Annotated in this window: 50 protein-coding genes and 6 pseudogenes (1 of these 56 running past the window's edge); 27 read left to right on the forward strand and 29 right to left on the reverse strand. The window is 72.5% G+C overall.

Translation table 11 applies throughout. The features are described from left to right. Together B1L11_RS48465 and B1L11_RS20770 are read right to left on the reverse strand one after the other, a co-directional pair. Positions 1 to 350, reverse strand: a 350-nt coding sequence (locus tag B1L11_RS48465; protein ID WP_218671226.1) for a hypothetical protein, incomplete at its 3' end; no start/stop codon positions are given. A gap of 101 nt (positions 351 to 451) precedes the next feature. Beyond that, positions 452 to 1432 (reverse strand): aldo/keto reductase, encoded by a 981-nt coding sequence (locus B1L11_RS20770; RefSeq protein WP_079316021.1) that lies wholly within the window; start codon positions 1430 to 1432, stop codon positions 452 to 454. 63 nt (positions 1433 to 1495) lie between these two features. Here B1L11_RS20770 and B1L11_RS20775 point away from each other — a divergent pair, with 63 nt between their 5' ends. The 3 genes from B1L11_RS20775 (at position 1496) to B1L11_RS20785 (ending at position 3677) form a co-directional block, all read left to right on the forward strand. Then, the gene (locus B1L11_RS20775; protein WP_079316022.1) at positions 1496 to 2473 is read left to right on the forward strand and encodes a helix-turn-helix transcriptional regulator; all 978 of its coding nucleotides are present in this window, start codon (positions 1496 to 1498) and stop codon (positions 2471 to 2473) included. A gap of 87 nt (positions 2474 to 2560) precedes the next feature. Further along, a complete protein-coding gene (locus B1L11_RS20780; RefSeq protein WP_256862753.1) occupies positions 2561 to 3139 on the forward strand; it encodes a PadR family transcriptional regulator in 579 nt (192 codons plus the stop codon). Between the two features lie 70 nt (positions 3140 to 3209). Further along, positions 3210 to 3677 (forward strand): hemerythrin domain-containing protein, encoded by a 468-nt coding sequence (locus B1L11_RS20785; protein ID WP_179155251.1) that lies wholly within the window; start codon positions 3210 to 3212, stop codon positions 3675 to 3677. Positions 3678 to 3834: 157 nt separating this feature from the next. On the opposite strand, the gene B1L11_RS20790 is transcribed toward B1L11_RS20785, so the two are convergent. Beyond that, positions 3835 to 4749: an SDR family oxidoreductase gene (locus B1L11_RS20790; protein WP_079316024.1), complete on the reverse strand. Its 915-nt coding sequence runs from the start codon at positions 4747 to 4749 to the stop codon at positions 3835 to 3837. An 88-nt stretch (positions 4750 to 4837) separates the two neighbouring features. On the opposite strand from B1L11_RS20790, the gene B1L11_RS20795 reads away from it, so the two are divergent. The 5 genes from B1L11_RS20795 to B1L11_RS20815 are packed head-to-tail and all read left to right on the forward strand — an operon-like array spanning position 4838 to position 8861. Further along, on the forward strand, positions 4838 to 5587 hold the full coding sequence (locus tag B1L11_RS20795; RefSeq protein ID WP_079316025.1) for an enoyl-CoA hydratase family protein: 750 nt from the start codon (positions 4838 to 4840) through the stop codon (positions 5585 to 5587). After that, positions 5587 to 6438: a CoA transferase subunit A gene (locus tag B1L11_RS20800; RefSeq protein WP_079316026.1), complete on the forward strand. Its 852-nt coding sequence runs from the start codon at positions 5587 to 5589 to the stop codon at positions 6436 to 6438. Before B1L11_RS20795 ends, B1L11_RS20800 begins: the two co-directional genes overlap by 1 nt. Then, the gene (locus B1L11_RS20805) at positions 6435 to 7187 is read left to right on the forward strand and encodes a CoA-transferase subunit beta (RefSeq protein WP_079316027.1); all 753 of its coding nucleotides are present in this window, start codon (positions 6435 to 6437) and stop codon (positions 7185 to 7187) included. The genes B1L11_RS20800 and B1L11_RS20805 overlap by 4 nt, the downstream gene beginning before the upstream one ends. Next, positions 7187 to 8254 carry a nitronate monooxygenase family protein gene (locus B1L11_RS20810; RefSeq protein ID WP_218671230.1) on the forward strand — a complete coding sequence of 356 codons (1068 nt, stop codon included), beginning with the start codon at positions 7187 to 7189 and terminating at the stop codon, positions 8252 to 8254. The genes B1L11_RS20805 and B1L11_RS20810 overlap by 1 nt, the downstream gene beginning before the upstream one ends. Positions 8255 to 8273: 19 nt before the next feature. After that, the gene (locus tag B1L11_RS20815) at positions 8274 to 8861 is read left to right on the forward strand and encodes a TetR/AcrR family transcriptional regulator (protein ID WP_079316028.1); all 588 of its coding nucleotides are present in this window, start codon (positions 8274 to 8276) and stop codon (positions 8859 to 8861) included. 86 nt (positions 8862 to 8947) lie between these two features. Here B1L11_RS20815 and B1L11_RS20820 read toward each other — a convergent pair whose 3' ends face one another. Genes B1L11_RS20820 through B1L11_RS20830 form a run of 3 tightly spaced genes read right to left on the reverse strand, consistent with a single transcriptional unit; the run spans position 8948 to position 11890 of the window. Next, positions 8948 to 9934, reverse strand: a complete 987-nt coding sequence (locus tag B1L11_RS20820) for an acyl-CoA dehydrogenase family protein (RefSeq protein WP_079316029.1) — start codon at positions 9932 to 9934, stop codon at positions 8948 to 8950. Next, positions 9931 to 11061, reverse strand: a complete 1131-nt coding sequence (locus B1L11_RS20825; RefSeq protein WP_079316030.1) for an acyl-CoA dehydrogenase family protein — start codon at positions 11059 to 11061, stop codon at positions 9931 to 9933. The genes B1L11_RS20820 and B1L11_RS20825 overlap by 4 nt, the downstream gene beginning before the upstream one ends. Then, a complete protein-coding gene (locus B1L11_RS20830) occupies positions 11051 to 11890 on the reverse strand; it encodes an enoyl-CoA hydratase (protein WP_079316031.1) in 840 nt (279 codons plus the stop codon). Before B1L11_RS20830 ends, B1L11_RS20825 begins: the two co-directional genes overlap by 11 nt. A 73-nt stretch (positions 11891 to 11963) precedes the next feature. On the opposite strand from B1L11_RS20830, the gene B1L11_RS20835 reads away from it, so the two are divergent. From B1L11_RS20835 to B1L11_RS20845, 3 genes are read left to right on the forward strand one after another with little or no spacing between them, the layout of a single operon-like run. Further along, on the forward strand, positions 11964 to 12737 hold the full coding sequence (locus B1L11_RS20835; protein ID WP_079316032.1) for an SDR family oxidoreductase: 774 nt from the start codon (positions 11964 to 11966) through the stop codon (positions 12735 to 12737). Positions 12738 to 12753: 16 nt separating this feature from the next. Then, complete coding sequence (locus B1L11_RS20840; RefSeq protein ID WP_079316033.1) at positions 12754 to 13374, forward strand: TetR/AcrR family transcriptional regulator; 621 nt, start codon at positions 12754 to 12756, stop codon at positions 13372 to 13374. A gap of 11 nt (positions 13375 to 13385) precedes the next feature. Next, the gene (locus B1L11_RS20845) at positions 13386 to 14543 is read left to right on the forward strand and encodes an acetyl-CoA C-acetyltransferase (RefSeq protein ID WP_079316034.1); all 1158 of its coding nucleotides are present in this window, start codon (positions 13386 to 13388) and stop codon (positions 14541 to 14543) included. Here the strand turns inward: B1L11_RS20845 and B1L11_RS20850 are convergent. Next, on the reverse strand, positions 14540 to 15364 hold the full coding sequence (locus B1L11_RS20850) for a helix-turn-helix transcriptional regulator (protein ID WP_079316035.1): 825 nt from the start codon (positions 15362 to 15364) through the stop codon (positions 14540 to 14542). The two genes, B1L11_RS20845 and B1L11_RS20850, sit on opposite strands and share 4 nt — an antisense overlap. 31 nt (positions 15365 to 15395) lie before the next feature. Further along, positions 15396 to 16859: an MFS transporter gene (locus B1L11_RS20855; protein WP_079316036.1), complete on the reverse strand. Its 1464-nt coding sequence runs from the start codon at positions 16857 to 16859 to the stop codon at positions 15396 to 15398. Between the two features lie 262 nt (positions 16860 to 17121). Between B1L11_RS20855 and B1L11_RS20860 the strand changes: the two are divergent. After that, positions 17122 to 18720, forward strand: a pseudogene (locus tag B1L11_RS20860) (peptide chain release factor 3). Positions 18721 to 18738: 18 nt separating this feature from the next. Here B1L11_RS20860 and B1L11_RS20865 read toward each other — a convergent pair. Continuing rightward, complete coding sequence (locus B1L11_RS20865; protein WP_179155253.1) at positions 18739 to 19920, reverse strand: serine/threonine-protein kinase; 1182 nt, start codon at positions 19918 to 19920, stop codon at positions 18739 to 18741. A gap of 344 nt (positions 19921 to 20264) precedes the next feature. Here B1L11_RS20865 and B1L11_RS51515 point away from each other — a divergent pair. Further along, positions 20265 to 20885: pseudogene (locus B1L11_RS51515) on the forward strand (serine/threonine-protein kinase); the annotation flags it as partial. Positions 20886 to 21196: 311 nt separating this feature from the next. Here the strand turns inward: B1L11_RS51515 and B1L11_RS20875 are convergent. Then, positions 21197 to 21946 (reverse strand): nucleotidyltransferase domain-containing protein, encoded by a 750-nt coding sequence (locus B1L11_RS20875; protein WP_079316038.1) that lies wholly within the window; start codon positions 21944 to 21946, stop codon positions 21197 to 21199. Positions 21947 to 22196: 250 nt separating this feature from the next. Between B1L11_RS20875 and B1L11_RS20880 the strand changes: the two genes are divergently transcribed. After that, positions 22197 to 23063 carry an alpha/beta fold hydrolase gene (locus B1L11_RS20880; RefSeq protein WP_079316039.1) on the forward strand — a complete coding sequence of 289 codons (867 nt, stop codon included), beginning with the start codon at positions 22197 to 22199 and terminating at the stop codon, positions 23061 to 23063. A 2-nt stretch (positions 23064 to 23065) separates the two neighbouring features. On the opposite strand, the gene fxsT is transcribed toward B1L11_RS20880, so the two are convergent. The 8 genes from fxsT to B1L11_RS20920 form a co-directional block, all read right to left on the reverse strand. Further along, positions 23066 to 26959: an FxSxx-COOH system tetratricopeptide repeat protein gene (fxsT, locus tag B1L11_RS20885; RefSeq protein ID WP_143737426.1), complete on the reverse strand. Its 3894-nt coding sequence runs from the start codon at positions 26957 to 26959 to the stop codon at positions 23066 to 23068. A gap of 4 nt (positions 26960 to 26963) precedes the next feature. Further along, positions 26964 to 28178, reverse strand: a complete 1215-nt coding sequence (locus B1L11_RS20890; protein WP_079316040.1) for a TIR-like protein FxsC — start codon at positions 28176 to 28178, stop codon at positions 26964 to 26966. Between the two features lie 81 nt (positions 28179 to 28259). After that, positions 28260 to 30563, reverse strand: coding sequence for an FxsB family cyclophane-forming radical SAM/SPASM peptide maturase (locus tag B1L11_RS51520; protein WP_143737427.1), 2304 nt, complete (start codon positions 30561 to 30563; stop codon positions 28260 to 28262). 341 nt (positions 30564 to 30904) lie between these two features. Next, a complete protein-coding gene (locus B1L11_RS20900; RefSeq protein WP_179155254.1) occupies positions 30905 to 31837 on the reverse strand; it encodes a DUF4231 domain-containing protein in 933 nt (310 codons plus the stop codon). After that, entirely contained in the window at positions 31759 to 32355 is a 597-nt protein-coding gene (locus tag B1L11_RS45440; RefSeq protein ID WP_306291685.1) for a hypothetical protein, read from the reverse strand. Before B1L11_RS45440 ends, B1L11_RS20900 begins: the two co-directional genes overlap by 79 nt. A 9-nt stretch (positions 32356 to 32364) precedes the next feature. Continuing rightward, the gene (locus B1L11_RS20910; RefSeq protein WP_079316042.1) at positions 32365 to 33627 is read right to left on the reverse strand and encodes a cytochrome P450; all 1263 of its coding nucleotides are present in this window, start codon (positions 33625 to 33627) and stop codon (positions 32365 to 32367) included. Positions 33628 to 33643: 16 nt separating this feature from the next. Further along, a complete protein-coding gene (locus tag B1L11_RS20915; RefSeq protein WP_179155255.1) occupies positions 33644 to 34429 on the reverse strand; it encodes a TetR/AcrR family transcriptional regulator in 786 nt (261 codons plus the stop codon). Between the two features lie 89 nt (positions 34430 to 34518). Continuing rightward, positions 34519 to 34971 (reverse strand): MarR family winged helix-turn-helix transcriptional regulator, encoded by a 453-nt coding sequence (locus tag B1L11_RS20920; protein WP_256862754.1) that lies wholly within the window; start codon positions 34969 to 34971, stop codon positions 34519 to 34521. Here B1L11_RS20920 and B1L11_RS20925 point away from each other — a divergent pair, their 5' ends adjacent. The 5 genes from B1L11_RS20925 to B1L11_RS20940 all read left to right on the forward strand — a co-directional run bounded on the left by B1L11_RS20925 (position 34972) and on the right by B1L11_RS20940 (position 40477). After that, the gene (locus B1L11_RS20925; protein ID WP_079316077.1) at positions 34972 to 36066 is read left to right on the forward strand and encodes a substrate-binding domain-containing protein; all 1095 of its coding nucleotides are present in this window, start codon (positions 34972 to 34974) and stop codon (positions 36064 to 36066) included. A gap of 104 nt (positions 36067 to 36170) precedes the next feature. Beyond that, positions 36171 to 37571 (forward strand): APC family permease, encoded by a 1401-nt coding sequence (locus B1L11_RS20930; protein ID WP_079316044.1) that lies wholly within the window; start codon positions 36171 to 36173, stop codon positions 37569 to 37571. A 5-nt stretch (positions 37572 to 37576) separates the two neighbouring features. After that, complete coding sequence (locus B1L11_RS51525) at positions 37577 to 37747, forward strand: hypothetical protein (RefSeq protein WP_256862755.1); 171 nt, start codon at positions 37577 to 37579, stop codon at positions 37745 to 37747. Positions 37748 to 37929: 182 nt separating this feature from the next. After that, positions 37930 to 38577 carry an acetamidase/formamidase family protein gene (locus B1L11_RS20935; protein WP_372974706.1) on the forward strand — a complete coding sequence of 216 codons (648 nt, stop codon included), beginning with the start codon at positions 37930 to 37932 and terminating at the stop codon, positions 38575 to 38577. Positions 38578 to 38806: 229 nt separating this feature from the next. Then, positions 38807 to 40477 carry an RICIN domain-containing protein gene (locus tag B1L11_RS20940; protein ID WP_079316045.1) on the forward strand — a complete coding sequence of 557 codons (1671 nt, stop codon included), beginning with the start codon at positions 38807 to 38809 and terminating at the stop codon, positions 40475 to 40477. A 32-nt stretch (positions 40478 to 40509) separates the two neighbouring features. Here B1L11_RS20940 and B1L11_RS20945 read toward each other — a convergent pair whose 3' ends face one another. Then, positions 40510 to 41115 carry a response regulator transcription factor gene (locus tag B1L11_RS20945; protein WP_079316046.1) on the reverse strand — a complete coding sequence of 202 codons (606 nt, stop codon included), beginning with the start codon at positions 41113 to 41115 and terminating at the stop codon, positions 40510 to 40512. A gap of 35 nt (positions 41116 to 41150) precedes the next feature. Between B1L11_RS20945 and B1L11_RS48475 the strand changes: the two genes are divergently transcribed. Beyond that, a complete protein-coding gene (locus tag B1L11_RS48475) occupies positions 41151 to 41522 on the forward strand; it encodes a hypothetical protein (protein WP_218671227.1) in 372 nt (123 codons plus the stop codon). A gap of 44 nt (positions 41523 to 41566) precedes the next feature. Here the strand turns inward: B1L11_RS48475 and B1L11_RS55025 are convergent. After that, positions 41567 to 41773: pseudogene (locus B1L11_RS55025) on the reverse strand (histidine kinase); the annotation flags it as partial. A gap of 693 nt (positions 41774 to 42466) precedes the next feature. On the opposite strand from B1L11_RS55025, the gene polX reads away from it, so the two are divergent. After that, entirely contained in the window at positions 42467 to 44185 is a 1719-nt protein-coding gene (polX, locus tag B1L11_RS20955; protein WP_079316047.1) for a DNA polymerase/3'-5' exonuclease PolX, read from the forward strand. A gap of 59 nt (positions 44186 to 44244) precedes the next feature. Then, positions 44245 to 45063: pseudogene (locus B1L11_RS55030) on the forward strand (cysteine--tRNA ligase); the annotation flags it as partial. Positions 45064 to 45319: 256 nt separating this feature from the next. Here B1L11_RS55030 and B1L11_RS20965 read toward each other — a convergent pair. The 9 genes and pseudogenes from B1L11_RS20965 to pobA all read right to left on the reverse strand — a co-directional run bounded on the left by B1L11_RS20965 (position 45320) and on the right by pobA (position 52228). Continuing rightward, on the reverse strand, positions 45320 to 46660 hold the full coding sequence (locus tag B1L11_RS20965) for a rhodanese-like domain-containing protein (RefSeq protein WP_079316048.1): 1341 nt from the start codon (positions 46658 to 46660) through the stop codon (positions 45320 to 45322). After that, positions 46657 to 47577, reverse strand: coding sequence for a carbohydrate kinase (locus B1L11_RS20970; RefSeq protein WP_079316049.1), 921 nt, complete (start codon positions 47575 to 47577; stop codon positions 46657 to 46659). Before B1L11_RS20970 ends, B1L11_RS20965 begins: the two co-directional genes overlap by 4 nt. Continuing rightward, the gene (gene pcaC / locus B1L11_RS51535) at positions 47574 to 47954 is read right to left on the reverse strand and encodes a 4-carboxymuconolactone decarboxylase (RefSeq protein ID WP_079316050.1); all 381 of its coding nucleotides are present in this window, start codon (positions 47952 to 47954) and stop codon (positions 47574 to 47576) included. Before pcaC ends, B1L11_RS20970 begins: the two co-directional genes overlap by 4 nt. Next, a complete protein-coding gene (gene pcaD / locus B1L11_RS20980) occupies positions 47951 to 48718 on the reverse strand; it encodes a 3-oxoadipate enol-lactonase (protein WP_079316051.1) in 768 nt (255 codons plus the stop codon). Before pcaD ends, pcaC begins: the two co-directional genes overlap by 4 nt. Next, complete coding sequence (locus tag B1L11_RS51540) at positions 48715 to 49233, reverse strand: lyase family protein (protein WP_256862760.1); 519 nt, start codon at positions 49231 to 49233, stop codon at positions 48715 to 48717. Before B1L11_RS51540 ends, pcaD begins: the two co-directional genes overlap by 4 nt. A 115-nt stretch (positions 49234 to 49348) precedes the next feature. Then, positions 49349 to 49813, reverse strand: a pseudogene (locus B1L11_RS51545) (lyase family protein); the annotation flags it as partial. A gap of 88 nt (positions 49814 to 49901) precedes the next feature. Beyond that, entirely contained in the window at positions 49902 to 50393 is a 492-nt protein-coding gene (locus tag B1L11_RS20990; RefSeq protein WP_079316052.1) for a hypothetical protein, read from the reverse strand. After that, the gene (gene pcaH / locus B1L11_RS20995; RefSeq protein WP_079316053.1) at positions 50390 to 51058 is read right to left on the reverse strand and encodes a protocatechuate 3,4-dioxygenase subunit beta; all 669 of its coding nucleotides are present in this window, start codon (positions 51056 to 51058) and stop codon (positions 50390 to 50392) included. The genes B1L11_RS20990 and pcaH overlap by 4 nt, the downstream gene beginning before the upstream one ends. Then, positions 51055 to 52228 (reverse strand): annotated as a pseudogene (gene pobA, locus B1L11_RS21000) (4-hydroxybenzoate 3-monooxygenase). The gene pcaH and the pseudogene pobA overlap by 4 nt, the downstream one beginning before the upstream one ends. Positions 52229 to 52297: 69 nt before the next feature. Here pobA and B1L11_RS21005 point away from each other — a divergent pair. The 5 genes in view from B1L11_RS21005 to B1L11_RS21025 are tightly spaced (at most 57 nt apart) and all read left to right on the forward strand, a layout consistent with a single transcriptional unit that may run on beyond the window. Beyond that, positions 52298 to 53083 carry an IclR family transcriptional regulator gene (locus B1L11_RS21005; RefSeq protein WP_079316054.1) on the forward strand — a complete coding sequence of 262 codons (786 nt, stop codon included), beginning with the start codon at positions 52298 to 52300 and terminating at the stop codon, positions 53081 to 53083. Between the two features lie 34 nt (positions 53084 to 53117). Continuing rightward, complete coding sequence (locus B1L11_RS21010) at positions 53118 to 53921, forward strand: SAM-dependent methyltransferase (RefSeq protein WP_079316055.1); 804 nt, start codon at positions 53118 to 53120, stop codon at positions 53919 to 53921. Between the two features lie 57 nt (positions 53922 to 53978). Continuing rightward, positions 53979 to 55049, forward strand: coding sequence for a 4Fe-4S dicluster domain-containing protein (locus tag B1L11_RS21015; protein WP_079316056.1), 1071 nt, complete (start codon positions 53979 to 53981; stop codon positions 55047 to 55049). After that, a complete protein-coding gene (locus B1L11_RS21020; protein WP_256862757.1) occupies positions 55046 to 55873 on the forward strand; it encodes an FAD/NAD(P)-binding protein in 828 nt (275 codons plus the stop codon). Before B1L11_RS21015 ends, B1L11_RS21020 begins: the two co-directional genes overlap by 4 nt. Positions 55874 to 55886: 13 nt before the next feature. Next, on the forward strand, positions 55887 to 56366 hold the 5' portion of the coding sequence (locus B1L11_RS21025) for an oxidoreductase (RefSeq protein WP_079316057.1). It continues 315 nt past the right edge of the window; the window shows 480 of its 795 coding nt (coding positions 1–480); its start codon is at positions 55887 to 55889; its stop codon lies beyond the right edge, outside the window.

Below are 56366 nucleotides of genomic sequence, written 5' to 3' on the forward strand. Positions count from 1 at the left end.
ATCCCCCCGGCGGTACGCAGCCAACTCCGGGTCGAGGCATGCCCATGCTGCCTGGCCTGCCCCGCACCATGCACCCGCCCCACCCGATCAGCAAGAGCACACGTGATCCGATCCCGGGCGAACATCAACTCCTCGGCCTCGGCCAGACAGATGTCCACATCGTCCGGAAGCGGAGTCAGCGCCAACTCCTGCGCCGTCTCACGCAGCGAACCCACCAACACCCACGACGACCGGCCCCTCTCCCGGCTGTCCCGACCGGCATCCCCAGACCCGGCACTCGCACCCCGGTCTTCGGAACCCCGCATCTTGGGCTCAACGATCGGAAAGCCGTCATGGTCGAGCAGGCCCACCACACCTCCATGGAGGAATTCGAAAGTATGTATGAATTCTCTCCTGCTGCCTTGCCTGAAGCAACCGCACCGCGCGATTTGTTGGAGCTACAGGCGTAGCCTCACCAGGCCCAGGCCTCGGGACCGGGGCCGCCGTTGCCGATGGGCGGGAACAGCTCGTCCAGCCGGGCCAGGGTCTCGGCGGACAGCTCGGTGCGCAGCGCCGTCAGCGGCAGGTCGAGCTGCCCGGGGGAGCGCGGCCCGATGACCGGGGCGGTCACCCCGGGCCGCGACAGCAGCCAGGCGAGCGCGACCGCGGTGGGCTCCTCGCCGATCTCGGCGCACAGCTTCTCGTAACCCTCGATGGCCGCCCGGTGCGGCTCGACCCGCTCGGGGGCGTGCAGGACGCTGCGGCCGGCCGCGCCCTCGCGCTGCTTGCGCAGCGCCCCGGACAGCGCGCCGAAGTGCAACGGCGAGTAGGGCAGGATCCCGATGCCCAGCTCGACAGCCGCGGGCAGCACCTCCAGCTCGACGTGCCGGGTGAGGAGGTTGTACTTGCACTGCTCGGAGACCAGGCCGAGGAAGTTCCTCCGGTCGGCCGCCGCCTGGGCGCGGGCGAGGTGCCAGCCGGCGAAGTTGGACGACCCGACGTAACGCACCTTGCCCTGGACGACCAGCGTCTCCATCGCCTGCCAGATCTCCTCCCACGGCGTGTCCCGCTGCACGTGGTGCATCTGGTAGAGGTCGATCCGGTCGGTCCGCAGACGGCGCAGCGACGCCTCGCAGGCGGCGATGATGTGACGTGCCGACAGCCCGCCGTCGTTGGGCCAGGCGGTCATCGGGGCGTACACCTTCGTGGCCAGCACGATCCGGTCCCGGTGGCCGGCCTTCTCGAACCAGCGGCCGATGAACCGCTCGCTCAGTCCGTCGCCGGTCTCCCTGCCGTACATGTTCGCGGTGTCGACGAAGTTGACGCCCTCCTCGTGCGCCCGGTCGAGAATCGCGTGGCTCTCGTCCTCGCCGATCTGCCAGCCGAAGTTCATCGTGCCGAGGCAGATCCGGCTGACGAGCAGACCGGTCCGCCCCAAACGGGTGTATTCCATGCGCCGACCGTAGGAACCGGGGCGTGCTCTCCGTTAACCGTTCGAGCGTGCTCGAATGGACGGGTGATCCGGATCGAGTTCGCCTCCGCCGACCTGCTGCGGCTCAGGTTCGCGCACAGCCCGATGGCGGAGCTCGTGGCCAGTTGCCTCGCCCTGCGGTCCCGCTCGGCGCGCCTGGTCCCCGCGTCCTGGCGGGCCCGGGCCGAGCCGCTGCTGCGCGGCCTGACCACACTCCACCCGCTGCTCCCCGGCCCCACCGGCTATGTCCCGGACTTCCTCACCCCGGCGCCGTCCGCCACCCGCCCGACCCTGGAGCAGGAGCTGCGGGTGGTCGCCGCCACCCCGCTCGACCAGGTCACGTCCGAGGTGGACCGGGCCTGGGCCGGGCACGGCGCGCCGCCGGAGGTCGAGCGGTTCCGGACCGACCCGGCGGGCGCGCTGGCCGTGACGGTGCGGGAGGTCCGGCGCTACTTCGCAACGGCGATCGCGCCGAGCTGGCCGCGGCTGCGCGCGCTCGCGGAGGGCGAGCTGACCCGCCGCGGGCTGCTCGCCGCCGAGCGCGGGCCGCGGGCGCTGCTGACGGACCTGCACCCGAGGCTCGACTGGGACGGCGAGGCGCTGCGGCTGGCGTACGCCAAGGACGGCGAGTTCGGCCTGGACGGGCACCCGCTCACCCTGCTGCCCACCGGGTTCACCGGCCCGCACGTCTACACGCTGACCGACACCCCTGCCGGGCGTGCACTGTGGTACGCGCCGCGCGGCCACGGCCGGTTGTGGGACGGGCCCGTGCCGGCCGAGCCGCCGGAGGCGCTGGCCGCCCTGCTCGGCCCGACCCGCGCGGCCGTGCTCGCCCTGCTGGCCGAGCCGTCCAGCACGGGGGAGGTGGCCGCGGCCCTCCGGCTGGCCCCGGCGACCGCCTCGCACCACCTGACCACGCTCAGGGACGCCGGGCTGGTGACCGGTGAACGGGAGGGCCGCCGGTTGCGCTACCGGCGCACCGGCCTCGGCGAACAGCTCGCCGGGGAGGATCAGGCGCCGTAGACAGGCTCGGCCGCGGCCTCGCAGCTCTCCGCTGTCGCTTCTGCCGTAAGTGTTGCCAGAAGGGACTACTCGCGCGAGAGTAGTCGTGTGTCATCGATACGGATCTTCATTCTCGGTGCCCTGGCCGAGCGCGGCCCCATGCACGGTCACCAGTTGCGCCTCCTGTTCGAGGAGGAACGCCTCGACATGTGGACCGACATCACCGTCGGCGGGCTCTACGGGGCGATCAAGCGCCTGGCCGCGGAAGGGCTGATCGAAGGGGTGAGAACCGAGCAGGTCGGCGCGTATCCCGAACGCAAGGTCTGGCAGATCACCGACGCCGGTGCGCAGGCGCTGTCATCGCTGCGGCTGAGCGGGCTACGCGAGATCGTCCTCAAGCCCGATCCATTCGACCTCGTCCTCACCCGGCTGGATCCGCAGCATCTTGACGACCTGCCCGCGATCATCGACGCGAGGGTGGCGTCCCTGGAAGCCATGCTCGCCGAGTACGAAGCCCATGCCCGGGCGGTCGCGCGGTACCTGACCCTGGCGGAAACCCTCGCCATGGAGCACCGCGTCAGCCGGCTGCGCGCTGAGATCGCCTGGCATCGGCGGCTGGTGTCGCAGCTGCCCGAACTGCTCGTCGACGAGAAGACCCGGAAGGGCTCGGATGACTCACCGGTCTGAAACGCCGGCCATGGCCCGTGCTGCCCGGACGGCTCCGCCGAGAAGCACGACAGAAAGTGAGGAACGCACGGTGCCGCGCGACCGCGTCCATGCCTGGGACCTCGAATTGCAGAACGTCCATCACCGACTGGAGCAGGCATTGGAGCAGGCCAAGGTGTCCATCCTCTCCGGCAAGAACGCCAAGGCGTCCAAACCCGACCTGCGCAGCCACTGTTACACTTTCTGCGCCGCGCTGGGCAGCCACCACCGCAGTGAGGACGACAGCTTCTTTCCTGCCCTGGTGCGGCAGATGCCGGAGCTGAGGCCCGTGATCGAACGCCTCACCCGCGACCACCGCCGGCTCGCGCGGCTTCTCGCCGACTTCCAGGAATATCTCGACTCGGCCCAGTCCTCTCCCGAGCGGCTGCTCAGGAAGATCAACGAGATCAAGTCCGTCATGAACGCCCACTTCGCCGACGAGGAACGGTCCCTGAACCCCGCACTGCATGCCTTTCACGCGCAGGCCGATGACAGGGACCGGATGTTCGGCGGCATCTGAATCGCGAAGGGCATGGACGACGCGTGCGGATCGCCGCAGACAGCATCGGTGAGAGGACGGTGAAGACACGCGTCGACAGCGCATTCGCGAAGATCGGACCCCGCGACGGGAGTGACGCGACACGCCATGTGTACCGTCGCGGGCTGGCCGGGGAGGATCAGGTGCCGTAGACGGGTTCCGGCCCGGCGGCCTGGCCGAGCAGCTTCGCCACCTCCGGCCCGATCTCGGCGGGGTCCCAGCGGGCGCCCTTGTCGGCGACCGGGCCGTGCCGGAAACCCTCCATGACGCAGATCCGGCCGCCCTCGACCTCGAAGACCCGGCCGGTGACGTCCTTCGACTCGGCCGAGCCGAGCCAGACCACCAGCGGGGAGACGTTCTCCGGGGCCATCGCGTCGAACGCGCCCTCCCCGGGGGCGGCCATCGTCGCCGCGAAGACCTGCTCGGTCATCCGCGTACGGGCGGCCGGGGCGATGGCGTTGACGGTCACGCCGTAGCGGCCGAGTTCGGCCGCCGCGACGAGGGTCAGGCCCACGATGCCGGCCTTGGCCGCCGAGTAGTTGCCCTGCCCCACGCTGCCGAGCAGGCCCGCGCCCGAGGAGGTGTTGACCACCCGCGCGTCCACCGGGCGGCCGGCCTTCGACTCGGCTCGCCAGTGCAGCCCGGCGTGCTTGAGCGGCAGGAAGTGGCCCTTCAGGTGCACGCGGATCACCGCGTCCCACTCATCCTCCGACAGGTTGACCAGCATGCGGTCGCGGAGGAACCCGGCGTTGTTGACCAGCACGTCGAGGCGGCCGAAGTGCTCGATCGCGGTCGCCACGAGCCGCCGCGCGCCCTCGTCGGTGGCGATGTCGGACCGGTCGGCCACCGCCTCGCCGCCCAGCGCGCGGATCTCCTCGACGACGTCCTGGGCGGGACCCCCTGATCCGGTGTCCGGCCCGCCCTCGCCGGACAGGCTCACGCCGAGGTCGTTGACCACGACCTTCGCGCCCTGACGGGCGAACTCCAGCGCGTGCGCCCGGCCGAGGCCGCGCCCCGCGCCGGTCACGATCACGACCCGGTCCCTGCAGATCATCTCTGGACTCCTCGCTCGGTCGGCCTCGCCTGGGGCGATCCGCTCTGCTAGCGTTATTTCTAACAAATGTTAGATGGAAAGGTGACGTATGGGAATCTCGACCAGCCGTCACGGCGAAGGCGTCGCCGAGGTCGTGGTGGACGCCCCGCCGGTCAACGCGCTGACCGTACGCGGATGGTTCGAGCTCGCCGATGCCGTACGGCAGGCCGGGCGTGACCCGGAGACCCGCGTCGTGGTGCTGCGGGCCGAGGGCCGCGGGTTCAACGCCGGCGTGGACATCAAGGAGATGCAGGCGACCAGCGGGTTCGACGCGCTGGTGGGCGCCAACCGCGGCTGCTACGAGGCGTTCGCGGCGGTCTACGAGTGCGAGGTCCCCGTGGTCGCGGCCGTGCAGGGCTTCTGCCTGGGCGGCGGGGTGGGGCTGGCCGGCAACGCCGACATCGTGGTGGCCTCCGACGACGCCTATTTCGGCCTGCCCGAGGTGGAGCGGGGCGCGCTCGGCGCCGCCACCCACCTCGCCAGGCTGGTGCCCCAGCACCTGATGCGCGCGATGGTCTACACGTGCCGCAACGTCACCGCCGCCGAGTTGCACGCGTTCGGCTCGGTGCTCGATGTCGTGCCGCGCGAGCGCCTGCGCGACGCGGCGCTGGAGGTGGCGGGCCAGATCGCCGCCAAGGACCCGTACGTCATCCGGCGGGCCAAGGAGTCGCTCAACGGCATCGACCCGGTCGACGTCAAGCGCAGCTACCGGTTCGAGCAGGGCTTCACGTTCGAGCTCAACCTGATGGGCGCCGGCGACCGGCACCGGGACGCCTTCGTCGCGGAAGGGGGCCGGTGATGGGCGTCGTCATGTCGGTCGAGGAGATCGTCGGCTCGCTGGAGAGCGGCATGACGATCGGCATCGGCGGCTGGGGTTCCCGGCGCAAGCCGATGGCGCTGGTGCGGGCCATCCACCGGTCCGCGCTGACCGACCTGACGATCGTGTCGTACGGCGGGCCGGACGTGGGCCTGCTCTGCGCGGCGGGCAAGGTGCGCCGGGTCGTCGCCCCGTTCGTGACGCTCGACTCGATCGCCCTCGAACCGCACTTCCGGGCGGCCCGGCAGCGCGGGGCCGTCGAGTTCACCGAGTACGACGAGGGCATGTTCATGTTCGGCCTGCTCGCGGCGGCGCACCGGCTGCCGTTCCTGCCGACGCGGGCCGGGCTCGGCTCGGACGTCATGCGGGTGAACCCCGGCCTGCGCACGGTCCGCTCGCCGTACGAGGACCAGGAGGAACTCGTCGCGGTGCCCGCGCTCACGATGGACGTGGCGCTGGTGCACATGGACGTGGCCGACACCCGGGGCAACGGCCGCTACCTCGGCCCCGACCCGTACATGGACGACCTGTTCGCCAAGGCGGCCGGGCGGTGCTTCGTCTCCTGCGAGCGGATGGTGCGGCCGGGCGAGCTGGACGGCCCGCCGCAGACGCTGCTGGTCAGCCGCATGCACGTGACCGGCGTGGTCGAGACCCCCGGCGGCGGCCATTTCACCGATCGCGGTGAGGGCCGCGACGAGGCGTTCCAGCGGCACTACGCCGCCTCGGCGGCCGACCCGGAGGCGTGGGCGGCGTTCGCGGACCGGTTCCTGTCCGGCGACGAGGCGGCCTACCAGGAGGCCGTGCAGCAGTGGCGTGAAGAGGAGGGGCGATGAGCGCGACCCGGGCGGAGGTCTGCGTCGTGGCCTGCGCGGAGGCGTGGCGCGGCGACGGCGAGATCCTGGCGGCGGCGATGGGCACCTGCTCCATCCTGGGCGCCCGGCTGGCCCGGCTCACGTTCGAGCCCGGCCTGCTGACCACGGACGGCGGCGCGCTGCTGACCGCCGAGGCGGTGCCGTTCGGCGCGCCGGCCGGGGCGGTCGAGGGCTGGCTGCCGTTCCGCGAGCATCTGTGGCTGGTGCAGAACGGCCGAAGGCACGTGATGATGGGCGCCTCGCAGATCGACAGGCACGGCAACACCAACATCTCGGCGATCGGCGACTGGGCTCGGCCGAAGTCGCAGCTCCTCGGCGTGCGCGGGGCCCCCGGCAACACGATCTGCAACCCGACCAGCTACTGGATCCCCAAGCAGTCCACCCGCGTCTTCGTGCCGAAGGTGGACGTGGTCAGCGGCGTGGGCCACGACCGCGCGGCCGAGCTGGGCCCGCGGGCCGCCCGCTTCCACGACCTGCGCCGGGTGGTCACCGACCTCGCCGTGTTCGACTTCGGCACCCCCGACGGCTCGATGCGGCTGGTCTCGGCGCATCCCGGCGTCGAGGTCGAGCAGGTGCGGGCGGCCACCGGGTTCGACCTGGTCATCGAGGGCGAGGTGCCGGAGACCCGGCAGCCCACGGACGAGGAGCTGCGGCTCATCCGCGAGGTGCTCGACCCGAAGGGACTGCGCGACCGGGAGGTGAAGGCGTGATCGGGCCGGCGCTGGACACTCCGCTCACGCGCCTGACCGGCGTGCGCCACCCGGTGGTGCAGACCGGCATGGGCTGGGTGGCCGGCCCCCGGCTGGTGTCGGCGGTGGCGAACGCGGGCGGCCTCGGCATCCTCGCCTCGGCCACGATGACCGTCGGGCAGCTCGCCGCCGCCATCGAGGAGGTCCGCTCGCGCACCGACGCGCCGTTCGGGGTGAACCTGCGCGCCGACGCCGGCGACGCGGGGGAGCGGGTCGACCTGCTCATCAAGCACCGGGTGAAGGTGGCCTCGTTCGCGCTGGCCCCGCGGCAGGAGCTGATCGCCAGGCTCAAGGACGCCGGGATCGTGGTGATCCCGTCCGTCGGCGCCCGGCGGCACGCGGAGAAGGTCGCGGCCTGGGGCGCCGACGCCGTGCTCGTGCAGGGCGGCGAGGGCGGCGGCCACACCGGCGCGGTGGCCACGACGCTGCTGCTGCCCCAGGTCGTGGACGCCGTCGACATCCCGGTGATCGCCGCCGGCGGCTTCTTCGACGGGCGCGGCCTGGCCGCCGCCCTGGCGTACGGCGCGGCGGGCGTGGCGATGGGCACCCGGTTCCTGCTGACCAGCGACAGCTCCGTGCCCGACGCGGTGAAGCGGACCTACCTCGGCATGTCGGAGACCGTCGTCACCCGCCAGGTGGACGGCATGCCGCACCGGGTGCTGCGCACCGAACTGGTGGACGGGCTGGAGCGGTCGGGCAAGGTGTCCGGCCTGGTCCGGGCCGTGCGCAACGCCGCGCGCTTCAAGCGGATCTCCGGCATGTCGTGGCCCGCGATGATCCGCGACGGCCTGGCCATGAAGCACGGCAAGGAGCTGAGCTGGTCGCAGGTGCTGATGGCGGCCAACACGCCGATGCTGCTCAAGGCGGCGATGGTGGACGGCCGCCCGGACCTCGGCGTGATGGCGTCAGGTCAGGTCGTCGCGCTCATCGACGACCTGCCCACCTGTGAGGAGCTGATCGACTCGATCGTCACCCAGGCCGCCGAGGTCGTGCGCGGCCTCGGCGGGAACCTTGCCCAGATTATGTAGACCGGTCTAGCCTTGCGGCATGACGCGAAGGAACGACACGCGCGAGCGGGTCCTGCGCACGGCCGCCGGGCTCTTCCAGCGGCAGGGCTACAACGCCACCGGCCTCAACCAGGTGCTGGCGGAGAGCCGGGCGCCCAAGGGCTCGCTCTACTTCCACTTCCCCGAGGGCAAGGAGCAACTGGCGGCCGAGGCGGTGGCGATCGCGGGCGGCGAGCTCGGCGAGCGGATCGCCGCCGCCGTGGCCGCCGCCCCCGGTCCCGCCGACGCCGTCGTCCGGATCGGCGAGCTGCTCGCCCACAACCTGGAGCAGTCGGGGTTCCATGAGGGCTGCCCGGTGGCCACGGTCGCGCTGGAGGCCGCGGGCGACAGCGAGCCCATCCGGTCGGCCTGCGACGCGGCGTACGCCTCCTGGCTGCGCGGCCTGGCCGACTATCTGCGCGGGCACGACGTGGACGACGCCGAGGCGCTCGCCGACCTGGTGCTGTCCTCGCTGCAGGGAGCACTCCTGCTCGCCCGCGTACGTCGCGACACCGGCGTCATCCACTCGGTCACGCGACGGATCGGCGGCCTGGTCGCGGACGCCGCCCGGCCGAAGGGCTCCGAATGAGGGTCCACCACCTCGACTGCGGCTCGATCGCCCGCGACCCCTGGGAGCTGGAGCGGTACGGGGCCGGCGGCGGCCCCGCATCGCCGTCAGCCGGCCAGTGAGCCGATCACCCGCGCCCGATGGTCCGAGGGCGAGCCCCACGCCGTGTGCAGGGCGCGGGCCCTGCGGATCAGCAGGCTCGGGTCGTACTCGTCCGTATAGGCGATCGCACCGTGCACCTGCAGAGCGATCTTCGCCGCGGCGTACGCCGCCTCGGACGCCGCGGCCTTGGCCGCGGACACGTCGCGGGTGAAGTCCGGTGTGCCGTACGCCAGGGCGGCCCCGTGCACCAGCGGGCGGGCGTACTCCAGCCCGACCAGGGCGTCGGCCAGGTGGTGCTTGACCGCCTGGAACTCGCCGATCGGCCGGCCGAACTGCCGCCGGGCCTTCGCGTAGTCCACCGACACCTCCAGCAGGCGGCGTCCGGTCCCCACGAGCTGCGCCGCGCACGCCAGCACGCCCATGTCGTACGCCTGGGCGGCGGCGGCCGCCACGTGGGGCCCTTCGGCCAGCACCTCGCCCGGCGTGACCGGGAACAGCCGCCGGGCGGGGTCGAGGGACGCGCGGGCCTCGCCGGGGACGGCGGCGCACAGCCGCTCGCCGTCCACCAGCAACGCCAGGTCGGCGGCGTCCGCGTCCAGCGCGTACGGCACCGCCGGGGGCAGCGCGAGCGTGACCACGGCCGTGCCCTCGGCGATCGGCGGCAGCCACCGGCTCGCCAGGGCCTCCTCGCCCAGCCGGTCGAGCAGCACGGCGGCGGCCACGGTCTCGGCGTACGGCCCGGGCACGCCGTGCCTGCCGAGCTCGTGGAACGCGGTCACCAGCTCGACCGGCAGCGGACCGGCCCCTCCGCTGGACTCGGGCACGGCGATCGCGAGCACCCCGGCCTCGGCCAGCGCGCGCCACAGCGCGAGGCCGTCCTCGCGCCGCCCGGCCGCCCAGTCGCGGACCACGCCGGGCACGGCCGCCTCGGTGAGCAGCTTGTCGAGGGTCTCGCCGAACAGCCGCTGCTCGGCGTCGAGGACGAATCTCATCGGCTTCCCGCCTTCGGCAGGCCGAGCACGCGCTCGGCGATCACGTTGCGCTGGATCTCGTTGGTCCCGGCGTAGATCGGGCCGGCCAGGGAGAAGACATATCCCTCCAGCCACTCGCCCGCCAGCTCGCCGTCCGGGCCGAGCAGGTCGAGGGCCGTCTCGTGCAGCGCCACGTCCAGCTCCGACCAGAAGATCTTGTTGACGCTGGACTCGGCGCCCACGTCCTCCGTACGGGAGATCGTCTCGAAGCCCTTGAGCCGGTAGGCGCGTGCCTTGATCCACGCGTCGGCCACCCGGTCGCGCATCGCCGTGTCGGCGGGGTCGCCGTGCTCGCGCCACAGCTCCAGGAGCCGGTCGGCGGCGGCCAGGAAGCGGCCGGGGCTGCGCAGGGTGAGCCCGCGCTCGTTGCCCGTGGTGCTCATCGCGACCTTCCACCCGGCGCCCGGCTCGCCGATCACGTCGCGGTCGGGGACGAACACGTCGTCGAAGAACAGCTCGGCGAAGGCCGGCTTGCCGTCGATGCGGCCGATCGGCCTGCGGGTGATCCGCTCGGCGTCGAGCGGGAACATGAGGTAGGTCAGCCCCCGGTGCCGTTCGGCCTCCGGGTCGGAGCGGAACGGCCCGAAGCCCCAGTCGGCGAAGGCGGCCCGCGAGCTCCACGTCTTCTGGCCGTTGAGCAGCCAGCCGCCGTCGGTGCGGGTCGCGGTCGCGCGCAGGGACGCGAGGTCGCTGCCCGCGCCCGGCTCCGACCACGCCTGGGCCCAGATCACCTCGCCGGAGGCCATCGAGGGCAGGACGCGGGCGAGCTGCTCGGGCGTGCCGTGCCGGAACAGGGTGGGCGCGAGCAGGTTGATGCCGTTCTGGCTGACCCGCCCCGGCGCCCCGGCCGCGTAGTACTCCTCCTCGAAGACGAGCCACTCCAGCGGGGAGGCGTTCCTGCCGCCGTACTCCTCGGGCCACGACACCACCGACAGGCGGGCCTCGTGCAGCTCGCGCTCCCAGGCGCGGTGGGCGGCGAAGCCCTCCTCGGTCTCCAGGGACGGCAGGGGAGCGGCGGGGACGTGCTCGCGGAGCCAGGCGCGCACCTCGGCGCGGAACGGCTCCACCGGCGAGAGGTCAAGATCCATCGGCGGCCGCCTTCATGCTCTTGGGGTCCATCCCGGCCAGGGAGTCGGCCGAGGTCTCGGCGTTGTGGGCGTGGGCGAGGTGGTGCAGGCCGAAGACGGAGTCCATCCCGGCGTGCATGCCCTGCAGGTCCTCGGCCTGGTTGACCGCCTTCTTGGTCAGCGCCAGGCCCATCCGCGGCATGGCGGCGATCTTCTCGGCCAGTGCGAACGTCTCGGTCTCCAGGTCGTCGCGCGGCACGACCCGGTTGACCATCCCCACCTCGTACGCGCGCCTGGCCGGCATCCGGTCGCCGGTGAACAGGAACTCCTTGGCGATCCTGGGCGGCATGACCCAGGGATGGGCGAAGTACTCCACGCCGGGGATGCCCATGCGTACGACGGGGTCGGCGAAGAACGCGTCGTCGGAGGCGACGATCAGGTCGCAGACCCAGGCGAGCATGAGCCCGCCCGCGATGCACGCGCCCTGCACCATGGCGATCGTCGGCTTGGGGATCTCCCGCCACCGCCGGCACATGCCCAGGTAGACCTCGGACTCCCGGGCGAAGCGGCTCTCGGCGCCCTCCTTGCCGACGTGGTCCCACCACAGGCCCGCCTTGCGCTCGAACGAGACGTGGGCGTCCCTGCCCGGCGTGCCGATGTCGTGCCCGGCCGAGAAGTGCCTGCCCTCGCCGGCCAGCACGATCACCTTGACCTCGTCGTCGGCCGCCGCCCGGTAGAAGGCCTCGTCCAGGGCGTACGTCATCGCCGAGTTCTGCGCGTTGCGGTACTCCGGGCGGTTCATGGTGACCACCGCCAGGGGCCCGCGGCGCTCGTAACGCACCACTGTCATGCGACCCTCGCATTCTTTCTAACAACTATTTGATAGAGTAAATCACGAGTCGTACGGTGAGGAGAGGGTGGGCATGCCGACCTACGTGACCGGTCACGGTCTGCTGCGCGACCGGGTGGCGGTGGTGACCGCCGCGGCCGGCACCGGCATCGGGGGCGCCTGCGCCCGGCGCATGCTGGAGGAGGGCGCGCTGGTCGTCGTCAGCGACGCCCACGAGCGCCGGCTCGGCGAGAGCCTGGCCGTCCTGGAGCAGGAGTTCGGCGCGGACGCGGTGATCGCCGTGCCCTGCGACGTCACCTCGGAGGAGCAGGTCCAGAACCTGTTCGCGGCCGCGGAGGAGCGGTTCGGGCCTGTCGACGTGGTCGTCAACAACGCCGGTCTCGGCGGCACGGCGAGGCTCGCCGAGATGACCGACGAGCAGTGGAGCCGGGTGCTCGACGTCACGCTGAACGGCACCATGCGCTGCACCCGCGCCGCGCTGACGCGCATGCAGCCGCGGGGCCGGGGCGTGATCGTGAACAACGCCTCGGTGATCGGCTGGCGGGCCCAGGAGGGCCAGGCGCACTACGCGGCGGCCAAGGCCGGCGTCATGGCGCTGACCAGGTGCGCGGCGATCGAGGCGGCGCCGTACGGCGTGCGGGTCAACGCCGTCGCCCCCTCGCTGGCCATGCACCCGCACCTGGCGAAGGTCACGACCGAGGAACTGCTGGCCGAACTGACCAGGAAGGAGGCCTTCGGCCGCCACGCGGAACCATGGGAAGTCGCCAACGTTATCGTCTTCCTCGCGAGCGACTACTCCTCCTACATGACCGGAGAGGTCGTCTCGGTCTCCAGCCAGCACCCCTGAGAGGTCGGACTTTCCCATGAGCCCACGACGCAGAGACGCAGAGAGCACCGCGGCCGCCCGTGCCGAGCGGCGGGCCGAGCTGCTGGCCACCGCGGCCGAGGTGTTCGCGTCACGGGGCTACGCGGCCACGACGGTCCGCGAGGTGGCGGAGGCCGCCGACATGCTCGGCGGCAGCCTCTACTACCACTTCGACTCCAAGGAGTCGATGGTCGACGAGATCCTGTCGGCCTTCCTCACCGAGATGTGGGCGGCGTACGACAAGGTGACCGGCTCCGGCCTCGGCGCGCGGGAGACGTTCGAGGCGCTGATCGTGGAGTCCTTCCGCACCATCCACCGGCACCGCCCGGCCGTCGTGATCTACCAGAACGAGTCCAAGCACCTCGCGACGAACCCGCGCTTCTCCTACCTGACCGAGTCGCAGCGGCGCTTCCGCGAGATGTGGCTGTCGGTGCTCGACCGCGGCGTCACCGACGGCGTCTTCCGGGCCGACCTCGACACCGGCCTCATCTACCGCTTCATCCGCGACACCGTGTGGCTGGCCGCGAGCTGGTACCGCGGTGACGGCCCGCTGCCGGCCGAAGAGATCGCCCGGCAGTACATAGCGATGGTCCTGGAAGGGATCCTGACAACAACCTGAGGAGTTGTGCGATGGCGGAGGCATACATCGTCGAGGCGGTGCGCACCCCCGTGGGCAGGCGCGGCGGAGGCCTTTCCGGCGTCCACCCCGCCGACCTGGGCGCGCACGTGCTGACCGAGCTCATGAAGCGCTCGGGTGTGGACCCGGCCGCGGTGGAGGACGTGGTCTTCGGCTGCCTGGACACGGTGGGCCCGCAGGCCGGCGACATCGCCCGCACCTGCTGGCTGGCCGCCGGGCTGCCCGAGGAGGTGCCGGGCGTGACCGTCGACCGGCAGTGCGGCTCCTCCCAGCAGGCCGTCCACTTCGCCGCGCAGGCGGTGATGTCCGGCACGAGCGACCTCGTCGTGGCCGGCGGCGTGCAGAACATGTCGCAGATCCCGATCGCCTTCGCCTCGCGCGGCGCCGCCGACTCCCTCGGCTTCACCGAGGGTCCGTACGCCGGCTCCCGTGGCTGGCAGGCCAGGTACGGCAAGCAGGACGTGTCGCAGTTCCGCGGCGCCGAGATGATCGCCAGGGACTGGGACATCTCCCGCGAGGACATGGAGGCGTTCGCCTTCGAGTCGCACCAGCGGGCGATCCGGGCGATCGACGAGGGCCGGTTCGACAGGGAGATCGCCCCTCTGGAGGGGGTCACCGCCGACGAGGGCCCCCGCCGGGACACCTCGCCGGAGAAGATGGCGGGCCTGAAGACCCTGGAGGAGGGCGGGCGGCTGACCGCCGCCGTCGCCTCGCAGATCTCCGACGGCGCGGCCGCTCTGCTGATCGCCTCGGAGGCCGCGGTGAAGGCGCACGGCCTGCGGCCCCGGGCCCGGATCCACCACCTGTCGGCCCGCGGCGAGGACCCCATCCGGATGCTGTCCGCGCCGATCCCCGCCACGGCGTACGCGCTGAAGAAGACCGGCATGTCGATCGGCGACATGGACGTCGTCGAGATCAACGAGGCGTTCGCGTCGGTTGTGCTGGCCTGGCTCAAGGAGACCGGCGCGGACCACGCCCGGGTCAACCCCAACGGCGGCGCGATCGCGCTCGGCCACCCGCTCGGCGCGACCGGCGCCCGGCTGATGACCACCCTGCTCCACGAGCTCGAGCGCACCGGCGGCAGGTACGGCCTGCAGACGATGTGCGAGGGCGGCGGCCAGGCCAACGTGACCGTCATCGAGCGTCTCTAGTCCGGGCTCCCGGGCTCGCGGCCGTCCGGCGCGGGCAGGTGGAACACCAGTGAGTGCCCCGGGCTGTCGACCACGTCGACCAGGGCGAGCCGGAAGGTCCGCGTGCCGAGGCCGGGAGCCGTGATCGTGCGGGGCCGCAGCCGCGGGCCGTGGACGTGCCGCTCGCCCCACCAACGACGGAACTCGGGGCTGGCCTCCCGCAGACCGGCCACCAGCGCGCTCATCCTCGCGTCGCCCGCCAGCAGCGGGTAGGCGGTGCGCAGCCGGGCGACGACGTCGAGGGCGTCGTCGGCCCAGCCGGGCAGCCGTCGCCTCGCCTCGGGTTCCGTCAGCAGCCACCACAGCATGTTCCTGCGTGAGTCCGGCAGCCGCCCGAAGTCCGTGTACCACTCCGCGGCCGCCCGGTTCCACGCCACGACGTCGCCGTACCGGTTGCCCGCGTAGAGGGGCCAGGGACCCTGACCGGCGGCCTCGACCAGCCGTACGACGAGGTCGTCGCCCATGACCGGCCCGTCCACGGCGCCGGGCCGGGTGCGCGCGAGCCGGTGGACGTAGCGGCGCTCGTCCTCGCTGAGACCGAGCACGCGGGCCAGGCTGTCGAGCACCTGGGGCGAGGGGTTGATGTCACGGCCCTGCTCCAGGTAGGTGTACCAGGTCGGGCTGAGGCCGGCGAGCACCGCGACCTCCTCGCGCCGCAGGCCCTTCGTCCGGCGGTGGGGGCCCACCGGCAGGCCCATTTCCTCCGGCGCCACCCGGGCCCGCCGGTCGCGCAGGAAACGCGCCAGCTCGCGCCTGTTGTCGTGCCCGTCCTCGCCGCCCATCCCACCCCCGCCGGTCGCCCGCGTCGCTCCATCATCGCGAACCGGCCCGCCCGGCAGAAGAGGCCGGCGCGCCCCACCACCGGTCCGGCACGGTGAGCACCGCGGCGGCCGCGGCCAGCGCCCCGAGGCAGACCAGGCTCGCCGCGAACGCCCTGCCGTACGTCGCGGGGGAGGGATCGCCGCCGAGGACGCCGAAGAAGACGATCCCGATCACCGCCACGCCGAGCGCCCCGGCCATCTGCTGGACCGTGGACAGCACGCCGGAGGCCGAACCCGCGTCGCCGGGGCCGACGCCGGACAGCGCCTGCGACAGCAGCGGGGCGCCGACCATGCCGATCCCCGCTCCGGCCACGGCCATCAGCGCCTCGTACAGCGGGAGGTTCACCCCCGAGCCGGCGTTCCGGGTGACCAGCGCGAGACAGCCCTCCCCGGCGACGACGAGGAGCGCGCCGGCCGTGAGCGTACGGCGGCCCAGCAGGCGGGTGAACCTCGCGGCGTTCGCCGAGGTGGCGAAGAAAGCCACGCCCATCGGGAGGAACACCAGGCCGGCCCCGAGAGGGGAGCGGCCCAGCCCGTCCTGCACGTACAGCGCGATGACGAGCATGAACGAGGCCATGCCGCCGTAGACCGCGAGCACGGTGGCCAGGCCGGCCGTGAACGACCGGGACCGGAACAACGACGGCTCGACCAGCGGGGCGCCGCCGGCCCGCGACAGGCGCACCTGCTGGACCGCGAACAGGGCGAACATCGCCGCGCTCGCCGCCAGCGACGCGAAGGTCCAGCCCGGCCACCCCTCCTGCCTGCCCTCCACGAGCGGCACCAGCAGGAGCAGCAGCGCCGGCACGACGAGGACCACACCCGCCAGGTCGAGGGTCCGCGCGGTCTCGGAGCGCGACTCGGGCACCAGCCGCAGCAGGAGCAGCGTGACCGCGCCGACGGGCAGGTTCACCAGGAAGCAGGCGCGCCAGCCCAGGCCGAGCACGTCCGCCGCGATGAGCAGGCCGCCGAGGACCTGCCCGCCGACGGTGGCCAGGCCGAGCGCGGCGCCGTACCCCGCGAACGCCCTGGGCCGGTCGTCGCCCGTGTAGGTGACGGTGATGACGGACAGGACCTGCGGGAACATCAGCGCCGCCGCGACTCCCTGCAGGACGCGGGCGGCCAGGAGCATCACCGGGCCCGTCGCCAGACCGCACAGGGCCGACGCGACGGTGAAGGAGGCCAGGCCGATCGCGAACACCCTGCGCCTGCCGTACAGGTCGCCGAGACGGCCGCCCGTGATCAGGCCCGACGCGTACGCCATGCCGTATCCGGCGACCACGAACTGGATCTGCGCGTCGGTGGCGCGCAACTCGGCCTGGGCCGAGGGGATGGCGACGTTCACGATGAAGAAGTCGAGGATCGTCATGAACGTGCCGACGAGGATCACCGGGAGGGCGAGCCAGCGGCGGCGCCCCCGCACGGCGGTCCCGGCCGGTTCCGTTGCGAGAGAGGACATGCTTCGTCTCCTGGTCGTGGTGGAGGGTCCCGGCCAGAGCCTCTCCGGCCACGGCGGGGAGGGCCAGAATCGGCCGATGCCGGTATCGCGAGTGCCACCTTCCGCGACGCCCGTCTCGGGCCGTGCGGCGCCGATTCCGGGGCGCGGCGCCCGGCGCGGTAACCTCAACCGTCCACCGCTGTTTGGGAGCCCGGATGGCCTGCACGCACGACCGCACCACGACGACCCGCGCCCGCACCCGCGCCGCCGGGGTGATGTGGCGATGAGCGCCGTCACGGGTGAGGCGGCGCGCCGCCGCACGTTCGCGGTGATCAGTCACCCGGACGCCGGAAAGTCCACGATGACCGAGGCGCTCGCCCTGCACGCCTCGGCGATCACCCAGGCGGGAGCCGTGCACGGCAAGGCGGGCCGGCGGGGCGTGACGTCCGACTGGATGGAGATGGAGCGGGCCCGCGGCATCTCCATCACCTCGGCCGCGCTGCGCTTCGACTACCGCGGCCACGTGTTCAACCTGGTGGACACCCCCGGCCACGCGGACTTCTCCGAGGACACCTACCGGGTTCTGGCCGCGGTCGACTGCGCGGTCATGCTGCTCGACGCGGCCAAGGGCATGGAGCCGCAGACCATGAAGCTGTTCGAGGTCTGCCGCCACCGCCGCATCCCGGTCATCACGTTCGTCAACAAGTGGGACCGGCCGGGCCGGGAGCCGCTGGAACTGCTCGACGAGATCGAGGAGCGCACCGGCCTGCGTCCCACGCCCGTCACCTGGCCGATCGGCGCCGCCGGGAACTTCCACGGCGTGGTCGACCGGCTGGAGGGCCGCGCGGTCCGCTACACCCGCACCCCCGGTGCGCCACGAAGGCGCTGGAGACCGAGTTGACCCCCGAGCAGGCCGCCGCCGAGCTCGGGGCCGACTGGGCCCGCGCGGGGGAGGAGGCCGACCTGCTCGCCGCGATCGGCGCCGAGCACGACCAGAAGGCGTTCGAGGCGCACGAGTCCACGCCGGTGCTGTTCGGCGCGGCGCTGTCCAACTTCGGCGTGGCCCGGCTGCTGGACGTGCTCGTCGACCTCGCCCCCGCCCCGGCGCCCCGGGCGGACGTCGAGGGCGCGGTCCGGCCGCTGGACGCGCCGTTCGCCGGCCTGGTGTTCAAGGTGCAGGCCAACATGGACCCCGCCCACCGCGACCGCATCGCGTTCGTCCGGGTCTGCTCCGGCCGGTTCGAGCGCGGCATGGTGCTCACCCACGCCGCCACCGGCCGCCCCTTCGCCACGAAGTACGCCCAGTCGGTTTTCGGCCAGGAGCGCGCCACCATCGACGAGGCGTACCCGGGAGACGTGGTCGGGCTGGTGAACGCCACCGCGCTGCGGCCCGGGGACACGCTCTACGAGGGGAAGCCGGTGGAGTTCCCGCCCATCCCCAGCTTCGCCCCCGAGCACTTCGCCGTCGCCCGGTCCCGGAGCACCGCCAAGGCCAAGCAGTTCCGCCGCGGCATCGACCAGCTCGACGGCGAGGGCGTGATCCAGGTGCTCCGCTCCGACCTGCGCGGCGACCAGGCCCCCCGTGCTCGCGGCGGTCGGCCCCATGCAGTTCGAGGTCGTGCAGCACCGCCTGGCCACCGAGTTCGGTGCGGAGATCGTCCTCGACCGGCTGGAGTACACCCTCGCCCTCCGCACCGACGCCGAGTCCGCGGAGGTGCTGCGGCGCCAGCGCGGCGCTGAGGTGCTGGTCCGCAGCCGCGACCAGGCCCTGCTCGCCGTGTTCACCGACCAGTGGCGCATGCGCTCCATCCAGCGCGAGCACGAGGGCCTGACCCTCGAACCGCTCATCGCCGGCCAGGGACTCCCCGGCCCGTCCGCCTAAGGGACCAGTGACGCCCGGTCAGCCGGACAGGGCCAGCATCAGGTCGGCGGCGGTGGGACGTTCGTGTGGCTCCTTGTGCAGGGCGGCGGCGAGCGGACTCCGCAGGGCGGCGGGCACGGGGCCCAGGTCGGGCGAATGCTCCATGATCTGCTGGGAGACCGCGAAGACCGAGGGGCCGTCGAACGGCAGCCTGCCGGTGGCGGCGTAGTACATCGTGCTGCCCCAGCTGAACACGTCGGAGGCCGGTCCGACCTGCTGCCCGAGCACCTGCTCCGGCGACATGAAGGCCGGTGTCCCTTTGGTCCCGGCGCTCGTGGTGAGCCGGTCCATCGCCTTCGCGACGCCGAAGTCGATGACGCGCGGCCCGTCGGCTCCGAGCAGCACGTTGCCGGGTTTGAAGTCCCGGTGGACGATGCCCGCGTTGTGGATTCCGCGCAGCGCCGCCAGCGTCGAGATGGACAGCCTGGTGAGGCCGTCGGGATCGCGCGGCCCCTGCTCCCGCACGAGCCGCTCCAGAGAGGGGCCGTGCACGTACTCGCTCACGATGTACGCCAGGTCGCCCTGGACGCCGACGTCGATGACGCGGGCGGTGGCGAACGACGGCACGCGCCGGGCGGCCAGCGCCTCCCTGACGAAGGCGTCCCGCTCGCTCGAGTCAGGTCCGACCCTGACGTGCAGGATCTTGACCGCCACCTGTTTGCCGTCCGGCGCCTGGCCCAGGTAGACCGTCCCCTGCCCGCCCTCGCCGACCTTCGTCAGCAGCGCGTACGGCCCCACCCAGGCCATGGCCGAGGCCTGGCCGAGGGCCGGCTGCGGGCCGGAGGAAGGCATGCCGAACGAGGGCGCCCCGAAGGAGGGCGATCCCGGGGAGTGCGGCAGCGGCGGGGCCGGGGCGCCGTACGCCGGCGGGTACGTAGACGGTGCCGGCGCCGGTGTGGTGACATGCGGGAACACCTTGCCGCGCAGCAGGAAGGCATGGACCGTGCCTCCCGCCCACATCGTGCCGAACCAGACGTAGGCGGTGAGGGTGTTCCGCCAGTCGTCGCTCGGCACGCCCGTCAGCAGGTTGGCCACGACCATGAAGGCGATCAGCCCGAGGGAGTAGCAGACGGCGCCGAGGGTGAGGCCCCGCCTCCTCAGCCGGCCCGCTGCGAAGCCGATGACGAAGGGCGTGCCGAGCCCGCAGGTGAGCAGAGGCACGAGCGCCCACAACACACTTTTGCCCGACCGTTTTCGTCCCGACCTGCGGGTGTGGAGTGGCTGGTGCGGGCCGGGGAGCATGATTCACCATGATAAGTGATCACAATGTCGGGAATCAGCGCCGGGGCCGCGCGGGAGATGAGCGAGAGGCTGGTTGCGGCCGGCTTCGGCGGCCTGTTCGATGGCACCTGCGACTCGAATGATCTGACAGTCCCGGGGAGGCGCGGGTGACCCTCATCGCCGGCAGGTACACGCTCGACCCGGCGCGCGCGGCGGGGGCGGCATGGGGCGACGTCTGGGGCGCCGTCGACGAGAGACTCGGGCGCCGGGTGGCCATCAAGTTCGTGCGGTTCCCCGACGACGTCCGTGACCAGAGGTGGGAGGCCCGTTTCCGCCACGAGGCCACGATCATGGCGAGGCTGTCCCACCCGGGCACGCCCGCCGTCCACGACATCGGGGCGTATGACGACCCGCTGCGTGGACGGCGGCAGTTCATCGTCATGGAGTACGTGGAGGGGGCGGGGCTCGACGACGTCCTGGCCGAGATCGGGCCTCTGCCCGTCGGATGGGTGGCGTCGATCGGCGCGCAGGTGGCCGCGGTGCTCGACGCCGCGCACGCCAGGGGGATCCTGCACCGCGACCTCAAGCCGGCCAACCTGATGCTGCGCACGGACGGCTCGGTCCAGGTGGTCGACTTCGGGCTCGCGGTCATGCACGATCCCGCGCTGACGAAGCTGACCCGCACCGGCGAGGTGCTCGGCACCGAGTCGTACATGTCGCCCGAGCAGGTGCGCCAGGAGGAGCCCACCCCCCGTAGCGACCTGTACGCGCTGGGCTGCGTGCTGCACGAACTGCTGACCGGCCGGACGCTGTTCGGCGGCCCGACCGTCTTCAGCGTGATGCGGCAGCAGGTGAGCGTCCCGGCCGCGCCTGCGGCCCGGTGGCGGACCGGCGTGCCGGCCGCACTGGACGAGCTGCTGCTGTCGATGCTGGCCAAGGACCCCGGGGACCGGCCGGCGAGCGCGCGGGAGGTCCACGACCGGCTCATGCCGTACCTGTCGGAGACCGCGCCCGCTCCCGGGGCTTCACCTCACCCGCGCCGAGCCCGGCCCGGATGTACGCCGCGGCGGCCGGCCGTACCGGCACTGGCGGCACCGCGGCGAGGCCCGGCGGACGCTGACCCGCCTGCTCGGCGACCTGACCGCACTCTACGGCCCCGGCCACCCCGGCCACCGAGCGCGTACGCGAGATCCTGGCCGGCCTGTAGGCCGTCACGTCACCCGGGCGCCGCGAACAGGGCCTCAGCCTCGGCGATCGCGCGGGTGAGGGTCTGCGGGTCCGGCCGCAGCGCCGCCACGATCGCGTCGACGCCGCGCAGACCGGCCCGCAGCAGCAGCCGCTTCTCGTTGGTGACCCATTCCCCTCGGGCGGCGAGGACCGCGTGGGCCGTCTGCATGGCGGCGGTGGCGAGGGCGCCGGCGACCTCGGTGGCCAGACCGCGCGCGGCGTAGGCGGATCTGGCGTACTGGAGGGTCATGGCCGCCCGGTCCCGCCACATCGGCGGGGCCGACCTCCGCAGGGGCTCCGGGTAGCCGGGCCGGGGCAGTGCACCGCGCAGGACCCGGTTGACGGCCAGCTCGGCCACCACCAGGTAGCTGGGAATGCCCGCGAGATGGAACATCAGCGGCTCCCAGTGGAAGCGGCCCCGCTCGGCCTCGGCGAGCTCGTGCTCGACGACGTCGAGGTCGCGGTAGTGCACGTCGGCGCGGCGGCCGTCGATGGTCAGCCACGCGCCGCCGTTGAAGACGCCGCCGCCCCAGCCGCCGATCTCGGAGACCTCGCCCTCCCAGCCGACGGCACGCAGGCCGGCCGGGTCGAAGGGGCCGCGGTAGTAAAGGGCGAAGTCCCAGTCGCTGCCGGGCGCGTGGGTGCCCTGCGCGCGGGAGCCGCCGAGGGTGACGGCCCGTACGCCCGGCAGGGCGGCGAGGCGGTCGGCGACGTGGTCGAGGAACGCCTGGTCGTTCATGGAGATGCCGTTTCTCGTGAGACGTGGAAGGACAGGCGACATCGAGGCCGGAGCAGCGCTCCAACGGCCTCGTCCGGACGGGAAACCCACGTCGTCACTTCACGCCCCTGATGTTACCTGTCGAGCGGTCCATCGCTCGACGCCCTGCCCGGAGCAGCGACCCGCCCCGTGCGTTTTCCCGATGCCGCATGGTGATGCGATGACAAACACCGTTAAGTGGGGAAAATCGCGGTAAAAGACGGGAGGCGCCTTGACGACGATCGTGCATGCCCATGACGGACGGACGCTCGCAGTCGAGGAGAGAGGTGAACTGGAGGGGACCCCGGTGTTCCTGCTGCACGGCACGCCCGGCAGCAGGCTGGGGCCCTGCCCGCGGGCCTCGGTGCTGTACCGGCTCGGGGTCAGGCTCATCACCTACGATCGGCCCGGATACGGCCTGTCCGACCGCAGGATCGGCAGGACGGTGGCGGACGTCGCCGAGGACGTGGCGGCCATCGCCGACGCGCTGGGGATCGGCTGCTTCGCCGTGATCGGGCGTTCCGGGGGCGGCCCGCACGCCCTGGCCTGCGCGGCGCTGCTGCCCGACCGCACCACGCGGGTGGCCGCGCTGGTCCCGCTGGCACCTCCCGGGGCCGAGGGACTGGACTGGTTTCACGGCATGACGGAGTCGAACGTCGCCGAGTACACGGCGGCCCAGACGGGCTACCACGCGATGATGGACCTGCTCTCTCCGGCGGTGGAGCGGATCAGGGAGGATCCGACGCGGCTGGTGCCGGCGCTCGACGACGACCTGCCCGAGCCCGACCGCCATGTCATCGCGGACATCGGGATCCGCACCATGCTGGCCGACAATTTCGCCGAGGCCGTACGGCGCTCGGCGGCGGGCTGGGTGGACGACGCGGTCGCGTTCAGCTCACCCTGGGGTTTCGAGCCGGAGAGCATCTCCGTACCGACGCTGCTGTGGCACGGCGGAGCGGACGTCTTCTCCCCTGTGGGCCACTCCCGATGGCTGGGCCAGCGGATCCCCGGCGCGAGGGTGGTGATCCAGGAGGGCGCGGCCCATTTCGGTGCGATCCAGGTCCTGCCGGATGTGCTCACCTGGCTGTCGGCGGCCTGACATCAGAACGGCTGGGGTTCGAGGTCCCTGTTGATGCGCCGCCACTCCTTCAGGTGGCCCAGGGTCGGATGGGATTCGCCGAGGACCCTGCCGAGGACGGGCAGCAGGCGGTCCCTGATCCGTTCGGCCTGCGCGACCTGTCCCGCCGACCACAGCGTCACGGCGAGGTTGGCCTCGCACGCGAGCGTGTCCGGATGGAGGTCGCCGAGCTTCACCCGCAGGGCCTCCAGGGTGCGCCGTTCCAGCCGCTCGGCTTCGTCGCGCCGTCCCTCCTCTCCGAGGCAGTTCGCCAGGTTGATCGCCGCGGAGAGCGTGAACGGATGGTCCGGGCCCAGGTTGGCGCCCAGCCCGTCGTGGGTCGCGACGGCGACGGCGGTCGCACGGTCCAGCTCTCCGGACCCGCGCAGGTAGATCGCCAGGTTGTTCATCGCGATCAGAGTGCCCGGGTGGTTGTCGCCCAGGGTCTGCCGGTAGATGTGCACGATCCTGCCGGCCAGCTCGTGGGCTCCGGCCTTGTCGCCGAGCGCCGACATGCAGCAGGCGAGCTCCAAGGTCGCGGCCAGCGCGTCGGGAGTGCCCGCGTAACGCTGCCGGTACCGCTCTTCGGTCTCCTTCGCCAGCTCCCACGCCTCCTGCTGCTCGCCGGCTCTGCGGAGTGACACCGCCAAGCTCTTGGCCGCCCTGAGGGTGTCGACGAACGCCTCGCCGAGCGACTCCCGGTAGTGCTGAAGGGTGGTGCGCAACAGGTCCACCGACTCCCGGTAGAGGCCGATCTCGCGCAGGTCGCGGGCGAGGTGGGCGGCGGAGAACAACGTGTAGGGATGGTTCACCCCGAGCACCCTGGTCCGCCGCTGCAGGGTGTCCTGGTCGAGGTCGCGGGCACTGACGGCGTCGCCGACCAGCCGGTAGCACAGCGCCAGGTTGTTCGCGGAGGCGAGAGTGCGCGGATGGTCCTCACCGAACAGCGTCTTCCACCGCTGGTAGGTGACCCGGTCCATCTCCAGCGAGCTCTCGTACTCCCCGAGCCCCCGCAGGTCGGCGGCGAGGCCGCCCGCCGTCAGCAGCGTGTGCGGGTGCCTGTCCCCGACCACCTGGAGTTGCTGCTCGCGAACCCACATGTCGAGGTCCCTGGCCTCCTCGTACTTCCCCTGCGAACGTTTCACGTTGGCCACGTTGAACAGCAGGTGGAGGCGCTGCCTGTCGTGCTGGCCGAACTCCTCCTCCCAGAAGTTCGCGAGCCGTTCGCCGAGGGCCAGGGCGCTGTCGAAGTCGCCGCGTTTCCACAGGTATCGCACGCGGTCGGTGAGGAGCTGCCGGGTCTCCTCCTCGGTGCACTCCGTGGCACGGGACGGCTGCAGATGCTGCCAGATCAGGTCGTAGCGGATCCAGTTCTCCGGGTCGTCCACGTCGCCCTGGCGGGGGCGCGCGCCGACGAGGATGCGGTGCACCGCGTGGCAGGCCTTCTCCTGCTCCTCCTGCGGCATCTGGCTGCGGATCACCGACTGCACCAGACGGTGCACCTGGATCGTGTTGTTGCCCTGGTCCACCTTCGCGAGGGCGAACCTGCCGATCTCCTGGATGACGCGGCCGAGCACGAGCTTCTCGCGCAGCGTGTCGTCGTACGGCAGCAGCGACTCCACCATCTCGTCGCTGTAGAGGAGCTGCATCGAGATGGGCTCGGGGGCGAAGAAGGCACACAGTTGGAGCAGCCGCACCGACGCGGGGGAGCTCTCCTGGAGCTGGGTCAGGGAGAGGTTCCACGTCACGGCCACGGGGTGCGGGTAGTCCGCCGGCTGGTTCAGAGACGAGAGCACGCGCGCCGCCTCGGTGTCGAGCTGCTCCAGCAGCGTCGCCGCCGGGAGGCCGGTTTCGGCGAGCCAGGCCGCGGCCTGTTCGACCGCGAGCGGCAGGTTGCCCAGGGCCTCCGCCACCCGGCGGGCGTCCTCGGCGGCCAGTCCCGGCACCCGGCGGCCGAGGTGTTCCAGGCTCTCCTCCTGGCTGAAGACGTCGACCTCAAGGGGGGCCGCCACCGTCGACCACGCCTGGTTGCGCGAGGTGATCATGACGTGCCCCGACGAACCGCCGGGAAAGAAGTCCCGCAGGTCCTCAGGATCCCCCGCGTTGTCGAAGATCAGGAGCCAGCGGCCGTACGGCCGGCCCAGGCGCAGCGCCTCGCGCACGGCGGAGACCACCTCGGCGATGTTGTCGGCCACCGGGATGCGCAGCTGCCGCGCCAGCTCCTCGAAGGCCGAGTTGATCCGCTCGGGATCCTCCGAGGAGATCCACCAGACGAGGTCGTAGTCGGCGCGGAAGCGGTGGGCGTACTCCAGCGCCACCTGGGTCTTGCCGACCCCGCCGAGGCCGTACAGCGCCTGCGGCAGCACGACCGCCGAACTGCCGCCGACGAGCTGGTCGCGCAGCCGGTCGAGCACCAGCCCGCGCCCGGTGAAGGCGGCGTTGCGCGCCGGGACGTTCCAGACGGCGGGCTCACTGCCCGGGAAGCGGGCGCCGAGCCCTCCGGTGTCGAGCGCCGGCCCGTCCTCGGCGCGGCCGAAGGCCCGCAGCACGGTCTCGGCCGCGGCGTGCTCGGAGATCCTGGTGAGGTCGGCGAGCGCCCGGTCGCCGAACGGTGAGGGGAACCGCGACTCCGAAACGCGCAGCGGGACGACCTCGCCGCGGCCCGATGCCTCCGGCCCGGTCAGCCGCTGCCACACCTCCTCCCCGCGGGACGCGCGGATGTAGGCGCCCGAGAGCACGACGACCGTCCGCAGGCCCTCGCCGCCGAGCTCCAGCGCCTCGTCGGTGTCGACGCCGCGCAGCTTCACCCGGTAGCCGTACCGGTCGAGCAGGGCGGCGATCCAGTCGGCCCACATCCGGTCCTCGGAGGCGTAGCTGAGGTACACGTCGGCCTGGTGAGCGGGGTGCCGGCGAGTGAACGCGTCCAGGTGGCGAAGCCGCAGCGACTCCTCCATCTGCGGGAAGGACGTGACCTCGCCTTCGGTGATCACACCGGTCAGGCGCTCGAACGCGGCCAGCATCGAGGTCGGCCGGTTCGGCTCGTCGCCGAACGTCGCCAGGATCTCCTCGAAGGCGTAGAAGGGCGTGTACGGGATCTCCACCGCGCCCCAATACTGGTCGGCCTCCTCCTGGCTCATGCCACGGGGGAACTTGTCGAACCGCCGCTTGGCCAGGCTCCGGCCCGCGTCGCACTTCTCCTTCTCGCCCATCTCCACGCGCATCGGCACGGGCAGGACGCGGATGTTGCGGTCTCCGTAGCGGTCGTCGATGTGCCGTGCCACCGACGAGGTGCCCTCGATGCCCTGGTCCGAGAGGGTGAAGCAGGCGACGAGCACATCGGGCAACTGCACGGTGCAGATCTCCGCGATGTCGCTCAGGCCGGTGCGGCTGTCGATGAGCGTGTAGTCGTAGCAGGCCTTCATGTCGTCGCGCAGCGCGTCGAAGAACTGCCCGCCGCCCTGTCGCTCGTAGAAGGTGTCCCAGTCGAACCCGGAGACGAGCGAGGAGTAGTCGCGGTTCTGCCGGCCGGCCGAGAGGAAGTCGAGCGTGCCCTCACCGGGGAAGTCGAAGTCGAGGGAGACGGCGTGCGGTTCGACTCGCGCGTACTGCCGGTGCCAGTCGCGCGGCCTCGCCGCCTGCTTCATCGCCGCCCACTGATAGGTGGTGATGAGGTCGATGACTCCGGAGGTGGTGGTCACCACCCCGCTGTCGAGAAAGGGGCGGAAGAACTTGTGCAGGCCGGGCGACTCCAGGTCCCAGTCGACGACGAGCACGCGCTTGCCTGCGCTCGCGAGGACCCACGCCGTGTTCGCCAGCGCCATCGTCCGCCCCGTACCGCCCTTGTACGAGTAGAAGGTGACGATCCGGCCCTCGCTCATGTCGCTACTCCTCCGGCCCGATAAGCCTGGGTCTGTCGACTCTCGCGCCCTCCGGCGGGTAGGCGGGGGCGTGCTTGAAGTACTGCTGTGTCGCCTTGTGCAACGCGTCGGGCAGCAGACTCCGGAAAGCCTCCAGGCTCGGCACCTCGGGTGACGCCGCGGGCTCCGACAGCTTGTGCCCGAGCGCCTCCCTCAGGCAGCCCTTGAGCCGGGGCTCGTGCTCCACGGTCTCGGGGTCGTCCCGGTTCCACGGCACCATCACGGTGATCCACTGCCGCCCCGGCCGGTTCACCCCGCGCAGCGCCTCCTGACAGCCGGCCTGGGAGGTCGCCCAGGGATCGACCAGCATCACACCCGGCGCGTTCGGCGCCTCGGCCTCCAGCGTCCGGCCGTGGTCCTCCAGCGTGCCCACGTCCGGGAGGAAGCCGCGGGAACGGGCGACCTCGGCGGCGCAGTCGGCCAGGGGCCGCATGCCGTTGCGGCTGCGGTACGGGTCCCACTCGTACGCGGTGCGCCCGTAATGGTAGGGATCCCGGCCGTCGGGAAGATGCCGCAGGTCGGGGGCGACGACGGTGACGGTCACCGGCCGCTCCGGCGTGTGGTCGGCGAACGCGCTCGGCACGGTGGTGTAGTCGCGGATCTTGCCGTACGGCATGGGCGAGGTCTCGGCCACCTCGATGATCCGCTGCGCGAGCCCCAGCGTCGCCGTCTGGTACTGGCTCCGGTACTTGCTGAGCTTCATGATTCCGTAGAAGCCCTCCTCGGCGTAGCGGGTGCCGAGGTCCGCGTGGTTGAACTGGATGGCCTGGGCCGCCCGGGGGAGTGTCATCGTGCGCATCGGGGCCCAGATGGCGGGCACGATCGCCGCGGGCCCGGTGTGCCCGGGAACCCGTTCCAGGAAGGCCGCCCACTCCTTCCCGCAGTGCTCGCTCTCGAAGTATCGAGGCGAATACAGCGGGACGAAAACCCGGCAACTGGATAGGCGCTCAGAGAGCATTTGGGGCCAGTTGTCCCCGGTGCGTAATTCTCTGTCCATATATCCGGCCGCGCCGGGGGGCACTCTGGTCAGGTGCATGATGTGCTCGCAGAGCACCTTGAACAGCTTCTCCACCCATTGGTTGGGATCGCCGCCGTCCGCCGGATCGTACGGGGGAACGTGCGCGTAACTGAGGAAGAAGTACGGCCCTGGGGGTTGAGCGGGCGTGTGTGGATTCGCCATTCGCCTCCTTCCCGGATTTCACTATAGGAACGAGGTCTATGTCAGGAAAGTGCCGCTGCCGGGAAATGCCAGGACGATGGGTCAGCGCCGCAGGGCCGCGGACTCCGCGCGGTAGCGCTCCGCCAGCTCGGCCGCGGCCGCCGCCGCCCGCCCGGAGACCGGCTCGTCCAGCCACGGCTCCAGCGTCCGGCGTATGCCGGAGACGAAACGCGCGCCCAGAGGCGTGAGGCCCCCCGAGCCGTCAAGGTCGCCGATCGCCCGGGCCGTCTGCTCCCGCCACAGCGCGAACTGCACCTCGCCGGGGCCGTCCTCGGAACGGTGCCGCCGCACCCGCCAGAAGTCCGTGACCGCCAGATGCGCGTACACCCCCTGAAGCAGTGCCTCGAGAGGCCGCGGGCTCTCCCGCCGCCAGGGCGCGTAGTAGAGCCCGGTGTGCGTGGGATCGCACAGGTCGACCAGGTCGAGCACAGCGCCCAGCTTCACATGCTGGAACTCGTGGACCAGCAGCAGCGCGAGGGTGGCCGGATCGGCGGGAGGCGCGACGGCCACGGCTCCGAACGCGTTGCGGGCCGCCGAACTTGCGCTGCCGCCCCCTGCGGGCGGGTCGAGCGGCACCAGCGTGGTCAGCCCGGCACGCAGCCCGGAGGCGTACGCGGGGTGATCCGACTCGATGAGGGCCCATGCCTCGGCGAACACGCGCTGCCACGCGGCCGCCTCCTCCTCGGTGAGCCGCCCGGCGACCGGGTGGCCGTGGCAGCGCCGATGGGGATCGGTGTCCTCCAGCACGACGGACAGGCCCTCCGCGGTCAGCCGTCGCAGAGGGTGCCAGACCGCGCCGGGCAGGTCCTCGAGCGAGAACCGCCCTCCCTCGGCGACCAGCCGGGCCGTGGTGGCCGAGCCCGCCTCGAACGCTCCCAGGGTGGGCAGGTGGAACACGCCGTCCACCGCCGTGATCGCGATTTCGGCGGCGGCGCCCGCCCGGACGGCCGCGGCGCCGGCGATGTTGGCGAGGTAGCCCGCGTCGCCGCCATGGCGCAGGCACCGCACCGCCCACTCCCGCACGTACGGATGGTCGAGCACGGCGTCGACGGCATCGCGGTGGTCGGCGTCGAGGCGGGTGAGCAACTCCCACCCCGCGGTCGCGGACCCGCGCGCGTTGACGCCGGCAAGCAGTGCCCGGCGCATCGTGCGCTGCGCCGCGGCCAGGCAGCGGACGTCCTCCTGGTCGCCGAAGCCCGCCGAGAGGGCGTCCATGGTGGCGGCGGGCACCGAGTGCGTGGGCATGGCGGTTCTCCGCCGGATGTACGTGATGAGCTTGAAGAGGTCGGCGCTGTAGACGCTGGGGTTCGCGAAGCCCGACCCGGTCCGGTACCGGTGCGCGTACAGGCCGCCGCCGCAACTGTCCACCACAGGACAGGCCCGGCAGGTCGCGCACAGCCCGCCGAGGCCCTGCTGCCGGGCGAGCACGCCGGTGTGCCGCGCGACGGTGTCGAGGTCATGGTGGAACACTTCGAGCCCCGTGGCCGGCGCGCCCTCGTAGGCGACCTTGAGCGAGTCGGCCTGCTCGTAGGTCCCGTCGGTCTCGATGACGACCAGGTCGGCCGGTTCGAGTCCGAGTGACTCGGTGAGGCTCGGGGCGCCGCGGCTGGTGCGCAGGATCGACTCGAACATGCGCACGGGCACGACACGGCCCTCGGCGGACCAGATTTCGAAGATCTCGATCAGCCAGTCCGCGTAGGCCGTCGGAGTCGGCCGCGAGGGAGGGGAGTCCCACGTCGCATGGGGGAGCAGGAAATCGACGCGCGGCGGCTCCAGGGCGGCGAGCGCCCGGTAGACGGCCCCGGGGTCGTTGGCGACGTCGATCGTGCACAGCAACCCCGCATACAGCTGAGGACGGCGCCGTAGCCGCTCCACGGCCCGGATGACGCGATCGTAGCTGCTGCGGCCGTCGGCGTAGCGCCGGTGCCGGTCGTTGGCCGCCCGGTCGCCGTCCAGTGAGACCCCGACCTTGACGTCGTGTTCCTCGAACAGGTCGAGGAAGCGCTCGTCGAGAAGCACGCCGTTGGTGTGGACCCGCAGGTCCAGCGCGCACAGCCCCCCGCAGGCCGCCGCGCAGTTCGGCGATGAGCGCCCGAGCCGGCCGTGACCGGCCAGCAGGGGCTCGCCACCGTGCAGCACGACGTGCACCTGGGCGAGCCCGTGGCTCTTTACGTGCTCGGCGATGCGGGTGACGGCCCACGCCGCGGTCTCGTCCGCCATGACGGCAGGCCGGCTCCGCCATGACTGGTCGGCGTGCTCGTACACGTAGCAGTGGTCGCAGGCCAGGTCGCACCGGCTGTGCACCTTGAGCACGAACTGCCGGAACGGCACCGAGGGTCGATTCACCGCGAGGAAGGTCAGATCGACGAGTTGAAGCGCGCGACGGGCACGCGTTCGACCAGGGTCTCCGGAAGGACCCTCCGGATAATGCCCTCGCGGTCGATGTCGGAGACATGGGAGAGTGGAATGTCGCGAAGGTCCGTCACATTTGATGGGACCTCGGACTGCTTCTCATCGGTAATGTTCATTAGCCCCACCAATGCGAACGTGCAATCGAATAACGATGCAAGGAACGGTAGGCGGCTAACGCTACCGCACCCGCCAGCCTGGCGCTCCTTCCTAAGGGTCAGGACTGCGGGCCGATTCGGTTGGCCGGTACCAAAAATCCCCTAATTGCCACTGATGTACTAATCGCTCGACAAGGCATGGGACGCCGACCAGAGCATGTGCTCGCGTGCTATCGCCTCTTCCGCCTCGTCCACGAAATGGGCCCATTCCGCTTCCGTGGACGGCCAGTCCGCGCGGACGACGATGTGCCCGAGTTCCAGCGCGGCGACGGCGTAGGCGCTCGCGATCTGCTGGTGCTGACGTGTCTGCAACCACGCCACGCCCGCGGCCGCGACCCCGCCCAGCATGCCGGGCAGGTCGATGTCCGGGCCGTCTCCGCCCAGTGCGGCCTTCACGGCGGCGGTGACCAGTCCCAGCGCCTCCGCCGCGGCCACCAGGAGCAGCCATTTGGCGGCCCGGCGCTGGTTGTCGAGGGCCTTGGCGGTGTACCAGGCGCGCTGTTCGTTGAGCCGGCCGGTGACGTAGTGGCGCCGGCGTTCCTCCAGAGTCAGCGCCCTGACCGCGCGCATGCCCTCGGTGACCTGCGAGTCGCCGTCGAACACCGAGACCGGGCCGATGGTCTGCAGGTCGGAGGTGATCTCGCTGAAGCGGCGCAGCAGGAGCCCGTCGGCCGTGTGGCCGTCCGCGTCCGCCCCGGCGCCTCCGGCGTGGTGGCCCGCGAGGGTACCGATGCCGAACGGCTCGCCTCCCACCAGGTAGCGCCACGCCAGCGTCTTGGCGGACTCCGCGGCGGCCCGCGCCTCGTACCAGCGCCGGTCGGGGCGGGCGGTCAGCAGGTAGACCTCGGTGACGAGGGCCACCCCCATCGCCCCCGCAGCGATCGTCGCCGTCAGGTCCAGCCGCCCGACGACGAGACTGAACGATCCGCAGACGGCGGCCGTGACCAGGGACGACAGGCGGACGGAGGTCGCTGTCAGCAGCCTGCGCTGGTTCGTGACGGCGGTGCGGTCGGCGGCGCGGTACAGGGCGGGGAACTCTGACTCCGGTAGCACCTCCACCTTTCGAGGTGAGCCGATGCCTCAGACCGTGTCAACCCTCGTCGCTCCCGAGGGCCAGATGACACGCACAGGCACTCGCCGGCGCGCCGCCGCCGTGACCGCTTCCGCCGTCCCCCCGACCCCCGCGCCGGAAGCCCGTCCCACACGGCGACGAGCAGATCGGCCGTCTCGATCAGCAGTTCGTTCGCGGCCGCGTACGCCTCGGGTGAAGCGCGCTCGAACGGCAGCCTGCGGATCTCGCTCGCCTCGGCCAGCAACGCGCGGAAGGCGCCCTCGCCGTACTCGTGGGCGGGTACGACGGCCTCCAGAACGCCGCCGAGGTCGAGGACCGCGGCGGCGAAGATCTGGTCCGCCCCGAGGGCGAGGCACGAGATGCCGACCACGTGGGGGGCGTACGCCCGCAGGAACCCCCGGACCTCCGCGTCCACGAGCGACTGGGTCTCGGGATCGAGGTCCCGGTGCCCCGTGACGGCGATCCGGACGGGAGGCCGGAGGGTCCTGTCACTGCTCACGAAGGAAGACTACGCACCCAGGCGTACGGGAAGGCGGGCGAGACGCCAGGAGAACGGGAGGAACTGCCGGTCGAGATCCTCGGGCGCCACGGCCAGTCCGAGCCGGGGATGGCGGCGCAGCAGCGCGCCGAAGGCGACCTCGCCCTCCTGCCGGGCCAGCGCCGCGCCCAGGCAGTAGTGCAGGCCGTGGCCGAAGCCGACGTGGACCTCCTTGTGCCCGTCGGGCTCGCGGGTGATGTCCAGACGGTGGGGGTCGTCGAAGCGCCGGGGGTCGTAGTTGGCGGAGACCAGCACCGCCATCACCGGCTCGCCCCGGCGCACGGTCATGCCGTCCATCTCGACGTCCTCGGCGGCGTACCGGATCCGGGTGCCCTGGACGGGCCCGCACCAGCGCATCAGCTCGTGCACGGCGCGCGGCAGCAGTCCCGGGTCGGCCCGCAGCGCGGCGAGCTGGTCCGGGTGGGTCAGCAGGGCGGCGGTGCCGTTGCCGATCAGGTGGGCGGTGGTCTCGTGCCCGGCGAGGACGAGCGTGAGGACCATGGTGACCATCTCGGTGTCGGTCAGCCGGTCGCCGTCCTCGTCGTGCGCGCGGATCAGACCGGTCAGCAGGTCGCCGGCCGGTTCGGACCGACGGCGGGCGATGAGCTCCCGGATGTAGGTCACCATGTGCCGCAGCGGCTCGGCCATCGCCCCCGGTTCGAGCGAGACCAGGCTCCTGCCCCACTCCCGCCACAGAGGCCGGTCCTCCTCGGGGATGCCGACCAGCTCGCAGATGACGGTGATCGGCAGGGGATAGGCGAAGTGCTCGATCAGGTCGGCGACGCCGTCCTCGGCGTGGCCGGGCAGCCGGTCGAGGAGGTCCTCGGCGATCTCCTCGACCCGGGGCCGCAGCTCCGCCACCCGGCGGGCGGTGAAGGCCCGCGAGACCAGCCTGCGCAGCCGGAGGTGGTCGTCGCCGTCGGAGTCGAGGACGCTGTCCAGGATGTACACGGCGTACTCGCGGGGGATACCGCGGGCCTCGATGAGCTGCTCGCGGATGTTGTGCACGTCCGCACCCGGCACGTTGGCCGGGTTGTTGACGAACCGGCGGTCGCCCAGCACAGTCTTGACGTCGTCGTAACGCGTGACGAGCCAGACCGGGGAGTCCAGGCCGGGGAAGGAGCCGCGCACCATCGGGGCCTGCTCCCGCAGGTGCGAGTAGCCCCCGAACGGATCGCGCACCAGGTCCGCGTCGAACATGTTGACGGGTCCCGCCGTGCTGGAAGTGCTCATTGCCTACCTCCACGTGTCAGGTGCGTCTGTGCCGGTGGATCTCCTCATTCAGCCGGTCCAGCAGGCGCTGGTAGATCTCGTTCACTCGCGGCGCCGCCGCCCGGACGCTCTCGGGCCGCCCCGGGAGCTCGAAGGCCGAGCGGACGACATGGGCGATCATGTCCGCGTTGTCCGCCAGGGCGGGCACGGTGGACGGCGACAGAGGCTCGATCGTGACGAAGCCGGTCAGGATCGACTCGTACGCGTGGACCTGGAGGGCCGGGGACTGCTCGGTGCGGACCAGACCGTGCTCGCGCAGCACCTCGACGTGCGCCCGGAGCGTGCGGTCGCGCACGTCGAGCAGGTCCGGCAGGTTCTCGGCGGCGCTCCTGCTCAGCGTGCCGAGGGTGTCGCCGTCGCCGAGGAGCGTCGCCCGGAAGATCGGCTCCTCGTGCATCCACAGGTACGTCGACCTGGCCACGCTGCTGAGCAGGACCGCGGAGGGGTCGGCGCGGACGCCGGCGGCGAACCGCTCGATGATCCGGGCCTCGGCCCGTATCAGCACCGCGAGGAAGAGCAGGTCCTTCGTGCTGAAGTGCAGGTAGACGGTGCCCTTGCCGACGCCCGCCCGCCGGGCCACGTCCTCGACCGTGATGCGCGGGTAGCCCCAGGCCACCAGGAGTTCGCCCGCGGCGTCCAGGATGCGCTCGGCCCGCCGCTCGCGCTCCCGCCAGGTGGAGGCCGGGCCCGCCGGCCGGGAGTCGAGGTCCGTCACCGCGCCCCCCTCCGCCGTGGCCGTGACCGGGATGACGATTCCGGTCACACAGTCGAACGTACGCCGCGGGACGCGGCCGGGCAAGACGGAACTCCACCGGCCGCGCGTCGGCGTTGTTCCTGCGAGCGCGACGCCTGTCAGGCCTCCAGGGAGGCCAGCAGTGACTCCAGGTCGCGCATGAGCCGCTCGGTGCGGGCCGGGCCGTACGCCGCGAGGATCGCCCGCTGGTGCTCGGCGATGCCCGCCTCCAGGCGGGCGAGCAGGTCGCGGCCCCGGTCGGCGAGGAAGACCGCGACCTTGCGGCGGTCGGCCGGGTCGTGCCCCCGGTAGACCACCGCGCGTTCCACCAGGCGGTCCACCGCCTTGGTCAGCGTGGGGTGGGGCATCAGCGCGGCCTCGGCCAGGTCGCCCATCGAGTGCCCGCGCCCGTCCGCGAGTGCCTGCAGGATGCGCCACTGCTCGACGGTCACGTCCTCGGCGGCGAGCGCGGCGGCCAGCCCGCGGTTGACGCTGCGCTCGGCCCTGCTCAGCAGGTAGGCGAGTGACGACCCGAGGCCGGTCACCTGTTCGGTCAGGGGATACTCGTGCACGTGGCCGATCCTGTCACAGTCGTCATCGACCCTCTCGAGGCTCATCTGCTGCGCGCGGACACGCTCCGCGTCGCGCTGGTGGTGCCGGTCTCCGGCGTGCTCGGCCTGCTCGGGCCGGGAGCGATCAACTGCGCCGTGCTCGCCGCCCGGGAGGTCAACGCCACGGGGGGAGTGCTGGGCAGGCCGGTCGAACTCGTGCTCGTGGACGGGGGCCGCGGCCCGGCCGCGGTCGCCGCTGAGGTGCGGGGGCTGGTGCGCTCCGGGGCCGTGCAGGCGGTGGTCGGCACCCACGCCAGCGACGTGCGCGTCGCGGTCGAACGGGCGCTGGGCGGCGCGGCCCCCTTCGTCTACACCCCGCCGTACGAGGGCGGCGTCCGCCGTCCGGGCGTCTACTACCTCGGCGAGCCCGCCTCGCTGCAGGTCGGGCCGGGGATCGACTGGCTGGTCGAGCACCGGCGGGCCCGGCGCTGGTTCCTGCTCGGCAACGACTACGTCTGGCCGCGCCTGGTGCACGCCTCGGCCCGCGGGCACCTGCGGGCCCGGTCCGCGACGGTGGTGGGGGAGCGTCTCGTCCCGCCCGGGACCACCGCGATGGACCTGCTGCTCGAGCAGTTGGCCGCCGTGCGCCCGGACGCCGTGCTGCTCACTCTCATCGGCAGCGACCTGATCGCCTTCAACCGGGCCTTCGCCGCGAGCGGTCTCGGCTGCGCGCGGCTGTGCGGCGCGCTGGAGGAGCACGGCCTGCTCGCGACCGGCGGAGACACGACCGGCGGCCTGTACGCCGCCATGGGCTACTTCGGCGGCATCGCCACCGACGCCAACCTCGGCCTGGCCGAGCGCTACACCGCGATGTTCGGCCCCGAGGCGCCGCTGCTCAACGGGCACGGGCACGGCTGTTACGAGGGCGTGCTGATGCTGGCCGCCCTGGCGCGGCGCGCGGGCACGCTGGCGGTGCCGGCCGTCGAGGCGGTCGCCGACGGCACGACGGTCGTCTCCGGGCGCGGCCTTCTCACGCTGGCCGCGGGCCGGGTGCGCCAGCGGGTGTACGTCGCGCGCGCCGACGGGCTGGACTTCGAGGTCGTCACGTCGGTGTAACGAGCGTAAAACTTCCAACAGAAACCTTTTCGTTTTCAAGGATTGCCCCTATCGTACGGCTCTGCCCCCGTGCTTCACGGACCCGTGCTTCAAGGAGCCGATCCATGTCCTCCCCTCAACCAGAGGCGCCCGGCGTCGAGCGCTTCGGCTACCAACAGGAGCTGCGGCGCTCGCTGAGCTTCGCCGACCTGCTCATCTACGGTCTGATCTTCATGGTGCCGATCGCGCCGTTCGGCATCTTCGGCAGCGTCTTCCAGTCGTCCGGCGGGATGGTGGCGCTCGCCTACGTGATCGGCATGGTCGCGATGGCGTTCACCGCCCTGTCGTACGCCCAGATGGCCCGCGCGTTCCCGATGACGGGCTCGGTCTACACGTACGCGGGCCGGGGCATCGCCGCCCCGGTCGGCTTCCTGGCGGGCTGGGTGATCCTGCTCGACTACGTGCTGGTGCCTGCGCTGCTCTACCTCGTGGCGAGCGCCGCCATGACGTCGTTCGTGCCCGGAGTGCCGATCTGGGTGTGGCTGATCGCCTTCATCGTGCTCAACACGGTGGTCAACTACCTCGGCATCGAGATGACCGCCCGGATGAACAAGATCATGCTGGTCGCCGAGCTGATCGTGCTGGCGATCTTCCTGGTCGTCGGGATCGTCGCCCTCGCGCAGGGCAAGGGCCACGGCAACGCCCTCAGCCCGCTGTTCGACTCCTCGACGTTCTCCTGGCCGCTGGCGTTCGGCGCCGTGTCGGTGGCGGTGCTGTCGTTCCTCGGGTTCGACGGCATCTCGATGCTCGCCGAGGAGAGCCGCGAGAGCACCCGCCGGCTCGGCCGCTCGATGGTCTTCGCCCTCGCCCTGGCCGGCGCGCTGTTCGTCGTGCAGACCTGGGTGGCGGCGCTGCTCGCCCCCAACCGCGCCGACCTGCTCGCCAACGGCGACCCCGGGGGCACCGCGTTCTACGACACCGCCGAGTACGCCGGAGGCCACTGGCTGAGCGTGCTGACGGCCGTCGCCACCGCCGTGGCCTGGGGGTTCGCCAACTCCCTCGTCGCCCAGGCGGCCACCTCCCGCCTGCTGTTCGCGATGGCCCGCGACCGCCAGCTCCCGAAGTTCCTCGGCAAGGTGCACCCCAAGCACAAGGTGCCGGTCAACGCCACGTTCCTGGTGGCCGGGGTGTCGCTGGTCCTCGGCCTGTTCATGAGCACGCGCAAGGACGGCATCACGCTGCTCGGCTCGCTGGTCAACTTCGGCGCGATGACCGCCTTCCTCGCCCTGCACGTGTCGGTCGTCGTCCACTACGTCGTCCGCAACCGCAGCCGTGACTGGTGGCGGCACCTCGTGGCCCCGGCGATCGGCTTCCTGATCCTGCTCTATGTCGTGATCAACGCCAAGGTCGCCGCCCAGGTGCTCGGATTCGTCTGGCTGGCCATCGGCATCGTGATCCTCGTCGGCTCCTCCCTGATGGGCCGGCGCCCCACCCTGTCCGCCGTCACCCCGGAGGCCAACGAGTGAACGTCGTGTCCTACCGTCCCGGTCCCGACGACCTGTCCTACACCTTCGGCGGCCGCCCGGCCGTCGAGTCCGTCGCCCCCGGCGCGGTGCTGGAGCTGTACACCGAGGACTGCTTCGGCGGCCGGGTGCGCGGCACGCCGACCTGCCGTCGCAGGTCTGCGAGTTTCCGTATCTGAATCCGGTCACCGGGCCGTTCCACGTCGACGGGGCCGAGCCCGGCGACACCCTGGCCCTTCACTTCGTCTCCATCGAGCCGGCCCGCGACTGGGCGGTCTCCACGACGTTCCCGCACTTCGGCGCGCTGACCTCCACGCACACCACCGCGACGCTCCAGCCGCCGCTGGAGGAGGCCGTGTGGATGTACGAGGTGGACGCCGAACGGCGGACCGTGCGCTACCGCTCGCGGCGCGGCGACTTCGCCGTCGAGATGCCGCTCGACCCGATGCACGGGACCGTGGGCGTCGCCCCGGCCGCCGCCGAGGCGCGGATGACCATCACCCCGGACGCCCACGGCGGCAACATGGACACCCCCGAGCTGCGCGCCGGGGTCACCGTCTACCTGGGCGTCAACGTGCCGGGCGCGCTGTTCGCGATCGGTGACGGCCACTGCCGCCAGGGCCACGGCGAGGTCTGCGGCACCGCCGTCGAGGCGGCGATGAACACGGTCGTCGCCGTCGAACTGATCAAGGGCGTCGCCACCCCGTGGCCGCGGCTCGAGGACGACCGCCACATCATGTCGACCGGTTCGGCCCGGCCGCTGGAGGACGCCTACCGGATCAGCCAGCACGACCTCGTCACCTGGACGGCCGCCCTCACCGGGCTCGATGAGCTGGACGCCTACCAGCTCGTCAGCCAGGGCGGCGAGGCCCCGGTCGGCAACGTCTGCGACACCAACTACACGATGGTGGCCAAGCTGCCCAAGGCGTACCTGGGCGACCCGGACGTGTACGGCTCCGCGCACGCCCGCCTGCGCGCCCTCGGCGAGGAGTATCTCTCCACCCGCTGAGGCCCGACCGGCCGTCGTGGCCGGAGCTGTGAAAGTTTCAACGCGCCGGTGAGGGTGGGCCGTCCGCCAACTCCTCGTGCGAAATCTCCTCACGTCGCCCGTTGACACCTGTGAGGTCCGCTCCTACCTTCAGGGTGTTCGCGAACATGTATGACGTTCACATGTGTGAACTACACCGTCTCGCAGACGAGGAGCGAACGTGAGTCTGGAAAGAAGACGGGCGGGCAGCATGCTCGCCCTGACGGCGGCGGCGGCCGTCGCGCTGGCGGGAGGCGTCGCCGGCGCGACGTCCGCGGCCGCGGCCCCGTCGTCGGGTTCCTTCACCGTGGTCAACGGCGGCAGCGGTCTGTGCCTGGCCGCGCCGAGCGCCTCGGCGGGGACCCAGCTCGTCCAGCGGGCGTGCGACGGCAGCGCCGGCCAGGTCTGGAGCCTGGCCTCGACGAGCGGCGGGGTGACCCTCAAGGCCGGGAGCGGCGGGCTGTGCGCCGGGGTGCGGGACGCCAGCACCTCGGCCGGCAAGGCGGTGGAGCTGCAGAGCTGCAGCGGCGCGTCCTCCCAGGCCTGGACGCTCACCGAGTCGGGCGCGAGGTATCGCGTCGTCAACGTCAACAGTGGCAAGTGCCTGAACGTCAAGGACAGCTCCACGAGCGCCGGGGCGCTCGTGCAGCAGAACTCCTGCGACTCGGTCACCAGCAAGCAGTGGTCGCTCAACCCCGCGGGCTCCACGCCGAGCCCCACGCCCACGCGCACCCCCACGCCGTCCAGGACACCGTCCACGACGCCCTCACCGACTCCCACGCCGACTCCGCCGCCGGGGGGCGCGCTGTACGTCGCGCCGAACGGCAGGGACGGTGCGGCGGGGACGCAGTCGGACCCGACAACTCTCACCTCGGCGATCACCCGCGTCACGCCGGGCGGGACGATCTACCTGCGCGGCGGCACCTACAACCTCTCGCAGACGGTCGTCATCGCGCCGGGTAACGACGGCACGGCGAGCGCACGCAAGACCCTGTCCGCCTACCCCGGAGAGACTCCGGTGCTGAACTTCTCGGCGCAGAGCGAGGACCCGGCCAACCGCGGGCTCGCCGTGAACGGGTCGTACTGGCACGTCTACGGCCTCGTCGTCGAGCGCGCCGGTGACAACGGGATCTTCGTCGGCGGCAGCGACAACATCATCGAGCGCACGGTGACGCGGTTCAACCGCGACACCGGGCTGCAACTGTCGCGGATCGCCTCCGACACTCCGCGCGACCAGTGGCCGTCGAACAACCTCATCCTCAGTGCGGAGTCGCACGACAACGCCGACTCCGACGGCGAGGACGCGGACGGGTTCGCGGCGAAGCTCACCGTCGGCTCCGGCAACGTCTTCCGCTACGCGGTGTCGCACAACAACATCGACGACGGCTGGGACCTCTACACCAAGACGGACACCGGTCCCATCGGCCCGGTGACCATCGAGGACTCCCTGTCGTACAACAACGGCACCCTCACGGACGGCAGCCAGGCCGGCAACGGCGACCGCAACGGCTACAAGCTCGGCGGCGAGGACATCCCGGTCAACCACATCATCAGGCGCAACATCGCCTACCACAACGGCAAGCACGGGTTCACCTACAACCGCAACCTCGGCACGATGTCGATCTCGGACAACGTCGGCATCGACAACACCCAGCGCAACTTCTCGTTCGACGGCGGCACCTCGGTGTTCCGGAACAACACCTCGTGCCGCAGCGGCAGCGGATCCAACGACAAGATCGTCGGCAACGCCGACAGCTCCAACCAGTTCTGGTCGGGTTCGAACGGGTCCCGGTGCTCCTCCTACACCGGCGCCCTGGGCTGGTCGTACGCCTCGGACGGCCGCCTCGTGGTGACCTTCGGCGGCAGGCCGGTGACGCCGTAACAGACAGGCATGAGAGCGTCCGGGCCGCCCCTTCACAGCCAGCCGTTGTGGCGGGCGACCCGGACGGCCTCCATGCGGTTGCGGGTGCCGGTCTTGGTGATGCACGCCGACAGGTGGTTGCGTACGGTGCTCTCCGACAGGTAGAGGCGGCGGGAGATGTCGGCGGCGGTGGAGCCGTCGGCGGCGGCGGCGAGCACCTCGCGCTCGCGCGGCGTCAGCGGGTTCGGCCCGGCGCTCAGGGCGGCCGTGGCCAGGGCGGGGTCGACCACGACCTCGCCCGCGAGCACGCGCCTGATCGCCTGTGCGAGTTCGCCGACGGGCCGGTCCTTGACCACGAAGCCGCGCGCGCCCGCGTCCAGCGCCCGGCGCAGATAACCGGGCCGTCCGAACGTCGTGACGATGACCACCACGCACTCCGGGAGGGCGGCCCGCAGGTCCGCGGTCGCGTCGAGCCCGCTGCCGCCGGGCATCTCGATGTCGAGCAGGGCCACGTCGGGCCTGGCCCGCAGCGCGGCGGGAACGACCTCGCCCGCGGACGCGACCTGCGCGACGACCTCGAAGTCGTCCTCCAGGTCGAGCAGCACGGTGAGCGCGTCGCGCATCATCGTCTGGTCCTCGGCGATCAGCACGCGGGTCACAGGCCGTCCTTCCGCTCGTCGTCGTCCACGCCCGCGTGCGGGATCTCGGCCGTGAGGACGAACCCCCGCGCAGGCGGGAGGCGGTCAGCCGCCCGCCCGCGGCGGCCAGGCGCTCGCGCAGCCCGCGCAGGCCGCTGCCGTCCTCCTCGCCGACGGCACCGCCTGTGCCGTCGTCGCTGATCTCGACCAGCACCGGGTCGCGGTCGCGGCGCAGCGTGATGACGCAGCGCCGGGCGCCGGAGTGCCGCACGACGTTCGTGATCCCCTCCCGGACGACCCAGCTCAGCAGCATGTCGGTCTCCCGCGTCAGCGCGGGCCCCGACTCCTTCACCACGCAGTCGACGCCGGCCGTGGCCAGGGCCGCCCGGGCGCTGTCGAGTTCGAAGGCGAGGCTCGCGTCCCGGTAACCCGTGACCGCCTCCCGCACCTCGGTCAGCGCCTGCCGCCCGATGGCCTCGATGTCCGCCGCGTGCCGCACGGCTGCCTCCGTGTCGCGCGGGGCCAGCCGGCGTACGGCCTCGGCCTTGACGACCACCATCGAGAGCGTGTGCCCGAGCAGGTCGTGCAGGTCGCGCGAGAAGCGCAGGCGCTCGGCCGAGACGGCGGCGACGGCCAGCTTCTCCCTGGTCCGGCGGAGTTCCTCGATCACCTCGGCCATCCGGCGGAAGCCGTACGTGGTGATCCCGGCGAACAGGGTGGTCAGGGCGGTGCCCCACAGGGCGTCGCCGAACGACCTGCCGCCCACGGGGACGATCGCGGCGAGTGCGGCCGTGACGGCGACGAGCGGGGGGCGCCGCGCGGACCGGGAGCACGATCGCCACGGCCACGGCGAGCAGGGAGAACAGGGTCTGCCATCCGTCCGTTCTGTAGATCAGGGCCGCCGTGAGCGTGATCGCCGCGAGCAGCGCGACGAACGCCACCGGCAGGGGTCGTACGCCGGGGCCGGAGCGGGCGCCGGTCACCACGGCTCCCGCGAACGAGACCCCCGCCGCGGCCACCAGGGTCCAGGCGGGCCAGCCGGCACGGCCGACGCCGCGGCGCGGCGGCGCCAGCAGCAGGAGGACGGTCAGCCCCAGCGCCGACGCGAGCAGCCGGGCCGGAAGCCACGACGGCAGGCGCGGCCGGAAACGGCCCGGCCGTGCGGCACCGGGCTCACACCCGTCCGCCCACGTCCGCTCCGCCGCCTCTGCCATGGCCGCCATTATGGTCGGCCTCCGGCCGGGGCGGGCAGGGCGGGATGTCGCCTCGCGGGCAGTACGAATCACCCGGGTCTTCGGTCCCACGGAGCCGGGACCTCCGCACCTGGAGAGGTCTCCGAGGCCGCAGCAGCCTGACGTGGGGGGTGCCTGCGATGAGACGCTGCAACGAGGAGGTCGCCGGGCTGCTGCAGGAGTACGCCGACCTGATCGCGATCACCGGGGGCGACGCGTTCAAGGTCAGGGTCTACGAGAAGGCGGCCCGGTCGGTCGGCGGGTACGGCCGGGAAATCGACGATATGGACGTGGCGGCCCTGCGGGCGATCCCGAACGTCGGCGCGTCGATCGCCGCGAAGATCGACGAATACCTGCGGACCGGGTCGATCCACCAGTTGGAGGAGCTGCGGACGAAGATCCCCGCCGGGGTCCGCCTGCTGACCACGATTCCCACGCTCGGGCCGAAGAAGGCCATGGTCCTGTATCACGAGCGGGGCGTCGACTCGATCGAGAAGCTGGAGGACGCCATCCACGCCGGGGTCCTGGAGGGGCTGCACGGGTTCGGGGCGAAGACCGAGGAGAACCTGCTCCACGGCATCGAGGTGATGCGCAAGACCGGCAGCCGGGTGCACATCGGGATCGCGATGGCGGTCGCCGAGGAGGTCGTCACCGCGCTGTCGGCCGTGCCGGGCTGCGAACGGTGCGCGTACGCCGGGTCGCTGCGGCGGATGAAGGACACGATCGGCGACGTCGACGTCCTGGCCACGGCCGACGACTCGGCCGCCCTGATGGCGGCCTTCACCACGCTGCCGTACGTCACCGAGGTGATCGCGCACGGTGAGACGAAGAGCTCGGTCCGCACGGCGGCGGGGCTCCAGGTCGACCTGCGGGTGGTGCCGAGGGACTCCTGGGGGGCGGCGCTGCAGTACTTCACCGGATCCAAGGCGCACAACATCCGCACCCGGGAGATCGCCGTGCACCGGAAGCTGAAGCTGTCGGAGTACGGCGTGTTCGACGTGGCGACCGGCGAGAAGATCACTTCGGCGGACGAGGCGGAGGTGTACGGCATGCTCGGCCTGCCGTGGATCGAGCCGACGCTGCGCGAGGACACCGGGGAGATCGAGGCCGCGCTGGGCGGGGGGCTGCCCAGGGTGGTGACCCTGGCCGACATCCGCGGCGACCTGCACACGCACACCGACCTGACCGACGGGCTCGCGCCGCTGGAGGAGATGGTCGAGGCGGCCGCGGCGCGCGGCTACGACTACTACGCGGTGACCGACCACGCGCCCAACCTCTACATGCAGCGGATGACCGACGAGAAGGCGCTGGACCAGCGCGAGCGGCTCCGCCGCCTCGGCGCCGCCCGCCCCGGCATGACGCTGCTGCACGGGTGCGAGCTCAACATCGACCCGGAGGGCGAGGTCGACTGGCCGCCGGAGTTCCTGGCCGGGTTCGACCTGTGCGTGGCCTCGGTGCACTCGCACTTCACCCAGTCGCCCGAGGAGATGACCCGGCGGCTGATCCGGGCCTGCGAGAACCCGTACGTGAAGATCATCGGTCATCCGACGGCGCGGGTCGCCGGCAGGCGGGAGCCGGTGGACGCCGACTGGCCGAGGGTGTTCGACGCCTGCGTCCGCACCGGGACGGCGCTGGAGATCGACTCCTTCCCCGACCGGCTCGACCTGCCCTCGGGCCTCGTCCGGCGGGCCGCCGACCGGGGCGTGCTGTTCTCGATCGACAGCGACGCGCACGCCGTGCCGCACCTCGACGTCATGCGGTACGGCGTCGGCACCGCGCAGCGCGGCTGGCTCACGCCCGACCGGGTAATCAACACGTGGCCACTCGACCGGCTGCGGGAGTTCCTCCGCCCGGGATGAAAGGGGGTTTCATGCTGACGATCGGCCGGCGGCCGCTGCCCGTGGTGGGCCGCGCCCGGATGTACGTGTGCGGGATCACGCCCTACGACACGACCCATCTCGGTCATGCCAGGACGTTCGTGTGGGCCGACGTGGCGGCGCGGGTGCTGCGGCACGCCGGCGTGCCCGTCGAGGTGTGCCGCAACGTCACCGACGTGGACGACGTGCTGACCTCGGCGGCGCGCCGGGCCGGCAGCCCGTATGACAGCTTCGCCGCCGTGCAGCAGTTCTACTTCGACCGGGACATGGCCGCGTTGCACGTGCACCCGGTGACGTACGAGCCGCGGGCGCACACCTACGTGCCGCAGGTCGTCGCGCTCGCCCGCGCCCTGCTGGAGCTGGGCCACGCGTACGAGCGGGACGGCGCGGTGTACTTCCGGGGCGCGGGCGTGCGCGAGCGGGGCCGGATCGGCGCCGAGGAGGCGGCCCGCCTGCTGGCCGAGTTCGGCGACGATCCCGCTTCCGGTGGGGGCGACCCGCGCAGGGACGACCCGGCGGACGTGGCGATCTGGCGGCCGTCGGCGAAGGGGGAGCCGGGCTGGCCGAGCGAGTGGGGCGACGGGCGGCCGGGCTGGCACGCCGAGTGCGCCGCCATGGCGCTGACGACGTACGGGCCTGCCCTCGACCTGCACGCGGGCGGCGCCGACCTGCGCTTCCCGCACCACGCGTACGAGGCCGCGATGGCCGAGGCGGTGACCGGGGTGCGGCCGTTCGCCCGCGCCTGGCTGCACGTGGGGGTGGTCCGCGTGGACGGCGCCAAGATGGCCAAGTCGGCGGGCAACCTCGTCTTCACCGCCGACCTGCTGCGGCACCACCCCGTCGGCGCGGTGCGCCTGCTGCTGCTCGACCACCCGTGGGCGGCCGACTGGGACTACCGTCCCGGCGGCCTGGAGGAGGCCGCGGCCCGCCTGGAGCGGCTGCACGCGGCCGCCGGGCGGCCCGCGGGCCTCGGCGGCGGGCGAGCGGGCGGCGGGTGCGCGCGCTGCTGGACGACCTGGACGTCGCGACCGCCCTGGCGATCGCCGAGGAGGAGGGCGGGCAGGCCGCCCGCACGGTCATCGCGGTGCTCGCCCTCGGCTGAGAGCAGCGGAGAGATCACGCGGCGGCGGCCCGGGAGTCGTACTCGTCGAGCACGGCCACCACGTCCCGCCCGGCCGCGGCCAGGATCGAGGCGGCGATGGACGCCCGGTAGCCCGTCGCGCAGTGCGTCCACACCTCGCCGCCCGGCACCTCGTCCAGCCGCGCGGGCAGTTCGTGCAGCGGGATGTGGACCGCGCCGGGGACGTGCGACTCGCGCCACTCCACGTCGCGGCGCACGTCCAGGACCACGATCGGGCGGTGGCGGCGCACGGCGGCCAGGTCGGCGAACGTCGCCGTCGGCATGGACGCGGGCTTGTCGTCGCCGGTCCACTCGGCGGGCCCTCCGGTGGCCGCCGCGGCCGGTCGGTCGATGCCGATCCGCGCCAGTTCCCGCTGGGCCCGCGCGATGTCCCCGGGCGTCTCCCCGAGCAGGGTCACCGGCGTCCCCCAGGGCATCAGCCAGCCCAGATAGACGGCGAGGTTCCCGTCCAGCCCGAAGTTGAGCGTTCCCGCCAGGTGGCCCGCCGCGAACGCCGTACGGGACCGCAGGTCCACCACCCACTCGCCGGCCCGGAGGCGGCGGTGCAGTTCGGCGGCGTCCGCGCGGCGCGGCGCGGACAGGTCGGGCGCGTCCTGCCCGGCCTGGTTGAGCGGCGCCATGTGCGCGTAGTACGCCGGGTAGACGTCCAGCCCGGCCAGCAGCGACTCCACGTACTCGTCCTCGCTCCGGGTCAGCACCGGGTTGACCCGCCGCTCCCGGCCGATCGTCGACTCGGTGACCTCCGACTGGGTGGCCGAGCAGAAGCTGCCGAACCCGTGGGTGGGGAGGACGTCCGTCTCGGCCGGGAGTTCGCGGGCCAGCCGGTGCGCCGAGGCGTACTGGGCGCGCACCAGCGTGCCGGTGTGCTCGGGGCCGAGCAGGTCGGGCCGCCCGGTCGTGCCGAGCAGCAGCGAGCCCCCGGTGAAGACGGAGGGCGACCGATCCGGGGACTCCAGCACGTACGACAGGTGGGTGAAGGTGTGACCGGGGGTGGCGACGGCGCGCAGACGCGTGCGCGGGCCGACCTCGACCACGTCCCCGTCCTCGACGGGGCTCCGGTCGAACGCCACGGGGTCGGCCGCGTTGACGTGGTAGTCCGCGCCGGTGGCCGAGGCGAGGGCGGGCCCGCCGGTCACGTAGTCGTTGTGCACGTGGGTCTCGAAGACGTGGCGGATCTCGACGCCGCGCCGCTCGGCCAGGCGGAGCAGCCGGTCGATGTCCCGCTGCGGGTCCACCACGAAGGCGACCTCCCCGTCGGCGACGAGGTAGCTGCGGTCGCCCAGCGAGGGGGTCTCGACAGGGATGATTTCGATCATTCAGGTCCCTCCTCGGCTCGTGAGGCACCCGTACCCGGGAAGAAGATCTTCACCTCCTCCCGGGTCGGCGGGACCGCGCCGGCGCGGGTGCAGACGATCGCGGCGGCGGCGCAGCCGCGCCGCAGCGCCTCCGCCACGCGCTCCGTGCTCAACGGAGCGCCGTCGAGCGCGTCGAGGCAGGCGGCGGTGAAGGTGTCGCCCGCGCCGACCGTGTCCACGACCTCGACCGCCGGGGCCGGGCAAGAGATCACCTCGTCGCCCAGGACGGCCGTCGCGCCGTCGCCGCCCCGGGTGACCACCACGAGCCGCTCATGTGCCCGTGCCCACCGCCGGGCGACCTCGATGTACGGCTCGCCCGGGTAGAGCCAGTCGAGGTCCTCGGCGCTCACCTTGACCAGGCGCGCGAGCCGTACGCACTCCTCGACGTGGGCCAGGGCGCGGACCCGGTCGCCGACGAGGGACGGCCGGATGTTCGGGTCGTAGGACACGGTGATCCCCGCCTCGGCGGCGGCCCGCATCACCTCCCGCACGTGCGCGGCGCCCGGCCCGGCGAGCACGGCCAGGGAGCCGGTGTGCAGGCAGGTCACCCCGTCGAGCGCGACCGGGGCCGAGAAGGTCCAGTCGAAGCGGAAGTCGTAGGAGGCCGAGCCGTCCGCGCCGACCCGGGCGAAGGCCAGGCCGGTCGCCGCCGCCGGGGCGAGGTCGCCGGTCCCGATCCCGTGGCGGGTCAGGTGGTCGCGCAGCAGGCCGCCGAAGAAGTCGTCGCCGGTCTCCCCGGCGAACCGCACCGTGCGGCCAAGCGCGGCCAGCGCCACCGCGACGTTGAGCGGGCTGCCGCCGGGCACCGCGGTGAAGGTCCACGATCCCGGCGTGCCGATCAGGTCGACCAGGCTCTCGCCGACCACTAGGAACGTCATGCGGCATCCTCTCCCGGGTCCTCCGCCAGCACCCGCTGGGCGACGGCGAACGCGGCGTTGGCGGCGGGCACCCCGCAGTAGATCGCGGTCTGCAGCAGCACCTCCTTGATCTCGTCGGTCGTGAGCCCGTTGCGCCGCGCGGCCCGTACGTGCATGGCCAGCTCCTCCAGCTGCCCGCGCGCCACCAGTGCGGTGAGCGTGATGCAGCTGCGGGTGCGTCGGTCCAGCCCGGGCCGGGTCCAGATCTCACCCCAGGCATACCGGGTGATCAGGTCCTGGAAGTCCGCGGTGAACTCGGTGATCCGCGCCTGCGCCCGGTCCACGTGCGCGTCGCCCAGCACCTCGCGGCGCACCCGCATGCCGTCCTCGTAGCTCATGCCGTCCTCCAGCGGGTGGTCAGATGCCGCGTGATCGCCTCGTTCACGACGTCCGGGCGTTCGGCGGTGGCCAGGTGGGCGGCCCCCGGCACGACCAGCAACTCGGCCTCCGGGATGTCCCGGGCGAGGACCTCGGCGTGCTCGGGCGGGGTCGCCGGGTCCTCGGCTCCGGCGATCACCAGCGCGGGCGCGCGGACGTCGCCGAGCCGGTCACGGACGTCGAAGACCGCAAGGGCCTCGCAGCACGCGGCGTACCCCTCGGGGTCGGCGTCGCGCAGCATGTCCAGGTAGCGCTCGGCGTCGGGGAAGCCCGCCGTGAACCACCGTCTCCTCGTCGCCTCGGCCAGGGGTTTCGTGCCCTCGGCGCGGACCAGCGCGGCGCGTTCGTGCCAGCTCTCCGCGGTGCCGAACCGGGCGGAGGTGCAGCACAGGACCAGGCTCGCGACCCGGTCCGGCGCGATCAGCGCCAGCGTGGTCCCGACGGCCCCGCCCAGCGACACCCCCGCGTACGCCACGGTTTCCACGGCGTGGCGGTCGAGCAGCGCCAGCACCCCGGCGGCGAGGTCGTCCACCGTCGGACCACGCGTGAAGCCGGATGCGGCCCGCGACCCGCCGTGGCCGGGCAGGTCGTAGCGGAGCACCCGCCAGGTGCGCGTGAGCGCGGGAAGCTGCGGCTCCCACAGGTCGAGCGTCGTGCCCAGCGAGGGTCCCAGCACGACGACCGGCGCGTCCGGCGGTCCGTCGAATCGGTGGTGCAGGATCATGATGCCTTTCCCTGGTGGTGCTGCAGGGCCCGATCGACGAGGGCGGGCGCGGACCCGACGCCGGGGTCCTCCCCGTGTTCGGCCAGCACGGTGAGCAGGTGATCGAGATTGTGCCGCATGCGCTCGGGGAACACCTCCAGCCCCTCGGCCAGCTCGGCGGCCGTCTCGGCCGCGCCGCCGGCCAGGCGCAGGCACTCGCGCAGCGGCTGCCACTCGGCGTGCCAGCTCCCCGCGGGCCGCTCGTGCTCGGCGACCCGCGCGGTGAGCAGGATCTGCGCGAGCGCGGGCGCCTGCACCGCCGCCGATCTGATCATCGTGGCGAGCACCGGGTTGCGCTTGTGCGCCATCGCCGACGAGGCGCCCCGGCCCGGCGCGGCGGGCTCGGCGACCTCGCCCACCTCGCTCTGCGCCAGCAGGATCACGTCGGTGGCGAGCTTGCCCAGCGCGCCCGTCACGGCGGCGAGCGCGCAGGCCAGGTCGGTCACGGGCGTGCGCAGCGTGTGCCAGGGCAGCACCGGCTCGGCCCAGCCCGGTCTCGGCCGCGAACAGCGGCAACAGGTCGAGGGCCCGCTCGCCGTACCCGGCCATGGTGCCGGCCGCGCCGCCGAGCTGGACCGGCAGCCGCACCGCCGCGAGGCGGTCGCACCCGTCCCGGCAGCCGACCAGCCACCCGGCGGCCTTCAGCCCGAACGTGGTGGGCACGGCCTGCTGCCCGAGCGTACGGCCCGCCATCGGGGTGTCCCGGTGCTCACCGGCGAGCCGGGCCAGCGCGGCGAGCACCCGGCCGAGGTCGCGCAGGATCGTCTCGCGGGCCCGCGCGGCGACCAGCATCGCCGCCGTGTCGAGGATGTCCTGGCTGGTCGCGCCGTGGTGCACCCAGGACCCCGCCTCGCCGGCCGCGGCCCGCAGATCCTTGACGAGCGGCACGACCGGGTTGCCCGCGTCCCTGGCGCGGCGGGCGAGGTCGGCGGCGTCGCAGCGGTCCTCCCCGCTCGACAAGGCGTCGGCCGCCTCGGCGATCGCGGCGACGGCCCGCTCAGGGACGACGCCGAGGCGGGCCTGCGCCCGCGTGAGGCACACCTCCGCCTCCAGCATCGCCCGCAGCCAGGCGTCGTCGGCCGTGACCGCCTCCACCTCCGTGCCCGCCCACACCGGGGAGAGCAGGCCGCGATCAGAACTCGCGTCAGAACTCAAGGAAGACCGTCTCCTCCTCGCCCTGCAGCCGTACGTCGAACCGGTAGACGTCCTGCCCCTCCGGGCGGGCCAGCAACGTCGCGCGGCGGGCCGGGTCGAGGGAGTCGAGCAGGGGGTCGGGCGCGTCGGCGAGGTAGACACGGGTCCGCACCGGTTTGAGCAGGCCCCGCGCGAACACCAGCAGCGCGGCGTACGGACGGGACGGCGGCGCGAGGCGGAACCGGTAGGAGCCGTCGGGCGCGGTGCCGCACCGCCCGAAGCCGGAGACACCGGCACCTCCGCGGCCCAGGGCGGACCGATCGCCGGGTTCCCCGGTCCAGAGCTCCAGCAGGGCGTCGGGCACGGGCTCGCCGGCTCCGTCGAGGACCCGGCCGGTGATCGTCACGGCCCCCTGATGGCCCTCGGGGACGAGCTCCCAGTCCCCCGCGTACGGCAGGGCGAACCCGAAGAACGGGCCGACGGTCTGCGAAGGGGTGGTCACGCGTCCTCCATCGGGGTGCGGCCGAGCACCACGTCCCACCGGTAGCCGAGCGCCCACTCCGGCTCGGTGATGTCCAGGTCGAACGTGGAGACGAGCCGCTCGCGGGCGGCCGGGTCGGGGATGGACTGGAAGATCGGGTCGAAGGCGAACAGCGGGTCGCCGGGGAAGTACATCTGCGTCACCAGGCGCTGGGTGAACGCAGTACCGAAGATCGAGAAGTGGATGTGCGCGGGCCGCCAGGCGTTCGGGTGGTTGCGCCAGGGATAGGCCCCCGGCTTGATCGTGACGAACCGGTAGCGGCCCTCGTCGTCGGTCAGGCACCGGCCCGCGCCCGTGAAGTTGGGGTCGAGCGGCGCCGGATGCTGGTCGCGCTGGTGGGCGTACCGGCCGGCGGAGTTGGCCTGCCAGATCTCCACCAGCGTGTCCGGCACCGGCCGGCCCGACGCGTCGAGGATCCGCCCGGTGACGATGATGCGCTCGCCGAGCGGCTCGCCCGCGTGGCCCGCGGTCAGGTCGGCGTCGAGCGGGTCCACCTCGTCGCGACCGAAGACCGGGCCGGTCAGCTCGGCCGCCTCCGGGTCCTCCTTCATCTCCAGCGGCGGCCGGGACGGCGCCCGCAGGACCGTGCTGGCGTAGTCCGGGTAGAGGTAGGGCGGGTGTGTCACGATGTCTCCTCTTCGTAGGGCAGGCCCACGTAGTTCTCCGCCAGCGTCGTCCCGGCCGCCTCTGAGGACGTCACGTAGTCGAGGTAGGAGGTCTGCAGCCGCCGGGCGTAGGCGTCGTCGGACTCGAAGGTGTGCAGCAGCGTCGTCATCCACCACGAGAAGTGCTGCGCCCGCCACACCCGGGGCAGGCAGGCCCGCGAGTAGCCGTCCAGCGCCTCCGTCGAGCCGTCGGCGAAGAAGCGGGCCAGCGCCTCGGTCAGCACCCGCACGTCGGCCACCGCCAGGTTGAGCCCCTTCGCGCCGGTCGGCGGCACGATGTGGGCCGCGTCCCCGGCCAGGAACAGCCGGCCGTGCTGCATGGGCTCGGCCACGAAGCCGCGCATGGGGGTGATCCCTCTTTCGACGATGTCGCCGGTCGCGAGGGTGAAGCCGGGCACGGTCTCCAGCCGGGCCCGCAGCTCGGCCCAGATCCGCTCGTCGGGCCACGCTTCGAGGTCCTCGTCGGGCGCCACCTGGAGGTAGAAGCGGCTGATCTCCGGGGAGCGCATGCTGTGCAGCGCGAAGCCGCGCTCGGTCCGCGCGTAGATCAGCTCTTCCGACGACGGCTTGACCCTGGCGAGGATGCCGAGCCAGGCGAAGGGGTAGTCGCGGCGATACTCGGTCAGCACGCCCTCGGGGATCGACGCCCGGGACACGCCGTGGAAGCCGTCGCACCCCGCGATCACGTCGCAGTCCAGCCGCTCGCCCCCGAAAGTGAGGTACGGCCGGTCGGTGTCGATGTCGTGCAGGGCCACGTCGTCCACCTCGAAGCGGACGTCGCCCCCGGCGGCCAGCCGGGCGGCGATCAGGTCCTTGACCACCTCCTGCTGGCCGTACACGGTGATGGACCGGCCGGGCACCAGCCGCTCGAAGGCGATCCGGTGGCCCGCTCCGCCGTACCGCAGCTCGATGCCGTGGTGGGGCAGGCCTCCCGCTTCAGCCGCTCGCCCACGCCCGCCTCGACGAGCGTGTCCACCGTGCCCTGTTCGAGCACCCCCGCCCGCACCCGCCGCTCGACGTACTCCCTGCTGCGGCGTTCGAGCACGACGGACTCGATCCCGCGCAGATGGAGCAGATGGGAGAGCAGCAGGCCGGCCGTCCGGCCCCGATGATCCCGACCTGAGTTCGCATGGCTCAAGCATCGGGAGCATCCGCCGTCCCGCGTAGGCTTTGCTTCTACTGAGTGGAAGAAGGAGTCACATGGCCGGCGGCGCGCGCGACCTGGGGCGTTCCGTGACGTCCCGGGTGCTGGCCATCCTCGGCGCCTTCGACGCCCATCATCCGCGGCTCACGCTGACGGAGATCGCCGGGCGGACCGGCATGGCGCTGAGCACCGTCCACCGGCTCGTCGCGGAGCTGGAGGAGTGGCGCGCCCTGCGCCGCGGCGCCGACGGGCGCTACCAGATCGGCCGCCGCCTGTGGGAGCTGGGACAGCTCGCCCCCGACCCGCTGCAGGAGGTCGCGCACCCCTGGCTGCAGGAGCTGTTCGGCGGCACCGGCGAGAACGTCCACCTGGCGGTGCGCGACGGGGTCGAGGTGCTCTACGTGGACAAGGTGTACGGCAAGCGGGCCGTGCCGATCGTCTCGCGGACCGGCTCGCGCCTGCCCATGCATCCGACCGGCGTCGGCAAGGCGCTGCTCGCCTTCGAGCCGGCCTGGTTCGTCACGTCCTACCTGTCCCGTCCGCTGGAGCGGCCGACCCCGCACACCATCTTCGAGCCGGGCCGGCTGGCCCGCGAGCTGGCCCAGGTGCGCGCCCAGGGATACGCCACGACCCACGAGGAGATGACGCTCGGCTCCTGCTCGGCCGCCGCGCCGGTGCTGGTCGGGGACCGGCCCGTCGCGGCCGTCGGCATCGTGGTGTCCTCGCGGCGGGTGCGCGAACTGCCCCGCCTGGTCGATCCGCTGCTGGCGGTCGCGGCCCGCATCGCCGGCGACTACCGGGCCGCCGTGGCCGGTCCCCCGAAATCGATCAACGTTCGTTAAGATCGGCGGCGAACGTGAGAAAAGGGGATCGCAGGTGGGCCGGGACGAGGAAGCGCTGAAGGCCATCGACTTCTCCACGCCGAGTGTGGCGCGGATCTACGACTGGTGGCTGGGCGGCAAGGACAACTTCGCGGTCGACAGGGCCGCCGCCGAGAAGCTGCTCGAGCTGGTCGGCGCCGACGGCCGCCTCGTGATCAGGCAGAACCGGGAGTTCCTCGGCCGCGCCGTCCGCTTCCTCAGCGAGGCGGGCATCCGGCAGTTCCTCGACCTCGGCACCGGCATCCCCACGCAGGGCAACGTCCACGAGGTCGCCCACGAGGTCGATCCCGAGGCGACCGTCGTCTACGTCGACAACGACCCCATCGTCGCCGCGCACGGCCGGGCGCTGCTCACCGGCAGCGGCCGTACGGGCGTGGTGCAGGCCGACATGCGCGACCCGGACAAGATCGTCGAAAGCCCGATCACGAAGGAACTGATCGACTTCAGCAAGCCCGTGGCCGTGCTGTTCGTCGCGGTGCTGCACTTCGTGGACGACGACGACGCCGAGCGGGTCGTGGCCTACTTCCGCGAGCGCATGGCCCCCGGCAGCTACCTCGTCATCTCCCATGGCACCCAGGGCCGCCTGAGCGAGGACACGATCACCGAGACCCGGGCGGTGTACGAGAAGTCCACGGCCGCGCTCCGCGACCGCACGCCGGAGCACATCGCCCGGTTCTTCACCGGGTTCGAGCTGGTCGAGCCGGGGCTGGTCGACGTGGCCGACTGGCGCAACGACAGCGACTTCGTCGAGCACAGCAAGGGCGGCTACGTCCTCGGCGGCGTCGGCCGGCTCCGCTGAGTCTTCCCCTGACGGGAGTACTGTAGGCGGGAGGGGCGAACGGGCGAGGGGGACGCCATGGACGCCGTCGTGATCGAGTCGCTGGAACCCCTGGTCGCCGAGCTGCGGTCCCGGGGCTACGCCGTCGTGGGCCCGGTCGTGCGCGAGCGCGTCATCCGCTTCGAGGAGATCGCGTCGGCCGACCGGCTCGCCAGGGGGTGGACCGACGTCCAGGAGCCCGGCCGCTACCGCCTCGCCGAAGGCGCAGGCGAGATGATCTTCTCGTTCGCGGCGAGTCCCGACTCCGCCAAGCGGTACACCCAGCCGCCCCGTCAGACGCTGTTCCGCATGCGCGGCGAACAGATCGAGGAGGCGGAGCAGGACGCCCCGCGGGTCGCCCTGCTCGGTGTGCGGGCCTGCGACCTGGCCGCGATCGCCGTGCAGGACCGGGTCTTCCTCGGCGGCAGGCACCCCGATCCCGCGTACCTGCGGCGGCGGCGGGCCCTGCTGCTGGTCGCGGTCAACTGCGCCGTGCCCGGCGGCACCTGCTTCTGCGTCTCCATGCACACCGGACCGCGGGCCACCACCGGGTTCGACCTCGCGCTCACCGAGCTGGCCGCGCCGCACCGGTTCGTGGTGGAGACCGGCAGCGAGCGGGGCGAACAGATCGTCGCGGCGCTGCCGCACCGGCCCGCCTCGGCCGAGGACCTGGCCGCCTCCGCCGAGGTGTCCCGCGACGCCGCCGAGCACATGGGCCGCCACGTGGAGACCGAGGGCATCCAGGAGCGGCTGTCGGCGCACGACTCACCGCGCTGGGCGCAGGTCGGCGCCCGGTGCCTCACCTGCACGAACTGCACGATGGTCTGCCCCACCTGCTTCTGCACCACGGTCGAGGACGCCACGTCGTTCACCGACGGCGCGGCCGAGCGGATCGAGCGCTGGGACTCCTGCTTCACGCTGGACTTCTCCGAGGTCAACGGGACGCCCGTGCGCGGCTCGAACGCCGGCCGCTACCGCCAGTGGCTCACCCACAAGTTCTCGACCTGGATCGACCAGTTCGGCATGTCGGGCTGCGTCGGCTGCGGGCGCTGCATCACCTGGTGTCCCGTCGGCATCGACGTCACGGAGGAGCTGGCGAACCTGCCATGATCGGCGGCCCGCACCCGATGACGCCGGCGCCGTACCGCGTGCGTTCCCGCCGTCCTGACCGGGTCGACACCGTGACGCTGACGCTGGAGCCGTTGCGCGGAGACTGCCCGCCGTTCCACCCCGGCCAGTTCACCATGCTGTACGCCCCCGGCGTGGGGGAGATCGCGGTCTCGGTCAGCGGACGGGCCCCCTCCGGCGGCTACACGCAGACGATCAGGGCCGTGGGCGCCGTCAGCGCCGCCCTGTGCGGCAAGCGGCCCGGTGACGTCGTCGGCGTGCGCGGGCCGTACGGCCAGGGCTGGGGACTGCGCGCCGCTGCGGGCCTCGACGTGGTGGTGGCCGCGGGCGGGCTGGGCCTCGCCCCGCTGCGGCCGCTCGTGCGGGCGCTGCTGCGCGACCGGCTCGGCTATGGCCGGATCAGCGTGATCGCCGGCAGCCGGGCGCCCGCCATGCTGCTGTTTCGAGGGGACCTGGCCCGCTGGGCCCGGCAGGGCGCGGACGTCAAGGTGATCGTGGACCACCCCGACCACACCTGGCGGGGACCGGTCGGGCTGGTCACCCGGCTGATCGACCAGATCGTCTTCGAGCCGCGCCGCACGTACGCCTTCGTGTGCGGGCCTGAGGCGATGATGCGGGAGACGGCGGCGGAACTGGTGCGGCGCGGTGTCGCCCCCGGCCGGGTGGAGCTGTCGCTGGAGCGGAACATGAAGTGCGCGGTGGCCCGCTGCGGCCACTGCCAGTTCGGTCCGCTGTTCGTGTGCGAGGACGGGCCGGTGCTGCGGTACGACCGCGCGGCCCCGATGCTCGCCGTCCCGGAGCTGTGAGAGGGGGGTCGCGGTGGTGGACAGGGCGCCCCGGCTGGCCGTGTGGAAGTTCGCCTCGTGCGACGGGTGCCAGCTCACGTTCCTCGACTGCGAGGACGAGCTGCTCTCCGTGGCGGCCCGGGTGGAGATCGCCTACTTCCTCGAAGCGTCCAGCGCCCCCGGGCCGGGCCCGTACGACCTGTCGCTCGTGGAGGGGTCGATCACCACGCCGGAGGACCTGGAGCGGATCAGGCACGTGCGGCGCGTGTCGAAGCGGCTGGTCACCATCGGCGCGTGCGCCACCGCCGGGGGCATCCAGGCGCTGCGCGACTTCGCCGACGTCAAGGAGTTCGCCGCGGTCGTCTACGCCCGGCCCGACTACATCGCCACCCTGGACCGTTCGACGCCCATCGCCGCGCATGTGCCGGTCGACTTCGAGCTGCGCGGCTGCCCGCCGGACAAGCACCAACTGCTCGAAGTGATCTCGGCGTTCCTCGCCGGGCGGCGGCCGGTC

Origin of the sequence: Microbispora sp. GKU 823, assembly GCF_002027145.1 — a bacterium.
GTDB classification, from domain to species: domain Bacteria; phylum Actinomycetota; class Actinomycetes; order Streptosporangiales; family Streptosporangiaceae; genus Microbispora; species Microbispora siamensis.

Excerpts from the sequence above, each read along its gene's own strand:
- B1L11_RS20770 (WP_079316021.1), bottom strand. The coding sequence starts at position 1,432 with ATGGAATACACCCGTTTGGGGCGGACCGGTCTGCTCGTCAGCCGGATC.
- B1L11_RS20790 (WP_079316024.1), bottom strand. The coding sequence starts at position 4,749 with ATGATCTGCAGGGACCGGGTCGTGATCGTGACCGGCGCGGGGCGCGGC.
- B1L11_RS20795 (WP_079316025.1), top strand. The coding sequence starts at position 4,838 with ATGGGAATCTCGACCAGCCGTCACGGCGAAGGCGTCGCCGAGGTCGTG.
- B1L11_RS20800 (WP_079316026.1), top strand. The coding sequence starts at position 5,587 with ATGGGCGTCGTCATGTCGGTCGAGGAGATCGTCGGCTCGCTGGAGAGC.
- B1L11_RS20805 (WP_079316027.1), top strand. The coding sequence starts at position 6,435 with ATGAGCGCGACCCGGGCGGAGGTCTGCGTCGTGGCCTGCGCGGAGGCG.
- B1L11_RS20815 (WP_079316028.1), top strand. The coding sequence starts at position 8,274 with ATGACGCGAAGGAACGACACGCGCGAGCGGGTCCTGCGCACGGCCGCC.
- B1L11_RS20820 (WP_079316029.1), bottom strand. The coding sequence starts at position 9,934 with ATGAGATTCGTCCTCGACGCCGAGCAGCGGCTGTTCGGCGAGACCCTC.
- B1L11_RS20825 (WP_079316030.1), bottom strand. The coding sequence starts at position 11,061 with ATGGATCTTGACCTCTCGCCGGTGGAGCCGTTCCGCGCCGAGGTGCGC.
- B1L11_RS20830 (WP_079316031.1), bottom strand. The coding sequence starts at position 11,890 with ATGACAGTGGTGCGTTACGAGCGCCGCGGGCCCCTGGCGGTGGTCACC.
- B1L11_RS20835 (WP_079316032.1), top strand. The coding sequence starts at position 11,964 with ATGCCGACCTACGTGACCGGTCACGGTCTGCTGCGCGACCGGGTGGCG.
- B1L11_RS20840 (WP_079316033.1), top strand. The coding sequence starts at position 12,754 with ATGAGCCCACGACGCAGAGACGCAGAGAGCACCGCGGCCGCCCGTGCC.
- B1L11_RS20845 (WP_079316034.1), top strand. The coding sequence starts at position 13,386 with ATGGCGGAGGCATACATCGTCGAGGCGGTGCGCACCCCCGTGGGCAGG.
- B1L11_RS20850 (WP_079316035.1), bottom strand. The coding sequence starts at position 15,364 with ATGGGCGGCGAGGACGGGCACGACAACAGGCGCGAGCTGGCGCGTTTC.
- B1L11_RS20855 (WP_079316036.1), bottom strand. The coding sequence starts at position 16,859 with ATGTCCTCTCTCGCAACGGAACCGGCCGGGACCGCCGTGCGGGGGCGC.
- B1L11_RS20875 (WP_079316038.1), bottom strand. The coding sequence starts at position 21,946 with ATGAACGACCAGGCGTTCCTCGACCACGTCGCCGACCGCCTCGCCGCC.
- fxsT (WP_143737426.1), bottom strand. The coding sequence starts at position 26,959 with ATGAGCGAGGGCCGGATCGTCACCTTCTACTCGTACAAGGGCGGTACG.
- B1L11_RS20890 (WP_079316040.1), bottom strand. The coding sequence starts at position 28,178 with ATGGCGAATCCACACACGCCCGCTCAACCCCCAGGGCCGTACTTCTTC.
- B1L11_RS20910 (WP_079316042.1), bottom strand. The coding sequence starts at position 33,627 with ATGAGCACTTCCAGCACGGCGGGACCCGTCAACATGTTCGACGCGGAC.
- B1L11_RS20930 (WP_079316044.1), top strand. The coding sequence starts at position 36,171 with ATGTCCTCCCCTCAACCAGAGGCGCCCGGCGTCGAGCGCTTCGGCTAC.
- B1L11_RS20935 (WP_372974706.1), top strand. The coding sequence starts at position 37,930 with ATGTACGAGGTGGACGCCGAACGGCGGACCGTGCGCTACCGCTCGCGG.
- B1L11_RS20940 (WP_079316045.1), top strand. The coding sequence starts at position 38,807 with ATGCTCGCCCTGACGGCGGCGGCGGCCGTCGCGCTGGCGGGAGGCGTC.
- polX (WP_079316047.1), top strand. The coding sequence starts at position 42,467 with ATGAGACGCTGCAACGAGGAGGTCGCCGGGCTGCTGCAGGAGTACGCC.
- B1L11_RS20965 (WP_079316048.1), bottom strand. The coding sequence starts at position 46,660 with ATGATCGAAATCATCCCTGTCGAGACCCCCTCGCTGGGCGACCGCAGC.
- B1L11_RS20970 (WP_079316049.1), bottom strand. The coding sequence starts at position 47,577 with ATGACGTTCCTAGTGGTCGGCGAGAGCCTGGTCGACCTGATCGGCACG.
- pcaC (WP_079316050.1), bottom strand. The coding sequence starts at position 47,954 with ATGAGCTACGAGGACGGCATGCGGGTGCGCCGCGAGGTGCTGGGCGAC.
- pcaD (WP_079316051.1), bottom strand. The coding sequence starts at position 48,718 with ATGATCCTGCACCACCGATTCGACGGACCGCCGGACGCGCCGGTCGTC.
- B1L11_RS21005 (WP_079316054.1), top strand. The coding sequence starts at position 52,298 with ATGGCCGGCGGCGCGCGCGACCTGGGGCGTTCCGTGACGTCCCGGGTG.
- B1L11_RS21015 (WP_079316056.1), top strand. The coding sequence starts at position 53,979 with ATGGACGCCGTCGTGATCGAGTCGCTGGAACCCCTGGTCGCCGAGCTG.
- B1L11_RS21020 (WP_256862757.1), top strand. The coding sequence starts at position 55,046 with ATGATCGGCGGCCCGCACCCGATGACGCCGGCGCCGTACCGCGTGCGT.